Genomic DNA, 55,744 nt, shown 5'->3' with positions numbered 1-55,744 from the left:
TCTGGATAATTCACCGCGACGATGTTGGCCATCGCTGCGCCGGCAGAGATGCCGGTGATGTAGGTCCGGGCCGGGTCGACATCGTAGGCCTGCGCGATGGTGTCGGCGATGCCGGCGATAATCGAGGGTTCCTCGCTGTCGCGTCGCTGTTGATTCGGCAAGAACCAGTTCCAGCAACCGCTGCCGTTGGCATCGGTGCTCTGCTCCGGGTAGGCGACCAGGAATGTATCCGTTTCGGCGTACCGGTTGAATCGCGACCAGCGCGCTTCCTCATCGGCGCTCGAGTTGCAGCCATGTAAATCCACGATCAACGGGTGCGGTCCGGCGCCGATCGCACCGGCGGGCACAAACAGCTTGTAGCTGCGAGTGCCGGCGTTGTTGCTGTAACTGAAGCGTTCAAAGCTGGCCCCGCCGGGTGCTAGTGCGGGCACCCCAGCATCCGAGGTCTCGCCCGGTGCGTCTGGTGAGCAGGCGCTGATCAACGTAAGCAGAGCCGTTCCCCACAGCATGGCTGGGCGCATGCTCAGAACTCCTGGGCGAACTGCAGGTAGAGCAGGCGCGGTTGACGCTGACTGCCCACGATCACGCCTTCGAACACGTCGCCATGACGAATGTGTGTAACGGTGTTCGTGAGGTTCTCGCCGATGAGGCGGACCGACCAGCCGCGGACGTCGTCGCGGAAGCCTAAGTCCGCCTTGTAGCGGGTATACGAGCCCTGGCGCTTTGCCTCATCCAGATCAACATCGAGCAGCTGGCTGGCTTCGTACTCCATGGTGACGCCTGCGGTTAGCGTCATGCTGCCGAGGACGTTGAATGGGGTATTGGCGCGTAGCGACAGCGCACCGGACCAACGCGGCGCGAATGGGAACGCCTTGCCAGACTGGTTGCAACGCGGATTGTCCGGATCGCCATCGTCAGGGTCGCTTTGACCGACCGGGCATTCACCGTCCAGGAACTTGACGAACTCGGTGTCGAGAACACCGAGGCTGGCATTGACGGTCAACCAGTCGTTGGCCAGCCAGAGAAAGTCGGCTTCGATACCTTGTGACAGCGCCTCCTCGGCGTTGACGACCCGGGAGGTGCCAAGGCCGATGGTGCCGGGAGGATTCTCGCGAATCAGCACCTGGAAGTTCTCGGCAGTCTGGCGGAAGAACGAGATATTCAGGTTGGCGGTGCGATCAAACAGCCACAGTTTGAAATCCAGGCCGATGTTTTCGGCGGTCTCGTCCTCGAACACGAGATCATCATCCTCGAAGCCGGCATCCGATGTGCCCTCGCGAAAGGCGAAGGCGTTGAAGCCGCCACCCTTGAAGCCTTTTTCCCAGTGCAAAAAGGACGAGAACGCATCAGTGGGTTGCCAGTTCAGCGAAACCTTGGGTTGGAAATTGCTCTCGCTGCGCTGACGTGTGGCTGTGAACTCTTCTGCGCCGACCAGCGACAACACGACGGACGTTGGTGTGGTGAACGACACGTCCCAGTAGCCTTGCTTGTCTTCGCGGGTATAGCGGCCGCCCAATTCCACTGCCCAGGCCGGCGTGAACTGCCATTTGCCGTGGGCGTAGACCGATACCGCCTTGGCGGTTTGCTCGAAGAACTGATTCATCTCTTCGAAACCGGCGATATCGCTGGTGGTGTCGATCGGCAGTGCCCCCACCAGCCCGGCCAGACTGTTGGGGTCGATCACGCCAGCCTGGCCGTCTAGCGCCGCGGCCTGGAGCAAATCCGCGAAGGGCAGGGTGTTCAGGCCGAAAATGAACTCGCTGTCCAGAATCTGACGCTGGCTCCAGGTGATACCGGCCAGAAAGTCGCTTTCGCCCAGGGCACCAAGCCCGAACAGGCCTGACAGCGGCGGTGCCGTTAGCCGGAACTCGCCATACCGCATGGGTGAGTGATCACCGCCGCTACCGTTGAGCGCTTCCGCTGGGGTGAAGTCGGTGTCCAACGACAGTGTTTGATCCATCACTGCGTGCGCGCCAATGGTGGTGAGTGACCAATCGCCCAGGTCCATGTCCCATTGGCCCCGGTAGCGACGGATGGAGATCTCGCGGAAGTCTGGTAGATCCAGCGACGCGACCCAGTTGCCGGCGATGACGTCCGCTTCCGGGTCATACCGACGCATGGCAGCGGTAAAGTTGGGGCCGACCTGAATGGTCTCCAGCGCTGCTCCTCCATCGAACAGCTCGTAAGACTCCGCCGCCAGAGTGAGCCGCGTTCCGAACAGGTCTTCAAACGCGACCGTCGCCCGCAGGCCGGTGCGATCGCGAGATTTCAGCCAAGGGTCGGCCGCATCGACAACTTTCGCGGTGGTGTTGCGCACGAACCCATCCCGGCGATCCAGCAGGCCCGCAACGCGCACATTGATGCCGTCGGCCAGCGGTCCACCGAAGGCGGCTTCGACGCGGTGACGCTCAAGCTCCCCGAACTCCACTGTGAGCGCGCCTTCGGGCTCCGGCGTTGGTGGGTTCGAGATCAGGTGGATCAGCCCGGCCGTCGTGTTCTTTCCGAAGCTGGTGCCCTGCGGGCCGCGCAGAACTTCCATGCGCTGCAGGTCGAACAGGGCCGCGAGAAAGTACGGAATCCGCGTATGCGGAACGCCGTCAATCGCCATGCCCACCGGCGGCTCAAAGCTCTTGTTGTTGTTATTGAAGGTGAAGCCGCGGATGCGGGGCGCTGCGAAAAAACCCGCCGCATCAATCGACGCGTTGGGCACCATGCCTAGCGCTTCGCTGATATCAGAAACGCCTTGCTCCTTGAGAAAATCCCCGGTCAGGGCCGTCATGGAGATGGGCACGTCCTGGATGGCCTGTTCACGCTTTTGTGCGGTGACGACGATTTCTTCCAATTGCCGGTTCGGACGCTTGCGCGGCTCCGCAGTTTCGACGGGCGGCACCGGGATGGTTTCAAGCTCGTCCGGCGGTGTGTCGGCATCTGTACCGGGGGCGTCAGGCGCTCGTGCGTCTGATTCGGAGCTCTGAGATTGACGTTCGGGCTCGTTGTCGCCGAACAGCGCGTCGAGCTCGTCGCTACCTTGTGAGATGCCGGTGCCGGAGACAAACGCGAGCATCAACATCGCTACGATGCGGTGCCAAGGCGATGGCTGAGTCATGTCCGTTGCTCCGGTCGGGTACCGGACACGCCGAGTACCCGCAAGGCGTACTCCACGTAGATGTCGCTGATCCCATCGCCATCCAGTTCGAAATCTGGCGTGTACCAGTGAGCGACACGCAGTCCCATACCGCCGATAACGGCCACCGCCAGCCATTCATGCGGCACTTGGAACACACCGGATTGGACGCCTTTGCGCACGACCTCCGCGAGCATGGCTTCGGTGTTTGCACGCAATGCCAGAACCGGTGAGCCCGCCTCGGTCGATAGGGCGTGGAGTTCGGTGTTGGAGACCGCCGCGAGCATCGGATAGTCGGTGTGCATGCGGACATGCGCTCGTACCGCTGCAGAGAGTTGCGCAATGCACTCGTCCGGCGCGGCGTTGAGCGCCGAGCGGATGCGGCGGTTGTGCTCCTCGTGACCGAAGCGCAGCAATTCAAGAAGCAACTGCTCCTTGGACGCGTAGTGCGAGTAGATCGAAGCTGCCTTCATCCCAACTTCGTTGGCGATGTCGCGCATCGACGCGCCCTCGAAGCCGTGCTCGGCAAACAGGCGCAGGGCCACGACCAGGATGTTCTGCCGGGTGTCACTGGTGGCCAGCCCCGGGGGCAGATAGGGGCGATCCGCCGCCATCCGCCGCGTCACCTTCTTCGTCATTGTGCTCTCCTCACGCGGCAGATCTGAGTCGTCCGCCGTCGCGAGCGCAGTGTCGCTAACTAACGATCGTAAGGCAAGCGGCCGATGCCACAGCCGTTGCGATACGCCACATTTGCGGCAGGCGTTCTTGAGTTGCCGACGCCGGCGCGGATCAGCCCAACGGCGCTAACAGCGCGCGCAGGCTGTCGGCGTCGAATAGCCGGCGACCCCGCCGCGATGGGAGTAGGTGGGGCGGCAGGTATGAAGAGTCAGGCCGCGATAGAACTCGGTGACACCCACTGTTTAGGTGGCCCGACTGGCGTTGTAGCGGGTGGTCTGGACGCGTGGGCAGTGGTTCCAGCGGCCACTGCGGCGCCCGGTGCGGGGCTCTCAGGTGTGACCCTGTCGCCGTCGATTCGGGCAAGGCAAATGCTTGGTGTTCCGGAAAAGGTTCGTGCGACGACGGGGGGCCAGGACGCGTTGCGGGCACCCTACGATGCCCGCAACGCGTCACGATCATGTCGCCATTCAGGTCCGCAGGTCGAACCGATCGGCGTTCATCACCTTGGTCCAGGCCGCGACGAAGTCATGGACGAACTTCCGCTGGTTGTCGTCCTGCGCGTAGACCTCGGCGTAGGCGCGCAGGATCGAGTTGGACCCGAACACCAGATCGACTTTCGATGCTGTCCACTTCCGGTCGCCTGTCTGGCGGTCGACCAGTTCGTACAGACCGTGATCGACCGGTTTCCATTGGTAGGCCATGTCGGTCAGGTGGACGAAGAAGTCGTTCGTCAACATCCCGGCACGATCGGTGAACACGCCGTGGTCGGTGCCGCCGTGGTTGGTGTCCAGCACACGCAGGCCGCCCACGAGTACGGTCATTTCAGGGGCGGTCAGGCCCATGAGCTGGGTGCGGTCGAGCAGCAGTTCTTCGGCGCAGGAGAGGAACTCCGGCTTCTTTAACCAGTTGCGATAGCCGTCGGCGATGGGTTCCAGCACCTCGAAGGCCTCGACATCGGTCTGCTCGGCGGTGGCGTCGCCACGTCCTGGGGCGAACGGGACGTCGATGTCGACTCCGGCCGCCTTGGCTGCCTGCGCCACACCGACATTGCCGGCCAGCACGATCACGTCGGCCACACTGGCACCGGTCTCGGTGGCGATGGCGTCCAATACCGGCAACACGCGGTCCAGGCGTTCGGGCTCGTTGCCAGCCCAGTGTCGTGCCGGTGCCAGGCGAATGCGCGCACCATTGGCGCCGCCGCGCATGTCCGAGCCGCGGTAAGTCCTGGCGCTGTCCCAGGCGGTGCAGACCAGTTCGCTGATGCTTAGTCCGCTGGCCACGATCTTCGCCTTGACGGCACTGACATCGTAGTCGGTGCTGCCGGCTGGAACCGGGTCCTGCCAGATCAGGTCTTCCTGTGGCACATCGGGTCCGATGTAGCGGGTTTTCGGCCCCATGTCGCGGTGGGTCAGCTTGAACCAGGCCCGGGCGAAGGCATCGGAGAATTCCTCGGGGTTCTGGTAGTAGCGCTCGGCGATCTTGCGGTACGCGGGGTCCATTTTCATGGCCATGTCGGCGTCCGTCATGATCGGATTGCGGCGGATCGACGGGTCCTCGGCATCGATCGGCTTGTCTTCTTCCTTGATGTTGATCGGCTCCCACTGCCAGGCACCGGCCGGGCTTTTCTTCAGCGCCCAGTCGTAGTTCAGCAGCAGGTGGAAATAGCCGTTGTCCCACTGCGTCGGGTTCGTGGTCCAGGCACCCTCGATGCCGCTGGTGACGGCATCGCTACCGATGCCGCGCCCGGTCTTGTTGAGCCAGCCCAGGCCCTGATCCTCGGTGCCGGCGGCTTCCGGGTCGGGGCCGAGCAGGGCCGCATCGCCATTGCCATGGCATTTGCCCACCGTGTGTCCACCGGCGGTCAGGGCCACGGTTTCCTCGTCGTTCATGGCCATGCGGGCGAAGGTGTCGCGCACGTCTTTGGCCGTTTTCAGCGGATCAGGATTGCCATCCACGCCTTCGGGGTTGACGTAGATCAGCCCCATCATCACTGCGGCCAGTGGGTTCTCCAGATCGCGTTCGCCGGAGTACCGGCTGTGCGGGTTCTCGGTCGGTGCCAGCCATTCTTTCTCGGCGCCCCAGTAGACGTCCTTCTCCGGGTGCCAGATATCGGCCCGGCCGAACGCGAAGCCGAAGGTCTTCAGGCCCATGGATTCATAGGCGATGGTGCCGGCCAGAATGATCAGATCGGCCCAGCTGATCTGGTTGCCGTATTTTTTCTTGATCGGCCACAACAGCCGTCGCGCCTTGTCCAGGTTGACGTTGTCGGGCCAGGAATTCAGCGGCGCGAAGCGCTGGTTGCCGGTCGCGCCGCCGCCGCGGCCATCCGCCGTGCGGTAAGACCCGGCGGCGTGCCAAGCCATGCGGATCATCAAGCCCCCGTAGTGCCCCCAATCGGCGGGCCACCAGTCCTGGCTGTCGGCCATCAATGCGTGCAGGTCGGCCTTGAGCGCATCGAAATCCAGCGACTTGACCGTTTCCCGATAGTCGAAAGCCAACCCCATCGGGTCGGTCTTGCTGTCGTGCTGGTGCAGGATGTCGAGGTTTAGAGCCTCGGGCCACCATCCCAGGTTCGACATGTTGGTGGAGGTTGCCCCGCCGTGCATCACCGGACATTTGCCCGAAGCACCCATTTCTTTTCCGTCCATAACCCATCTCCTTCACGCTGTGCTTATGACGTCGAGATCTTGTCTCGACGCAGCTGGGAACATGCCCGAGGACGGGCCGAATCCCAACCGCTGTACGCCCCGGCAGCAACCGGGATTGACGTCGAGAATAGTCTCGCACTAATGTCGGGTAAAGCGATTAATAGCGTATATATTGTTCGTAATAATCGAACACTGGGCCAACATGAAACGACTGCCGACACTCAAGCAACTGGAGTACTTGGCCGCCTTGGCGGACCTCGGCCATTTCGGGCGTGCAGCCGAGCGCTGCCACGTCACGCCCTCCACGCTGAGTGCCGGCATACAGGACCTGGAGCGGGTGCTGGGCGTGCGTCTGGCAGAGCGTTCGAGGCGGCATGTGCTCATCACGCCCATCGGTCAGGCCATCGCAGTCAGGGCGCGTGAGTTGCTGCGTGATGCGGAGGACATCATGAGCCTGGCCGCGTCGGACCGGGCGCCACTGAGCGGTGATTTACGCCTTGGGGCTATTCCGACCGTCGGTCCGTTTCTGCTGCCGCGCGTTCTGGTCAAGCTGCGCAAGCAGTTTCCGGATCTTCGGCTGTTTCTGGAGGAGGGCCTCACCCACGTGCTGCTCAACCAGCTGCAAGCCGGCGAACTCGATGCCATCGTGGCCGCACTGCCCTACGATCTCGACGGCTGCGAATGCCAGATTCTGTTCGAAGACGCATTCCAGTTCGCCTGCCACGCCGATCACCCGCTCGCCAAACAGGACTCGGTGTCGGTACCAGCGCTGAGCGATGAACCCTTGATGCTGCTGGAGGAGGGCCATTGCCTGCGGGCGCAGGCCATCGAGGTGTGCAAGCTGCAGGGGGCATGGGGCCGTAACCGGTTTGAAGCCAGCAGCTTTCACACGCTGGTGCAGATGGTCGGCGCCGGGGTCGGTGTCACGCTGCTCCCCCAGTTGGCGATCGACGCCGGCATCATCGCCGGCATGGAGGTTCGCCTTGTGCCGCTGGCGGAGCCATCGCGGCGTCAGGTCGCACTGGTGTGGCGGCAGGGTTCGCCGCGCCGCGAGGAATTCTCAATGCTTGGCGCAGCCATCCGCGGTCTGACGGCCGGCGCCAACACTGAGGCGAGCGCGTAACGTAACAACCCGCCTGAACGACAACGGGCTGGCAAATCGCCAGCCCGTTGTGTGCTGTTGCGCCCGGCCGCTTGCTACTGCTTGGCGCCTTCCGGGAAAGCATTCAGCAACAGGTTGGGAGAACCCGCCGTGGCTGGACTCAGCGCGATGGTGCCGGACGTCGCATTACTGATCAGCGCGGCGGTGACATCGGCTGGTGAGAGCGAAGGTGTCTCGCCCAGAATGAGCGCCGCGGCACCGGCCACATGCGGCGTTGCCATGGATGTTCCGCTCAGGGTCGATGTGCCGGTAGTGTTGCTGTAGCTCGCCGAGACCACGTCCGTGCCCGGTGCGAAGATGTCCACGCAGGTGCCGTGATTGGAGAAGCTGGATTCATTGTCGGCGGCATCGGTCGAGCCGACTGTCACGGCATTCACCGCGGCCGCGGGCGAATGGCCACAGGCGTCTGCATTGTCGTTGCCGGCAGCCACGAGAGGCAGGATGCCGGCCGCGAACAGCGCATTGGTGGCGGCGTCGATATCCGGGTTTGATCCAGCCCCCAGGCTCATGTTGACGACGGCGGGCCGCTCGGCGTTTTCCGCAACCCATTCCATGCCGGCGATGATGCCGGAGAACGCGCCCGTACCCGCACAGCCGAGCACGCGAATCGGATGCACCGTGGCCTGCTTCGCCACGCCGTAGGTGGTGCCGACTGCCGTGCCAGATACATGCGTGCCGTGACCGTTGCAGTCCTGCCAGGCGTCCGGATCGGGCTGGTAGCCCAGCACCTCCCAGATACCGCCGAGGTTGAGTACGATCAGGGAATCGATGCCGATGGGGCCGTCATTGATGAAATTGCGTCCGGTGCCGACCCGGCCACTGAATTCAACGTGGTCCGGGTTGATGCCTGAATCGAGCACGTAAACGTGAACACCGGCGCCAGCGCTGTCCGGGTAACTGAACACGCCATCCATCGGCAGCGACAGTTCATCGATGCGATCTAGCCCGTAGGTGGGAGATGTTTGCGTCCCCGAGATGCTCACCAAGGTGTCGGGCCGAACCGACGCGATGATGGGTAGTTGCTCCAGAGCGGCAACCTGTTGTTCGGTCAACCGGGCAGCGAACCCCTTGAACACCGTGTCGTATTTCAGAAATGCCGCTTCCGCACCGATCAACGCCAAGGTGGAATCGACCGCGTTGCTGACCAGCTGAAGACCGAGCAGCGATTCGTTCAGGCGAACGACGTAGGGCTGCGGGCCGATGTCCTGGACGGTGTCGACGACTGCTGTGGTCTCGCCGGTGATCTCCGGGGAGCTCGGCGACTCGCTGCACGCGGCGAGCGAAACAGCCGCCAGCCCTGCCAGCAGCAGGCGACTGCCGGAGCCGAGATGACCGAGCAGGTTTCCCGTGTACGAACGGGTGTCGAAATCGAAGCGCATCGTGATTCCTCTGAATTGGGGGGTGACATTCCCTTGTCGACCGGAACGCTATCAGAATTGAGCTGGCTGAAATGTCCTTATTAGGACTTTGTCAGCATGAAGCCGTATTTAGGGCTCCGGTGCATAAACAAATGGTTGTAGGCCGTTCGCGCAGCTGTCGAATATCCCCTACAGCCGAGGTCATGGAACGTCCGACTGAACTCGTGGTGAAAAGTGTTCACGGTCTGACAGTGCCCCGCTGAAAACCCAGATAACGACGGGGGAGGAGACGCCAATGACGACGAAGACTTGCGCTCAGTGGGCAGCCACGCTGCTCATCGGCTTGTTTGCGATGCAGGCATCGGCCGCGCCTGGAGATCCGCTGACACCGCCGATTCAGGCGAACCTCACGCCGGGGCAAAATTACAACGTGCACGTCGATCGCGCACCGAGCGGGGAGTTCGTAGTTGGCTGGGCATACGCGCGGCCGGGTGATCTTGAATACGATGTCCGGGCGCGCGTCTACGCAGCCGATGGCACCCCGCTGAGCGGCGAGATCAACGTGATGGAGACGCCGGGGAATCAAAGCCGGTTCGACATCGCTATTGCAGACGGCGTGATGGCCGTTGCGTGGCTGGATGGCACGAATACGGGCAACGCAGTTCGTGCGCGTCGGTTCGCTTACGACGGCACGCCGTTGGAGGCGATTCAACCCGTGGGTACCGTGGAGCCACTCGGAACGGCCGCGACGCCCATGGCCGCGCTCGCAGACGGCGGTCGCCTGGCGGTGGGCTGGGTGTTCGAACGTGCAACCGCCGCCCCGCAGTCCTGCCGGTATCCCCGCCTGTTGTGCTTGAAAGCCGAAGCTTACGATCAAGAACTCCGGATGCGCTGGATGGATGACATCGCCCAGACCACGCTGGTGGGCTTGAGCCGGGCGGGCGGCGACGTGACGGTCGCAGGGATCGATGTTCTGCCATCGCCAACGGTCTTCCTGCCGGAGAATTATCCGGTCAAGCTGAGCCTGTCTGGTTTTGAAGTGACGCCTGCCGGTGATGTCGTTTACCTGTGGGCCGTTCAACTCGCCCCGGTGGGTGCGGGCATGCAGGTGTTGCAGGTGGGACGCCTCGCCACGGATCGGCGGATGCAACAGCTGCCCCAGGTTGTGGAATTGCTGCAAACATCCGGCGGGTACTACTGCCTGAGCGAGGCGCTGGATATCGACGCCACGGGCCAGGCGGTGGTGTTCTACACCGACGGCTGCGATGCGTTCGCCCGTCGGGTGCCACCCAGGGGCTTGGCCGGCCCGAAGCTGGCAGTCAACGCTACGGCAGCGCAGGTTGATCGCATCAACCCCACATTGCGGGTACAGACCGGCGACGACGGCGCGTTCTCGGCGCTTTACTCGGACACCCTGGTGCCGTTCGCAGCCGGAGCTGATCTCGCGGGTGTGGCCGCTTCTCTAGGCGGCATCACGCAATATGGTTTTGATGCCGCCTCCGATAGCACCGGGGCACTGGTGGTTGGCGGAGCTGACAGAGACGGGGTGGTGACGGTTCAGCTGTTCGAAGGGCCGTAGCCACCGCCACGCGAACCCTGACGCGGTTCGCGTGGCCTGTCGCATCGTGTCGCCGACTGGCGGGTTACTTCGCCCAGTCTTTGTAGAACGGCGGCAGGTCGTCCGGCACCTGGGCGGTGAAATCCGCCTCGCGCTTGTCCAGAAACGCCTGCACGCCTTCCCGGCCGTCCTTGCGGCTGGTGTAAAACACGGCCAGCGAGTCGATTTCGTGGGCATTGAAGGGATGCGGCTGCGCCGAGTTGCGGTAGAGCATCTGCCGGGTGAGGGCGACGGCCACCGCCGAGCGATTGCTGATCAACGACAACGCGAATGTGCGCGCCTCGGCCATCAGCTGCTCGGGTTCGTGCACCGATTTCAGCAAGCCGCCGTCCAGCGCGGTTTGCGCGTCGAGAATGTCGGCGGTGTAGCACCATTCCAAGGCTTTCTGGATGCCCACAAGACGCGGCAGAAACCAGGAGGAGCAGGCCTCCGGCACGATGCCGATGCGGCCGAAGACGAAGCCGATCCTGGCCTTGCTGGAGGCGATGCGAAAATCCATGGCCAGCGTCATCGTGGCGCCGATACCAACGGCGGCACCGTTCATCGCGGCGATGACGGGTTTGGTGCAGTTGAAGATCGACAGGGTCACGAGCCCGCCGGTATCGCGCACGCCCCGATAAATCTCGGGATCGTCGCGGCGCTCGCGGATGTCTTCCAGGGTGGGTTCCTGGTGCTCGGCCAGGCCGAAAACGTTGCCGCCGGTGGACAAATCCATGCCGGCGCAGAATGCCTTGCCGGCACCGGTCACGATAATGGCGCCGACCTCGGTGTCGTCATTCACGCGCGTGAAAAAGTCGACCAGTTCCTGGGACATTTCGACGGTGAAGGCATTCATCTGATCCGGCCGGTTCAGCGTGAGCGTGGCGATCCGGTCGGCCTTGGCGACGCTAAGCGTCTGGTAGTCGTACATGGGGTCTCCTCAACCTGCTGTTGTCTTGGTCGCCCCGGATGGTACTCGGCGATCTCGGTCGCCGTCTGCCTGGTTCCGCTAGAAGTTCACCCGCAGGGTGACCGATGCGGTGCGCTCGGCAGTGGACTGAGCGACATAGGTGTTCTCGAACACGGAGGAGTCGAAGACCAGGTCGCGGACGCGTTCATCGGTGAGATTGCGGCCGCGTAGCACCAGCGCCCAGTGATCGGAGGCGGAGGCCAGCACGAGGCGGGCGCCATATAGGGTGTAGGCGTCCTGAAAGCTGTGCTCATCGAGGTCAGTGGCTGAGTACTGGTCCCCGCGGTGGCTGACGTCCACCGCCACGCGAGGCACGATGCCGAACATGCCGGGGAAGGTGACCTCCGGCGACAAGGACAGGGTGGAGCGGGGCGCGTTGGCGAGCGTGCGGCCCGAGAGATCCTGAGTGTTGTCGTCGCTGCCTTCGACCGGCGGGGCGTCGGTGTACCGCAGGTAGGTCGCTTCGCTGAACGCGAATCCGCCCGATACGCGGAGCCAGTGCCAGGGCGTCTGCCAGGAAAAGCCACCTTCGATACCGCGCAGCCTGGCCTCGGCGGCATTGCGGACCTGGTAGGCGGTGCCGTCGAAGTCGACCACTTGCAGCTGTTCCACGTCCGTATTGTAGGCGGCCAGATCGAGGCTTAGACAGATCTCGCGAAAGCGGCTTTTGGTCGAGACTTCGACGCTGGTCGCGACTTCCGGCTCGAATTCCAGGTTCTCGGGCGTGTTGGCCGTCGCGTTGAAACCACCGCCCTTGAAGCCGCGCGCCCAGGTGAGAAACGCGGTCGTGCTTTCGGAGGCATCCCAGCGCAGTCCGAACGTCGGGGAGAAGTCGTCTTCCTTGCGCTCGATGGGTGCGTCGGTGGCGAAAGTTTCCGCGCCCAGTATCAGACCGATGAGTCCGACGCCTTCCTGCTCAACCTGGTACGACGCCCGCTTGGTTTCGCTGCCGTAGCGAGCGCCGACGATGCCGGACCAGTGATCGGTCCAGCGCCAGGTCATCTGGCCGAACGCGGCGTAGGACTGGGTGTCTTGAGCGTAGCCGCGCAAGAAGGCGTCGTTGATCGGTACGCCGGGGCCAGGAGGCAGCAGGTCGAGCAGGGGGCCGAGCGCTCCTGCGGGAATGCCCAGGGCCTCCAGGCCCGGTGTGGTCAACGCAAATGGCACCAGGTCCTGGCCGGCGAGGGTGTCCAGGTTGCTGGTGAGTTCGGCATCCAGTGCATAGAGGCCGATAACAAAATCCACCGTCCGCCCGAGCCCGAAGAAGCTGTCTGCGCGGCCCGATGTCCGGGCCTCGATGGAGTTCTGCGCGTAGTCGGCCCGAAAATCCGTGATGATCAGATCCGACGGGCTGACGTCGATATCGATGATGGTCGTGAAATCGAAAGCAGCACGGCCGACGACCACCGTGTGCAGCAGATCCGACAGGCCAAACCAGCCGGCCGCGTCGTATTCAAAGACAGCCCGGCTGACGTCCGAGTGCCGATCCACATAGCCCGGTGTGTTGAAGCTGGTCTCCGCGTCGGTGGGGTCGTCTTCAATCGCCGGGTCGAACTCGCGTAGGTAGTCCAATACCTGGTCGGTGGCATCCATCAACTGCCAGGGTGGATAAACCGAGTCGGTGTCGGAGAACTGCGTAGACAGGCGCAGCGTCCAGTTCGACAACGGTGCGATCACGGCCTTGAGGCGCAACGCCTGCTGGTCGACGGTCCCTTCGCGCTCGTCCAGAAAGCGGTTGTAGACAAAGCCATCGTGTTGCCAGTCCACGCCTGCCACGCGCAGACCCAGCGCACCGTCGAACAGGTTCAGGTCAGCGCCGGCTTCGATCCGGCGTTCCTGGTGCGAGCCAGCCGTCGCAGCGAGCACCGTGCCGACATCGTCGTCCGGCTCCGCCGAATAAATATTGATGACGCCGGCGATGGTGTTCTTGCCGAACAGGCTGCCCTGCGGGCCGCGGAAAACCTCGATCCTGTCGATATCGAACAAGCCATCGGCGATGAACTCGGGGCGATTGATCGCCAGCTCATCCAGTGAAAGCCCCACCGAGGGCTCGAACCCCACATTGTCGGTCTCAGTGGAGAAACCGCGGATGCCGATCACCGGCGCCTGCGGGTCGGTGTCCAGCTCGACATTCGGGGCAAAATCTTCCAACGCTGAAGGATCGAAACCGCCGGACTCGGCCAGCGTGTCGCGGTCCACCACCGAGGCCGAAACAGCGACCTCATCCAGCGTTTGTTGCGTTTTCGGAGCGAGGACGACGACCTCTTCCAGAACCAGGCCGTTATTCGCGCGGCGAGGTGGTTCCCGCTCAAGAGGCGGCACCGGAATCGTGTCGACCGTATCGGTCTCCTGAGCGGCGCCAAGGCCGCTGGCGAGCAAAGCGCTTGCGCCTAGCAGCCAGATGCCGGCCGCGTGTGTCCAGTTCCCAGCCAAGTCGGTTCTCCCTGATACCGTCGCCGGCGAAGCCAGGATAGGAACTTCGGCTCGGCGATGCCCGGCGAAAGCCTATGCGAAGACCGCGCCATTTGCCCGTAACGGGCACCGGTTCCCACTCCGTTTCGACAGCACTCGGCGGAGTGTAGACCAGCTAGGAACTGTGCTTGCGCGGAGCACAGCGGTGAACTCTTGTTTCACGCGAGAAGTGGGTGAGCACGTTGACTTGTACTGCTCAGTCGTCAGCAGAGTGATTTATTGTGCACGAAACAAGGCTTGGCCCCGAATTCCCCGGAGTAGGTTAAATTAGTGTAATTGGTAAGGTGTCACCGTAAACCCGTAAACCCGTAAACCCGTAAACCCAATCTAGCGTCGCCTTTTTTCCAAAGCTGAGTGCAAAATTCCTCGTGCACGCTCATAATTCTTCTGTGAAAAATAGTATTTCCCACCGCCCCCCTCAACAGGACGAAAGTGGTAACTCACCCCAGAGCCTTCCAACCCTCTTTCAAAGTCCACAGAAACATAAATGTCTGAAACCTCTATATAAAGAGGGCCATTAGCAGAAAACTCCTTGTACAATTCTTCAACTTGGCTGGATTTTTCAGATTCATAATATATTTTTTCACCAATCAATTTATTTTGTATGCCAAAATCCTCAAGGCGCTCAGAAAAATACTCTCGTAAAAATTCATCATTGATTCTCACCCACTGTTCGGAAGACTCGCCTCCGCAGGCTGAGAAAATGACAACAAAATAAACGACAACCGAAAAAACTGCCAGCCGCATATATGTCACTCCGAACCCATTAAGCGGGTCATTTCATATAGATTTACTGTTTGATTAATTCCGGTGACACCTTACTAATTGAACTGATTTATCGCTATGCCGGCAGAATGACTCATCTCCCTGGGATCATCGGTCCTGACTACCCCCACCCACTTCACGCGGCGGGGTCTTCGCCGCCAACGCATTTTCTTCGGCATACCTGGCGGGGCAGGGTTTCGGCCCGCTGAGTATCTTTGACGTTCTCGAGTGATCGATTCCGGATTCGGCATCCTGACTGAAGCAAGGCAGAGGATGCAGCCCTAGAACTCGATCCCGAGGGACAGGGTGACGGTTCGAGGCCGCAGCAGGCCGTAGTTCAGGTCGCCGTTGGTGGCTGCCACACCGTGCAGGATGTTGACCGGGACCGTCTCGTTCAGCAGGTTGGTCCCGCTCAAGCGAATGTTGGGTGTGACCAGCCCCAGGCGCGTCAGGCTGAGGGAGGCTCCCAACAGCCCGTAGGCTGGGAGCTTTTCGTAGTTCACAATCTCGTTGTTGGACTCACCCTGATAGCTGTAACTGAGGGCCGAACTGAGTTGCCAGTATCCGAGGAAGGTGTCGTGCATGAGATTGACGCTGCCCGTGAGATGCGGTGTGGCGGGTAGGCGCGAGCCCTCGGGAGCCGTGCCGCGCGACGTGTCGAAGGTTTCTGTCAGACGTGCATCGACATAGGCGCCGTTAAGGTTCAGTGTGAAATTCCAGGGCAGCAGGGTCGTCAGCGCCGACTCCACGCCCTTGACCTGCGCTCCGCCCGCATTGTTGATATAGGACGTGGATGTGGTCTGACTGGACTGACGAATTTGTGGGTTGATCCAGTCGATGAGGAACGCGGTCAGATCGAATCGAAGCGCGCCTTCAAACCAGTCGGTTCGCGCGCCGAGTTCGTAGTTCTGGATCTCGTCAGAGAAATAGGTGAACTCGATGTCCGGGTCGTTGAGCGGGTTGTTGTTGAACCCCCCGAACCGGAACCCTTTGGCATAGTTGGCGATCACCCGGATATGGTCCGCAGCGTGCCAGGTCACGGCCGCTTTGGGGTTGAAGCCGCCTTCCTCCAGGGTCACGCCATCCGGTGTGTCGCTGGTTTCGATATAGCCGATGCTCTCCTGTCGGAAATATCGGCCCCCGAGGTTGATCTCGAAGTGGTTGCCAAGCGGGCGGGTTAGATCAAAGAACACGGCGGTTTCATCGGCGTCCGCCGATAGGTCCGAAGGGATATTCAGAACTTCGATGGTCAGAGGGTCCAAGACCGCCGTCAGTGTGGCAGACGTGGTGTTATCGAAGACCTGTTCCGCCTCCAGCCAGTACAGTCCCACCAGATAATCCCATCCATCCAGAGGCCAGAATCCGACGTGGCTGGGCTCAGCCGATACCAGACGCAGTTCTGCAGTGGTCTGTTCGGTATGGCCTTCAAACAGCTGCCAGACCTTGGTGCCTTCGATATCTTCAACGCCCCAGAATGCGGTCAGATCGAAGATGCTTTCGCTGTCCTTTTCCAGGAAGCTGCCGATTCCGGTCACCGAGAAGCTGTCGAATTCATACTCGACCTCGCTCCGGTACAGGTTGGCCCAGGTCTCGCCCGGTGTTTCCTTGCGGCGTGACTCTGTTTCCCGGTGGTTGGGGTTGTCGGTGGAGCCGCTGGCGTCGGAGCGTGCCTCGAAGCGATATGCCATGAATTCCGCACTGAGTCGGCTCGTCGGCTTCCACAGCCCGATCACGCGCGCCTGCGTGTTGCCGCCGCTGTTGATGTCGTTCTCGCCTGTCGTGAGGTCATCGATGGACCCGGGATCGGTGCGTTTGGTCCCGACCACTCGAATCGCTGCCGTGTCGCCGACGGGGGCGTTCAGAAAGCCAGTGTAGTGGCGAGCAAGTCCCTCGCTGTCCGCGACTTCACTGAGACCCAGCGACAGGCTTCCGAAGGTATCGATCAGTTCGGGTTTGTTGGGTACGTATCGAATGGCTCCGGCGAGCGCAGCGCCGCCGAACAGGGTGCCTTGCGGGCCTTTGAGGACCTCGACCGTGGCCAGGTCGAACGGATCGATCCCTGGGATGGCTCCGGCCACGGAAGGGTTGACCAGCGACACGTCATTGAACAGATAGCCCGTGGTCGTGCCGCCATAACCGACGGTGCCACTGGCGGTCACGCCGCGAATGACGACCTGCTGGCGGATCTCCGACCCACCTGTGCTGCCAAAGGTCACGCCCGGTGACTGGGCCAGGATCTGCTCCAGGTCAGTCGCTCCCGCTTCGATCAGGTCTTCGCCTGACATCGCATCGATGCTGGACGGCACGTCTCGCACCGATGCCTCGCGCTTGGTTGCTGTCACGACCACTTCTTCCAATCGTAAGGTTCCGGAGGAGTGGGGGGCATCCTCTTCATCCAGCGGCGCCACTGGAATGGTGTCGACCGTTTCGGGCTCGTCATCCTGCGCCTGACTCGTGGAGAGCGCGAGCAGGCCCATGGCAGTGGCGAGGACTCGAATGCTGAGTGCGGCGAGGGTTAAACCGTGTCGTCTTGGCATGTTCAAGGCAGGTAGGGACTGGGATGCCTGTCGATGAGCAACAACCATGCCCCCGAGAGGTCGCCGTCTGGGGGTAATAGGGGACGGGAATTACGGGGAATTACGGAATTACGGTGAGACCTTACTAATTGCACTACATCCGGATCGAACAACGTGACCGATCTCGGCGGGTTGGCGCGGCCGGGCAGTGCCAACATGCAGATCGGCACGGCCTACTACAACCTCAAGCGCTATGGCCAAGCCATGCAGGCTTTCAAAGAGGCGACCGCGTTCTCCGACTACCGGGGCCAGGCGAAGCAGTGGGTGGTCTTCGTGAGTCAGCAGATTGAGCGCGAGCGGGTGGTACGAGGGGATACGTGACGCTCTTGGTGGTGTGTTGTGCCGTTCCGAGGCTTCTGTAGACAATGCGACGCTGCTCCACTTCCTCTTCTCCCGCAGTTTCAGGGGCACTCCAAAGCACCGGCCAGTGCGCGTTGGCCACCGCCAGGACACGAGGAGGACACAAACCGCTCAAACGTCGGGCACAAAAAAACCAGAGACCGCTAAGTCTCTGGTTTTTTTGATTAAATATGGCGGGCCCGGAGCGATTCGAACGCCCGACCCCCTGGTTCGTAGCCAGGTACTCTATCCAACTGAGCTACGGGCCCGCGATTTCGTGACGCACATTTGGCGTTCAGCGAGGCGCGCATTGTAAAGATTCTGGCGGATCGCGCAAGCATCTGAGGGTTCGGACCAGCGGTATCCGCCGCCATGACGACCGTCCTGCCCATTCGGCGCGCGTTGCCAAAATGTTCACTTTTCGATTGTTAGCCTGCAGACCACTCGAAAGCAACGGCAACCGTGGAGTAACCCCATGTTGGACGGAACAATCGCGAGCGACCCCAGTGGTGAAGGCGAGCGGCGCAAGCAGATGGGCGTTCCCGAATTCATCGAGGTCACGCAGATCGCGATTCTCCAGGCCGCCGATGATCTCGGCACGCTGACGGGCTCCGGGTCCACGCCGCAGAATCTGGTGGATCAGGTGCGCGCCTCGCTGGTCGTCCGAGAAAGCGATTTCGCCCGCGCGATTGGCATGTTGATCGCCAATGAGTTGCTGGATATTGCGCTGGAGAACGATGTGTGGAGCTACGCGCTAACCCAGTCCGGTCGTGATCACCTGATGGCCTGGATCGACTCAGTCGGCGCCATTTCGCGTGATTGGAGCGTCACCCACGCCCGCACGCGCAAGCAGGCAGTTCAGGCGTTGCTTGCGAGCCGTGCCCGTCACGCGCTCGGCGAGACGCAGGCAACTCGCCACTGAAGGCCATTCTTGCTTGTTGAGCTGGCTGGCGTTTCGCCATCAGCTACATCCGGATGCCATGTCGGGTTTTTCCGGAGCACGGCTGTGGCAATGCGAACGGCCACGATTGCGGACAAGATGGCTTCCGCAGCCTTACTCGCAGCATCGTCTGCGGCCTCCGATGAGGCGGAGGGTGACTTGAGGAGGATGACGAATTTATCGCCGCCCAGTCGATGAACCGTACCGTTGTCTCCGACCGACGCTCTCAAGCAGTGGGCTATCAATCTGACTCGTGCAGGCCTGATCAGCAGGCCATGCTCACTGCGCGTCGTGAAAGATGATACCGAGCGTGTAGCGCTCCCCGGCTTCGACGCGGCTGACACCATGCTTCATCCGAACGCGATAGGTGCCGCGAACGCCCTGTTTGGGTCGCTGATTCACCGCGAAGATCACAGCATCACCCTGGTTCATCCGGATTACCTGGGGCCGCGATTGCGCGCGTGGGCGTTGTTCAACCAGCACCAGCTCACCGCCCTGAAAGTCGTCGCCGGGCGAGCTGAGCATGATGACCGCCTGCAACGGGAACACCTGCTCGCCGTAGAGATCCTGATGCAGACAGTTGTAGTCACCGGCACCGTATTTAAGGATAAGCGGGGTCGGGCGGGCTTGGCCTGCTGCATGGCAGTTCTGCAGATAGTCCTGGTGTTGAGGCGGGTATTTGCGCTCTTCACCCAGCGCGTGCGCCCAGTCATTCGCGATCGGCGCCAGTACGGCGTAGAGCCGCCCCCGCAGCGTCGACACATGGCTAGGCAGCGGGTAGCGCAGGTACTGGTACTCGCCGCGGCCGAAGTGATGTCGCTGCATGATGACCCGCGAGCGGAAATGGCGTTCATCCGCGTAAAGCGAACGCAGCGCTTCGCAGTTATCCGGATCGAGCAAGGCGGGCAGTATTGCGAAACCATCGCTGTCCAGCTTGCCGCGCAATGCTTCGGCGTCAATGCTGCTCATGGGTGGGTCGCGCGGTCAGCCCGCTCCTGATCAATGAGCGTGCGCTTGCGCTCCAGCCCCCAACGGTAGCCGCCCAAATGACCATCGCCGCGTATGACTCGGTGGCAGGGCACCAGCACGGCCACCCGATTGGCCGCGCAGGCGTTGGCGACCGCGCGAACCGCTTTCGGTTTGCCGACGGCTTGCGCCACTTCGGTATACGACCGCAGTTCGCCAGGGGGAATCGTCAGCAGGTAGCGCCACACTTGCATCTGGAAGGCCGTGCCGCGCAAATCAACCGGCAGATCGCCTGCGGGCTGTTGTCCTGCCAGATGGCGCGACAATGACGCCATCCACTGCATGAACTGATCGTCGCCGCCGTCGGCCATGCGCGTGATCGCGGCGGCCGGAAACTCTTTGCGCAATGCGGTCAGCAGGTCGTCTTCGCTGCTGCCGAATTGCACGAAACATAAGCCCCGGTCACTGGCCGCCATCATCAGCAAGCCGAGCGCGGTGTCGGATGTGGCCCAGGAGATCGCGACATCCAGCCCACCGGCGCTGTACTGTTTGGGCGTCATGCCCAACCTGCTTGCCGCGCGCTCATAGACCCGGCTGCTGCTGCCGAAACCGGCCTCGTAAGTGGCCGTTGCGACAGAGGTGCCTTCCCGAAGTTGGGTTTTGAGCGTGTCCAGCCGGCAGGTTTCAATAAAGTGCTTGGGTGATACTCCCAGCACCTTCTTGAACTGACGCTGGAGATGCGACGGGCTCAGGTGGGCGCGTTTCGCCAGGGTCTCCAGGGTCAGCGTTTCGGCACTGTGCGCCTGGATATACCGGCCGAGCTCGCGCATCTTGCGTACGGCGAGTTCGTCAGCGGTCTTTGCCAGTGGCTGGCAGCGTTTGCAGGGTCGCAAGCCGTCTAGCTCGGCTTCGGCAGCCATAGCGTAGAACCTGACGTTTTCGCGCTTCGGCATGCGTGACGAGCAGGACGGTCGGCAGTAGACACCGGTGGTCATCACGCCATAGAGGAATCGGCCGTCGAACGCGGTATCGCGGGCCTGCATGGCATCCCAGCAGATGATGTCTGTCGGTTTCATGCCGCGTTTCTCACAGGGGCGACTTCGAAATGGTGCAGGCTGTCGGCCAGCACGCGGCACAGTTCTGCAGGCTGTGAGAAGAATGGTGAGTGTCCGCTGTCCAACGAGTACACGTGGTCACATGGGGTTTCACGGAGCATCGCACGTTGTAGTGGCAGCGTGACCGCGCGGTCCTGCAGGCATTCCATGTAGACCTTGGGCACCCGGCCGTAGCGTGCCTGACTGAGCTTCAAAGGTGTGAAACCAGCCCAGTTGGGCTCCGCTTCCAGCAAGACGTTAGCCAGTTCGGTGATTTCGTCGCCACAGTCGTGGTACAGGGCTTCCCTGTAGGCGTGACGCGCTAGTCGATGGACCTGTAAGCCTTGCGGCAACAGTCGCGCCGCGAGGCGTTGTAGCCAGCGATGGCGGAAAATCCGCGTCATCGTCAACAAGCGGCTTCGATCGAGCCCCGCCTCCAGATTCTGGGCGACCAGTGAATGCTCGTCTTGCAGGGCAAAGTCCATCATCGACTTGCCGTCCGGCACCAGATAGGCGGCGAGATAGATCAGCCCCTTGACGCGCTCGGGACGCTGTTCGGCGGCTTGCGAGATGACGATGCCATTGCGGCTGTGCGCCACCAGAACGACGGGCTCTGACTGCTGATCGATGCACGCCAGAACATGCTGAACGCAGGTGTCCAAGAAAACCCGGCTTGGTGGCGTACGGTCGCGCCCGTGGCCAGGCAGGTCCAGTGCGATACCGCGATGTCCCGATGCTTCCAGGAGAGGGACGACGCGATGCCAGTTCCAGGCGGCGTGAAAGGACCCATGAAGAAAAACGTAAGTGGCCATGCGCTTAGCTCCTTGCTGTGAGAGGGAGCAGTCTGCGCACTCGGGCTGGCGGCAACTATCCGATTCTTGCGCACTTATTCGTCTTGATCGGTTAGCCGGCTGCCGCGATTTGCCAGCGTCCATCCATGGGCCCAGTAAAGCAGCACGCTCAGCTGCTTTTATTCTGGGATTAACGCTGTCGTCCTGAATCAAGCGCCTTGATGCGCTGCTCGTCGGGTGTGCATGGAATGGCTAACAGGTTAGCCAGTGCGTATTCAGCGCCCAGACTCGGTGACCAGTACCAGCTTGCCAATGTGCGAACCGGATTCCATCATCCGATGGGCGTCCGCTGCGTCTGATAACGCAAACCGGGCGTGAATCTGAGGCGTGAACCGCCCGTCCTCCATGAGTGGCCACACGTGCTTGAGCAGATCAGCCGCCAGCTTGGCCTTGTAAGCTTTCTTGCGCGGGCGCAGGGTCGAACCGGTGACGGTCAGTCGCCGCATCAGGATCTGGGCGAGCGGCACCTCGGCCTTGCTGCCGCCGAGCAGCCCGATGAGCACCAGGCGGCCGTCGTCGGCAAGGCTCTTGATCTGCCGCTCCATGTAGTCGCCGCCGACCATGTCGAGGATCACGTCAACACCGCGGCCGTCCGATAACTCGCGGATCACGTCTGCGAAGTCTTCTTCCCGGTAGTTGATGGCGCGCTGGGCGCCGAGATCCACGCAGGCCTGGCATTTTTCGGCTGTGCCAGCGGTGGCGAAGACCGGGTGACCGAGTGCTGTAGCGATCTGGATGGCGGTGGTGCCGATGCCGCTGGAGCCGCCCTGAACCAGCAGCGATTCGCCGGCGCTGAGGCGGCCGCGTTCGAACACATTGCTCCAGACCGTGAAGCAGGTTTCCGGTAGCGAAGCGGCCTGTTCCAACGTCCAGCCCTTGGGCACGGGCAGACATTGATCGGCTTCCGCCACGCAGTACTCCGCATAGCCACCGCCATGAACGAGCGCACACACGGTGTCGCCAAGCTGCCAGTCCGTCCCCGACAGGTCGCCATCCACTATCGTTCCGGCCACCTCCAGCCCCAGTAGCGGGGAGGCATCTTCGGGCGGCCGGTAAAGCCCCATGCGCTGGAGTACATCGGGGCGGTTGACGCCAGCGGCGGCCACCTGGATCAGCACCTGGCCGGCGCCGGGCGTCGGCCGAGCCATCTCCGTGGCTTGGAGAACATCGGCATCCCCGCTTTGGCGAGTTGCGATCGCGCGCATGGTAGGCGTTGTAGGCATGGGTATTCAGATACCTGGTTGATCGGGGCTTGTGCTCACGATGGGTATGACGGCACACAAACCATAATCCCCCTGCGCTTGGCGGTGTTTCAACCCGGCCGTAGTGGTTTGGTTCCGGCGAGTTGCAGCGATTCCCGGCGCTTCTCCAGGAAACGGCGTTCCACAGTCTGCGACACATAGTGCAGTGCCTGCACGTAGGCGTGGTCAGCCGCTGCCGGGTCGCCTAGCTGTCGCAGCAGTTCGGCCCGCGCGGCGTGGTAGGGATGAAACGTTGCCAGCGCCTCGTCTGTGGCCAATGCATCGAGTAAAGCAAGCCCGGCCTGTGGTCCATCGCGCATCGAGACCGCCGCGGCGCGGTTGAGCTGCACGATGGGTGAGGGCTGCAGGCGGAGCAGCAGGTCGTAGAGGGCGATGATCTGGTTCCAGTCGGTGTCCGCCGCTGTTGCGGTATTCGCATGCACCCCGATGATGGCCGCCTGCAGCGTATAGGCACCGATGCGTTGGCCGGCGAATGCGCGGTCCAGCAAGGTATTGGCCTCGGCGATTGTCGCGTTGTCCCATAGCTTCCGGTCCTGGTCTTCCAGCCGCACGAGCTCGCCCGTGTCGTCGGTGCGTGCGGCCCTGCGGGCTTCGTGAAACAGCATCAGTGCGAGCAGGCCGAGCACGTCCGGGTCCGGCAGTAATTCGGCGAGCAGTCGGCCCAGCCGGATGGCTTCGCCGCTCAGGTCCTGGCGCGTCAGCGTATCCCCGGATGAGGCCGCATAGCCTTCGTTGAACACGAGGTAGACCACCCGCAGCACGGCTTCGAGCCGGTCGGGCAATTCCGCTGGCGACGGCACCTCGTACGGGATGCGTGCACGCTTGATTTTCGCTTTGGCGCGGACGATCCGCTGCGCCAGCGTGGATGGCGCAGCCAGATAGGATCGGGCGATTTCTTCCGTGGTCAGGTCGCAGATCTCGCGCAGGGTCAGCGCGACTTGGGCATCGGTGGAGAGAGCCGGGTGGCAGCAGGTGAAGATCAGCCGGAGTCGGTCATCCTCCAGTCCGTCCAGCTCGGAGGCGGCCGGGTCGTTGCTGCGGGCGTCGTCTTGCAGGCGGACCAGCTCAGGTGTCAGCGTGTCGAAACGCGTGCGCCGCCGCAGCTTGTCGATGAACTTGAACCGCCCGGTGGAGACGAGCCAGGCGCGTGGATTGTCTGGTATGCCGTCGCTTGCCCACTGCTCGACGGCCGCGGCAAACGCTTCGTGCATGGCCTCTTCCGCCTGATCGAAATCGCCTAGCAGGCGAATCAGGGTGGCGAGTATGCGGCGGGATTCCGTGCGATAGATCGCGTCGATCCGCGCGCTCAGACCCGCCGCTGTCCGCGGGTTCATCCGATCAGGCGGAGTCGACCAAGGGGCGCACCTCGATCGTGCCGCCGACGGCCAAGGTGGGTATGCGGCGGGCGATGGCCAGTGCTGCGTCGAGGTCTTCGCAGTCGATCAGATGAAAGCCGCCGAATTGTTCACGCGTTTCCGCGAAGGGGCCATCGGTGATCACCTCCCGGCCAGCGGGCGAGCGCAACGTTGTCGCCGTGGCGGTCTGCATGAGCTGATGGGTGAGGACATGCTGGCCCGCAGCATCAATCTGATCGACCCAGCTTCGATAGCGCGTCATCACGTCGTCGCGCGTTGCCTCGTCCAGGCCGTTCCAGTGCGCCTCGTTCATGCAGCACATCAGCATGTAACGCATCGATCGTCTCCGGTTCGAAGAGCCAGCGTGAGAGCGCAGTCCACGGCGCTCTCTAAAGTTGAATCAAGGGCTTGAAGCCGCCCCAGAACATGCGCTTGCCGTCGAAGGGCATGGTCTCTGGTTTCATATCGGCCAGCCGCGGATCGTTCATCACTTTTTCGTTGACGGCGTCGCGATGTTCGCGTGACTCGTAGGATGCCCAGGCGAAGATGACGACCTCGTCCTCCTTGAGATGTACGCTTTGCGGGAACGACGTGACTTCGCCGCTTTGCACGTCGTCGGCGACGCACTCCACATAGTCCAATGCACCGTGTTCTTTCCAGATAGCGCCGCACATCTGCGCCATGGCGCGATACTCCTCCAGCTTCGCCCGCGGAACCGGCAGCACGAAACCGTCGACATACGCTCTTTTGCTGGTCATGGTGTTCTCCCCTGCGCTTATTGGTTGGTGATGGCTGTGTCGGCCATGCTGTCACAGAAGCCCTCGGGAAACGCCTCGTCCAGCGGACGAATCTCGAAGGGCCCGCACAGCCGCACGCCCGGGTGGTTCGAGATCAACTGAATCGCATGGTTCATGTCGCGTGCCTCCAACAGCAACAGGCCGCCCAGTTGCTCGCGGGTTTCGGCGTAGGGTCCGTCGGTGACCACGGCCTCACCATTGTGCCACCGGACGGTTACGGCGGAATCAGCGGGTTGCAGGGCTTCGCCACGCAAAAAGTGACCGCCGTGTTTGAGCTCTTCGTCGTAGGCGTGGCAGGCCGCCATCATCGTTTGGCGTTCGGCGGCGCTCATCTCGGTCCAGCGCGTTTCGGCCATGTGGCCGAAGCATAGATACTTCATCGTTACGCTCCAGTGTCAGTCCCACATTGTGGTCGAACGGTGGAGCCCGATTTCGACAGGGACGAGACGGCAGGAGCGCGTTGGCCGGTCTCTGTGACACCGGCGTTGTTCCGGGCATAAAAAAACCGCGACGGTCAGAAACCGTCGCGGCTCGAATCAGTTCATTCGCCGAAAGGCGAAAGCGCTGTTCTTACAGAGGCATGATCTGCGTTGCCTGCATGCCCTTGGCACCGCGGGCAGCGACAAACTCGACCTTCTGGCCTTCTGCGAGGGTCTTGAAACCAGAACCCTGGATTTCTTTGAAGTGGGCAAACAGGTCTTCGCCGCCGTCAGCCGGGGCGATGAATCCGTAACCCTTGGAATCGTTGAACCATTTCACGGTTCCGTTCTGCTTTTCACTCATTAAACTTTCCTAAACTCTAAATACAACAACAACAAATGATTTCAGCGCGCACTGCGTGCGTGCCGACTGCATAGCAATCAAGGAAGGTAACGGGTGATTCGCGAAGCATCGCTAGATGCGATGCCGAGGTAACCGGAACAGCCTGATGACATTGGCAGCAGGCGGATGATACGGCATCCGAACGGTTGGTGCGCAGTTATCGGCTAAGCGGGCGCCAATCAGTGTCGAAGCAGTTGGGTTTCGAATGCGTCGGAGGCCATCGCGCCGGCGAACAGAAACCCTTGAACCAGGGTGCAGCCGTTGGCGCCGAGGAACTGCATTTGATGCTCGTGTTCCACGCCTTCGCCCACACTCGTGAGCCCGAGCCGGTTGGCGAGCGTCAGAATCGTCGCCGCCACGGCGTCGGCGCGTTCGTCCTCGCCAACGCCGCCCATGAACGAATGGTCGATCTTCAGCGTGTGAATCGGCAGCTGCCGGATGTACGACAGCGACGAATAGCCCACACCGAAATCATCCAGCGCGGTGGTAAACCCGTGTCCGGCGAGCACGCCGATCTTGTCGGCGGCGGCCAGCGGATCGGCGATGACCGCATGTTCGGTGATCTCGATTTCGATCATGCGCGGATCGACACCGGTGTCTCGGACAATGCTGAGCATGTCGGCGACGAATCCGGGGTACTGGAAATCCGCCGCCGAGACATTGACGGCCAGTGTGATCGGGGTGTCGAAATTGCTGGCCCACGAACGCGCTTGCACGCACACGTCGTGCACGATTCGCTGGTTGAGAGCCTTGTATAAACCGGTTTTCTCGGCCAGCGGGACGAACACGGACGGCCCGATACTGCGACCGTCTGGCCGGACCCATCGAGCCAGCGCCTCTGCACCGACCAGAGTGCGGGTTTTCAGGTCGAACTTCGGCTGATACCAAGGTTTGATGGCGCCATCGCGAATTGCGTCACGCAGCTCGCTCTCCAGCGTGAGCAACTCGCGCGAGGCGGAATTCATCTCCGCGCTGTAGAACATGTACGTGGTGAGGGTGGCGTCCTTGGCCGCGTGCATCGCCGCATCCGCGCTTTTGATCAGCAATTCGGCGGTCTCGCCATCCTTCGGATGCACGGCCACGCCGCCGCTGATGCGGATCTGAATGCGCTCGCCCTCCAGCATGTAAGGCCGGGCAACGGCTTCGAACAATCGCTCCATGTGCTCGTTGATCAGATGCAGCTGGTCAACGACACGGCTTTTGGATGTCAGCAGTACGCCGAAGCTGTCGCCACCCAGCCGACCAATGAAGGCTGTGCCCCCGGCCGCGTCACGCAGGGCTGTGGCGATTTGTTGCAGCAGCAAATCCCCCAGCCGGGTGCCCAATGCGTCGTTAATGGCGGCGAATCGATCGACATCCAGCACGGCAACGGCCACGCGATCGGGGTGGGTTTCCAATGCCATGTCGATGCGCTGCATCAGCAAGCTGCGATGCGCCAGCCCGGTCAGGCTGTCGTACTCGTGCAGATAGCGGACGCGAGCGACCGCGTCTTCGCGCTGATCCATCTCGTAACGGAGTTGCACCGTACGTTCGTCAACCAGCTGCTGGAGCAGGCGTGTCTGGTCATATAAGGCCAGATGCGTGGCGACGCGCGCCCGGACGACGGCGGGTTCGAATGGCTTGGCGACATAGTCGGCGCCACCGATGGAGAAGCCGAGTTCCTCGTCGCGGGCCTCGTTCTTGGCCGTGACGAAAATGACAGGAATCCGCGCGGTTTGGGCATCCGACTTGAGCCGACGACAGACCGCATAGCCATCCATGTCCGGCATCACGACATCGAGCAGAATCAGGTCGGGTGGCTGGTCCGCCACAATGTCCAAGGCGCGGCGGCCAGACGTGGCGGCCTGCACGCGATAACTGCCGGCGAGCACGGAGCGCAACATATCGATGTTGCTCGGCGTGTCGTCGACGATCAGTACGGTGGGTGGATCTGCGGTCATGGCGCGTCGTTCTCCCCTAAGTCGACCTGATCCATGGCCTGTTTTGCACCGACGAAGTCATAGGCTTCGGCGCGATCGATGACGGCTGAGACGGCTTGTTCGAGACCGGCCGGAACGAGCTGCCGCAGGGTTGATGCCAGATCGACCGCCCGAGTGTCGTTCTCCAGCAGTAACTGCGCAAGTCGCCGCCATTGCCGCTTAAAGCTGTCTGCGGACATCTTGGTCGGGACAGTGGCCGGCAGGGGCTCGATGCTGCCCAGCGCTTGGCGGACCACCGAGAGCTGCTCGCCAAGCTCGGCCAGCGGCGCCGCCACGGTGGCATTGTTGTCGATGGCAGCCTCCACGGCAGCGGCCTGCGCGGCGAGTGGATAGGCGCCCAGGCTGCTTGCGGCGCCTTTGAGCGAATGCGCATGCAGCTTGGCCCCTGCCGGGTTGTCGGCATCCAACGCATGGCGGATCGCCGCCGTCGCATCGCAGTGGTCTGTGCGAAACCGCTTCAGCAGGCTCAGGAGCACGCCACGATTGCCGTCCAGACGGCGTAGTGCATCGCCCAAGGCAAAGCCCGGCAGATCAGGCAGATCCGTTGGGACGACGCCATGGGTCGGTGAGGACGCAAGGACACGACCCAAATGCCTGCCCACGGTTTCCAGCAGCGTCTCGGATTCGATGGGCTTGGCCATGTAGTCATCCATGCCGGCATTCAAGCAGCGCTCTCGGTCACCGTCCATCGCATTGGCGGTCATCGCCACGATGGGAGTGTCGCGGTAGGCATCGAGTCCGCGGATGCGCCGACTGGCCTCGAAGCCGTCCATCACCGGCATCTGGCAGTCCATCAAGATCAGATCGATGCCGTCGCCGGCTTCCAGGCGCTCCAGCGCCTGCGCGCCATGTTCGGCCAGTGACACGTTGGCGCCCGCCTGCCGAAGCACGGTCGAGGCAATCTCCTGATTGATCGCGTTGTCCTCAACCACCAGAACATGCACGCCGGACAGGGAAAGGGGGCGCCCTTGCGGCGCTTCGGGTGGTTCAGGGTCTTGCGACTGGACGGCCTGCGTGAGGGTGGCAAGTAAGCGGCTGGGGCTGACCGGCTTGACCAGGAATCCGTCCAGTTTCAACTCCGCGATGCCGGGCAGGCTGTGCTCTGCGCCGTAACCGGTCATCATCACCGTGCGGGGGCGGCCGTATCGTTCCGGTGCGTTCAGCACCCGCCGGACCAGCTCGGTGCCGGAGAGTTCGGGCATGCGCCAGTCGACGATCAGGAAATCATAGGGGCGAGATTGTTTGACCGCCGCCTCCAGCCGCGCCAAACCCGATCGGCAACGCTGTTCGGACACCGCGGTGACACCCAACCGTGCAAGCAGGCCGGTGATCACTTCGCAGGTCGTCAGATGATCATCAACGACCAGCGCACGCCGACCGCTGAGATCAACCAGCGCGGCATCCGGTTGCCTCGTATGGTCTTCGTCGAGGACCAGTTCAAACCAGAATCGACTGCCGGCGTCGGGGGAACTGCTTACACCCATGGTGCCGCCCATCAGCGTGACCAGGCGGCGAGCAATGGTCAGCCCCAGTCCGGTACCGCCAAACTGGCGGGTGGTGGAGGCGTCGGCTTGTTCAAAGGCCTCGAAGATCCGCGTTTGTTGCTCCGGCGTGAGCCCGATGCCGGAGTCGGTGACAGCGAATCGAAGCCTGGCCTGCTGCTGATTCCGCCACACGGTGTCGATGGTCATGTCGATGTCGCCGCCATCCGGCGTGAACTTGATGGCGTTGCTGGCCAGATTGCCGAGCACCTGCCTGATCCGCAGAGGATCGCCGATCAAGCGGTTCGGACAGTCGTCCGCCAGCCGGATCGACAGCTCCAGTTGTTTGTCCCGGCTGCGCTCGCCCATGAGGTTGCCGACATCATCAATCAGCTGGTGCAGTTCGAACGGGATGGTTTCGATCTCCAGGTGCCGGGCCTCGATCTTCGACAGATCGAGAATGTCGTCGAGCAGTCGCAGCAATAGCCGTGACGACGACTCGATCTGCGACAGATACCGCCCCTGCTGGCCTGTCAGGTCGGTGCCGCGCATCAACTGCGACATGCCGACCACCGCGTTCATCGGGGTGCGGATCTCGTGACTCATGTTCGCCAGAAACTCGCTTTTGGCGGCGTTGGCACTATCCGCTTCCTCACGTGCGGATCGCAGTGCCTGTTCCAGAGTCTTCTCACGTTGGATATCAATGGTCAGGCCGTAGACGGTGCGGCTGCCGTCCGGATTGAATGCGCCGCGGAACGCCGTGCGGCGCCAGAAATAGCTGTCATCGGGCGCCCGCATGCGGTACTGAAACGTCCCGGTCAGATCCTGCTCATCCGTTGCGTGGCGTAGCCGCTCTACCTGGGCTGTGAATGTTGGCTGGTCGTCCGGGTGAACGAAGCTGAGAACCTGATCAAACTCGCGGTAGAACTGCTCGGGCTTGAGGTCGATGACGATGTGGGGCGTGTCGCTGATATAGGTGTAGCGCAGCGCGAAGTCGGGCGGTGTCATCCTGAGTTCCCACACAACACCCGGCAGGTTGGCCGTGAGGCGACTCAGCCGTTCTGCCTGTGCCTCGGCTTCGGTGCGCGCCGTTTCCAGTTTCTCGGTGAGTTGGCGCTCGGCATCGATGTCGACGGTGTGGCCGACCGCGATGCGGTACTGGCTGCCTTTTACGTCATAGATCGAGCCAGTGGCCCGTACCCAGCCCCAGCGACTGCCGCGCCGCCGGATCCGGTATTCGGAGCTGTAGCGGCCATCGGCGAGCGCCTGTTCGATGTCCCGCCGGTAGCGATCACGGTCGTCCGGATGAACCAGCGTCAGCAATTGGCCGGCGTCCTGTCGAATCATCGGCAGATCGAGATCACCAAACGGAGTGTCCAGCTTGCCGGCGAAGTGGGTGAACCGCGCAATGCCGGTCTCCTGGTGAATCTCCGCCCGCCATGTCGCACCAGGGAGGTTTTCGGTGATTTCGACCAGGCGCTGGCTGGTTTCCGCCGCTGTGCGTTCGGCGTTCTTCAGGTCGGTCACATCCATCATCACGCCGTAGAGCCAAACGATGCGGCCGTCCGCCGCTTGCTGGGCGCTGCCGTGTTCCATGACCCAACGCAGTTCGCCGTCGCGGTGGCGGATGCGGTACTCCACCAACCAGGGCAGGCCGGCTAATGCGGCGCCTTCCACTTTGGATTGCAGGTCCACGGCGTCGTCGGGGTGGATCAGCGCACCGAATGAGGTGCGTCGATTGCCGATGAAATCGTCTGCCGGGTAGCCCGTTAGCACCTCGACCTGATCGGAGACGAAGGCCATGGTCCACTGCTCATCCATGGCGCAGCGATACACCACGCCGGGCACGCTCTGGATGATTTGTCGGGTGCGACGCTCGGCGTCCAGGCGACCGGATTCGGCGGCCAGGCGCGGTCGGGCGTCGCGAATGCTGATGATGGTCCGCAGCGCATCGGTCGGTGCAGCGACGAACTGGCTGACGCCGATATCCACTGGCAAATGTGTGCCATCGGCCTGTAGTGCTTCCGTTTCGCGCAGTTCGACGGCGTGGGGAGCGGGCGTTTCGTCCGTACCGGCAGGCAGGTCCAGCGACGGGAGCAGCGCGTCAAGCGGCAGGCTCTTGAGCGACTCCGGCTCTCGCCCAAAGACGGTGCGACACCGATTGTTGGCGCTGAGCACCCGGCCAGTCTTCGGGTCCAGCACGAGCAGGGCCTCGGGCACGGTTGCCAACATCTGCCAGCTGCGTTGGCCGGCGTGCTCCGCGCGGCTTAAATCGCGTCCCTGGCGCCAGCCGAGCCAGCCCAACACCATGCAGCAGGCAAATCCGCCGATGAGGAAGACCTCAAGCAATTCCCGGGCAATGCCGTCCCCCAGCTGGTTTGGCAGCCCGAGCACGACCGTGGTCAGCGCGAGGGCGAGGAGTAGCAGCAGACCCAGCAGCAGATTGCGCATCGGACCCCGCGGCATCGGCGCAGTCTCCTCGTCAGGTGTTGTCCGGCCTACGTTCTCATGGTTTTGCGAAGGCGTCATCCCGCTATCTGGCATCTCGCGCGCCCCGTGGTTCGCGTGCGATGCGCGGGTCAAAAAAACCGGCTGGGGCCTCGCAGTCGTGGCTGACGGACAGGGCGGACGGAAAATATCTAAAGTTCTGTGCACCGGGTCCGATAACCGGGCTGTATCGGCGAGACGTCCAGGTTGGAACGCTCCGCTGAGCATTAGGCGCCGCCGGCGCCACGACCTAAACGGACCAGGAGTATTTAGCCATGCAAGTGATCAATACCAACGTGATGTCGCTGAACGCTCAGCGCAATCTCAACAATTCCCAGGACATGCTCGCCACGTCGATGCAGCGCCTGTCCACCGGCCTGCGCATCAACAGTGCAAAGGACGATGCGGCGGGTCTGGCGATCTCCGAGCGCTTCACCGCACAGATTCGCGGCCTGGATCAGGCCGCACGCAACGCCAACGACGGCATTTCACTGGCGCAGACCGCAGAAGGTGCGCTGGGTGAAGTCACCAACAACCTGCAGCGGATCCGTGAGCTGGCGGTGCAATCGTCCAACGCGACCAACAACAATACGGATCGTGCCGCGTTGCAGACCGAAGTCGGCCAGCTGCTCGAAGAAATCAACCGCGTGGCGGATACCACGACCTTCAACGGCGTGAACGTGTTGGACGGCTCCTTCTCCGGCGCTAGCTTCCAGGTTGGTGCCAACGCGGGCGAGACCATTACCGTCTCTTCGATCGTGGATGCCAACACGGCCGCGATGGGCTCGGTCACCCAGGCCAGCGTGTCGGTGGCTGCGTCGGGCATTACCGGATTCGCAACCGGGATCGCCGCCGGCGGCGTGACCGTTAACGGTGTCGATATCGGTGCGGTCGCCAGTGCCAGCAGTGCTGCCGAGCGGGCTGGCCAGCTGGTGGATGCCATCAATGAGGTGTCACAGCAGACCGACGTCGGAGCGTCATACGACAGCGCGACAGGGCAGATCACGCTGGTTAGTGACGCTGCCATCACCATTGCGGGCACGACCGACTCCGCCACCGTGGCGGGCTGGGCCAATGGGTCGGTTGGAACGCCTGCGACATCGACCGGCATCGACACCCTGTCGGTCGCCAGTTATGCCGGCGCCCAGCTGGGCATTCAGCTGGTCGACAGCGCGCTCGACACGATCAACACGGCCCGCGCTTCGCTGGGCGCCGTGCAAAGCCGCTTCGAGTCGGTGGTCGCATCGGTCCAGGTGCAGTCCGAGAACCTCAGCGCCTCGCGCAGCCGCATCCAGGATGCCGACTTCGCCAAAGAAACCGCAGCACTGACCCGCGGGCAGATCCTGCAGCAGGCCGGTACGGCGATGCTGTCCCAGGCCAACTCCGCACCGCAGAGCGTGCTTAGCCTGCTCGGCTAAGCCCGCAACAGGGGGGATGAGTGAACGGGGTCAGGTCGCCGAACGCGCCTGACCCCGTTTTGGTTTCCGCGACCGGAGACACGATCATGAGCGAAGACATTCGCATCAACCCGATTACCGACGCTTTAAGGGAGCGGCCTGACCTGCCGATGCCCTATCCACCGACTCGGGAACACCCGCCCGCAGTGGCTGAGGCGAACCGTGACGACCGGGCGTTCGTTTCCGACGAAGCGACGCACCGGGCGGTGAACAAGATCAACGCCACGCTGATCGGTGCCCGCACCAGCCTGCGGTTTCGTGTGGACGGCGAAGCTGAGCTGCTCGTCGTGTCCGTGGTCGATGACGTGACCGGTGACGTGCTGCAGCAAATGCCTGCGCAGGACGTGGTCGAGGCGGCCCGCCGCTTGCACAGCGGGCAGATGCACACCCTGGATGTATCGGCTTGAGGGCCTATCGGGCATGCCCCGCGGCACGCGGCTTGCCTGAACCGGGCAGTCAGCAAAGGAGTCGTTGATGTCTATTTCGTCACTGGGTGTCGGGTCGGGCCTGGACATCGCCAGTCTGGTTTCACAGCTCGTCAGCGCCGAGCGCGGCGCGCAGGACACCACGCTGGCGCGCCGTAGTTCGGCCGCCAATGCGGAGCTGTCCGCCCTGGGTCGCGTGCGCTCGTCGCTCAATGCCTTGGCCGGTGCGGCGTCCACCCTGGAAGAGCCCAGTGCATTCACGCCGACGACGGCCACGTCTGCCGATGAGGGCAGCCTGCTGGTCAGCTCAACGTCTGGCGCGCAGGTCGGCAGCTACAACGCTCGCGTCGTGCAGCTGGCCTCCGCGCACAAGCTGCATTCGCAGGCCTACACCGATGCCGAGGCCGAAGTCGGCTACGGCGAGCTCACGCTGGAACTCGGTGAAGCGTCGTTCTCGGTGAGCGTGCCGCAAGGGGACGGTTCGCTGGAGGCCATTCGCGATGCGATCAACGGGTCGGACGACAATGTGGGCATTCGTGCATCCATCATCATCGCCGATGATGGCGCGCGCCTGGTACTGGAGTCCGAGCAAACCGGTGCCGATCAAAGCATCCGGGTGACGGCTGCGCCGGAGGCCGGCGGCGAGGGGCTCGATGCGCTGGTCTACGATCCGGGCGTGACGGAAAACCTGACGGAGCTGTCCGAGGCCCGCGACGGGAAATTGTCGATTGACGGGTTCGTACGGTCGTCATCGACCAACACCATCACCGACGCCGTGGACGGGCTCAGCTTCACGCTGTTGGCCGAGACCCCCGATATGGACGTGCGGATCGATGTCGCGCAGGACAGCGGTTCGGTGAGCAGCGCCGTGCAGTCCTTCGTCACCGCTTACAACAACGCTCAGGTCACCTTGTCTTCGGTGTCGCTGGCGGTGCCGGGGGGCACCTCCGGCGCGCTGGTCGGCGATCCGCTGGCGCTTGGGGCCAGGCAGTCCTTGCGGACCATGATGACCCAGCAATTCGACGGCGATATCGGCTCGCTATCGGAGGTCGGCATCAGCTTCGAGGTCGACGGCACGATGCAATTCGATGCTTCAGTGTTGGAGGCCAAGGCCGATACAGACCTGGACGCCGTGATCGACCTGTTCAGCGGCGACGACGGCCTGGCGGCGGGTCTTCGCACCTATCTCGACGGATTCACCGCCGACGACGGTCGCATCGATGCCCGCGAGGACAGCCTGGACACACGGCTCGAGGAGATCGAACTACAAGGTGATCGGCTCGACCGTCGGATGGAGCGCTTCGAGGCGCGGCTGACGGCGCAGTTCACCGCGATGGACCAATTGGTCGCCAGCCTGCAATCGACGGGCAGCTACCTGACACAGCAATTGAGTTCGCTGCCGGGATTCACCCGGACGGAGGCGGGCTAGGGCGGCATGGGCCGTTCTGATGCCGGAGACATTGATGAGCTACTTCCAGAAGAATCGCGCGAACCCTTACCAACGGAATCAGGTCACGACCGGTGTGGCCGGCGCCGATCCGCATCAGCTCATCCAGTTGTTGCTCGACGGCGCCACCGAGCGCATGGCCCTGGCTCGTGGTTGTATCGAGCGCGGTGATCCTGCCGGCAAGGGCGAGCGCATCAGCCGCACCATTGCCATTGTCGAGGCCCTGCGCGCCAGCCTGAACTTCGACGTGGGCGGCGGGCTGGCCGACCGTTTGGATAGCCTCTACGACTACGTCATTCGCCGCCTGCTGGACGCCAATCTGCACGCGGATGTCGCGGCCCTGGACGAGGCGTCCGAGTTGATGGAAGAAATACGAAGTGCCTGGGTAGCGATCGCACCCCGGCCCGCACGGACGGCGATGGGGTGAGTCCGTTCATCACCGACATCTTCGCCGCACAGCGAGCCTGCCTGGAGGCGATGCGCTCGGGCGATGGCGAGCGTTCCCATGTTGCGTGGCAACGTTATGACGAGCGGATTCGACGGATGCCGTTGGCGGATTTGCTACCCGCCGATTTGCGCCGCGTGCTGGTCGGTCATCGCGCGTTGGAAGAGGCCGCTAGTGCGGCCCGGGACAAGCTCGCCGAGCAACGTCAGACGATGACCCGGCAGCAAGACGCCGACCGCGCATATCGCTCATCGCAAGCCGGAACCGTTCAGCGCTGACACCGATCCGGCTCCGCGCCCGACGGCTACCGTCCGGCGTGCGGCATCTTCCGCGGATCAGTTGCCGTGGTTCGCCAGGCTCAAACTTGGGTCATCCTCCATTCGCCCCGCCAGCCCTGTCACGGTCGCCGCGCTGGCAGGCGGCGGCGTACCCATCTCTTTGTTGTCGGCCCTAGCGACCTGCGCTAGTGTCATATCAATGATCGTGAATGTGTTGGCGGGCCCTGGGGAGACAAGCTGAATGGTGATGAGCCAGAAACTGGAAGCCAGCGTGAACGCGCCAATCGAAGCGGCCGGCAAGCCGATTCGCATTCTATTGGCGGATGATCACACCCTGGTTCGCGCCGGAATCCGGTCACTGGTCGAGTCCATCGCCGGTGTTGATGTCGTCGGTGAAACCGGCGATGGGGCGGCCGTCGTCGGATTGGTCGAAGTGCAGGAGCCCGATGTCCTGCTGTTGGATCTGGTGATGCCGAACATGCATGGCATCGACATCATCCGCCGCTGTGATGACCGTTGTCCCAACACGCGGGTGCTGGTGTTGTCGATGCACGCCGAATCCGAATACGTACGCGAAGCCATGGCCGTTGGCGCCACCGGCTTTCTGGTGAAGGACTCCGCGCCCGAGGAACTGCCGGTCGCGATATGGGCCGTGATGAACGGCGACACGTTTGTCAGCCCACGGGTGTCACGGGCCATGTTCGACGTCCCTCGGCGCCGGTGTACCGACCAACCGGGCGAGCAGAATGGACGCCGACCGTTGTTCACGCCACGCCAGCGAGACGTGCTGCGTGCACTGGCCAATGGCCGCTCCACCAAGCAGATCGCCGCCGATCTCGACATTAGCGTCAAGACGGTGGAAACCCACCGGGCGCGCATCATGCAGTCACTCGGCATCAAGTCCGCAAACGCCCTGGTTCGCTTTGCGGTACGTGGTCACTACGACAGCAATCACTGACCGCTAGCCCCGGTTGGGCTGACCTCGCGTCGGAAACCTGGCGATGTTCGCCGCCCAGCACCGCGATGGAAGTGAGAGCAGGTCTTCCCGAAATAAGCATTTAAAAGCAAAGGCTTGACGGCATTCCGTGGCGGTTTTCCGTCGTCTGCGCCCGAACCCCTACAGCGTTCTGTCGGGGCAGGTAGGGGAAACCCCGACACGGGGTGGGGATCGTCCCGATTGTCCGGGGACCGGCTTGGTCGGAATACTGACGCCATGCCAGACGCTCACCAGATCTGGCGGCTTCGGGAGGACGACCGATGAGACAAAATCTTGGCGCGCGGATCACCACATCGGCAACGATGACGCCGCAGCTGATCCAGTCGATCCGCTTTCTGCAACTCTCCGCCCAGGAGTTGGAGCAGGAAATCGCGGACGTCCTCGATCGCAATCTGATGCTGGAATCCGACGACATGGCCGCCGATGACGGTGATTCGGAATCGTTTGATTCGATCCATGTCCTAGGCTCATCGGCAGGTGATGAGATCCCTGAAGATCGCCATCCCAGCGACGCCGATCGTGATCTGCGAGCTCGGTTGCTGGATCAATTACAGGTCGCGTTCTCCGATTCCGTGGACCTGGCGATTGCCCTGACACTGCTCGATGCTCTGGACGAGACCGGCTACCTCGAAGACCGGCCCATCGACATTGCGCGTGGCCTGACGCAGGCGGGGCTGGATGTTGACCTGGCACGCGTGGAGCAGGTGCGCGCCGTGTTCATGCGACAGGACCCGGCCGGAGTGGGCGCCTTGGATTTGCGGGAGTGCCTGCTGGCGCAGCTGTCGCAGAGCGCCGAGCCTGCGGCATCGCTGGCCACACGGCTGGTGGCCGGTCATCTGGAAGCCCTGGCCCATGCGGAACTCGATGAGCTCTGCGAGCGGCTTGCAGTCGACATGAGCACGCTGCGTGACGCCATCGACACGATTCGTCGCCTCAATCCCAAGCCGGGGCTGGATGCGCAGGCCAGCGAAATCACCGTGCCTGATGCGATTGTTTCGGTCACCGACCGTGGCGTGGTGGTGCGGCTCAACGGCGCCGCCCATCCACATCTGCGACTGAACACCACATACGAGCGCATGTTGGGCCAGTGCAACCGCGCAGACGCCGCGGCGCTGAACGATCAACTGGTGGAAGCGCGCTGGTTCCTGCGCAGCATCGAGATGCGCCGCGACACCATCCTGCGCACGGTTCAGGCGATCTTCGAACGGCAGCCGGACTATCTTGAAAAGGGCGAAGCCGGCCTGCGCCCGATGACGCTGAAGCAGATTGCCGACGACATCGGCATGCACGAGTCCACGATCTGCCGCGTGACCACCAGCAAATACATCCAGACGCCACGGGGCGTGATCGAACTCAAGCGCTTCTTCTCCAGTGAGGTCGGTTCAGGCACGCAAACCAGCGCATCGGGCACGGCGGTCAAGGCGATGATCCGCAACATCATCGCCGCCGAGCCGCGCGACGAGCCTTATTGCGACGCCGACATCACCGCGATTCTGGCTCGCCGCGGTGTCACCGTGGCACGGCGCACCGTGGCCAAGTATCGCGAGGCCATGGGGATTCACTCCGCCAAGCTCCGCGCCCAGCGGATCACCACCCTGGACGAGGCGCTGGCGTGACGCCGTCGCCTCGCCCCGAGCTGTTACGGCAGGTATGGTCGAAGAATTTGTTCGACGAACCTGTGCCCACTGGAGGGGACAGCATGGACCAGATCAGAACCATCGTCGTGGACGACCATCGTGCGTTTCGGACTCTGGCAGGGGCGCTGCTGGACGATCACCCGGCCATTGAGGTCATCGCCTTTGGCGAATCAGGCGAGGAGGCCGTCGAACTCTGCGAACGGCACAAGCCCGATCTCCTGTTGGTGGACATTTCCATGCCCCGCATGGGCGGCCTGCAAGCCGCCCGGCTGATCAAGGCTCAGGACGAGCCTCCGCACATTGTCATCGTCAGCAATTTCGACGATGCCGGCCACCGCGAACACGCGGCAGCAGCCGGCGCAGACAACTTCATTGGCAAGGCCGAATTCATGGAGGGAGTCGACCGCGTTGTGACCCAGCTACAGGCACTTCGAGGTGCAACATGAGCGAATCCCGCGTACTCGTTATCGACACCAACCGTGAGCAGGGCCGATCCGTCGGAGCCGTGCTGGAGTTTGTCGATTTCACTCCTGAATGCTGGGCCGATGTCGATGCGCTTTGCGCGCAGGCGACCAGGCCCCGCGAGTACGCTGCCATCGTGATAGGTGATCTCGGCGATAGCTGCGAGAGCTTCTATGCCTGGCTCAAGCGCGACCCGCAGTTTCCGTACATCCTGCTGCTGCCCGATCAGGTCGAAGTGCCTCACGGGCTGCACCCGGATGAGCACGCGGTGTTGCAGTTGCCGATCCGCCATCAGCAACTCGCGGAACTGATGCAGCGGGTCAGCGTCAAGCGGATGGATACCGAAGCCGAGCGCATGCTGTCCCGTCTTGGGCCGTCTGGCGAATCGGCGGCGATTCAACGTGTGCGCAGCATGATCGATCAGGTCGCTCCGTTCGATACCACGGTGCTGATCACCGGCGAATCCGGCACCGGCAAGGAGGTCGCGGCGCGGCGCATCCATGCCCTGTCGAGGCGCGCCAACAAGCCGTTCGTGGCCGTGAACTGTGGCGCCATCCCGGCCGACCTGCTGGAATCCGAGCTGTTCGGCCATGAAAAAGGCGCCTTCACCGGCGCGGTGGCACAGCGCCGTGGTCGCTTTGAGCTGGCCGAGGGCGGCACGCTGTTTCTGGACGAGATCGGCGACATGAGCCTGCCGATGCAGGTCAAGATTCTCCGTGTGCTGCAGGAGCGCAGCTTCGAGCGCGTTGGCGGCAATGACACCAAGCAATGCGATGTGCGCATCATCGCCGCGACCCACCGCGATCTGGAATCACGCATCGTCTCCGGCGACTTTCGTGAAGACCTGTTCTACCGGCTGAATGTCTTCCCGGTGGAAATGCCGCGTCTGACCGACCGCATCGCCGACCTGCCTCGGCTGGTTGATGATCTGATCGCGTCGCTGCAGGCCGACGGGCGCGGTGATGTCGCGCTAAGCGAGCAGGCGGTCGCCGCGCTGCAGCAATATGCCTGGCCCGGCAACGTGCGGGAGCTGGCCAATCTGGTCGAGCGGCTCTCGGTGTTGCATCCCGGTCAATGTGTGGAGGTGGACGAGCTGCCCGAGCGTTACCAGCCCGCTGCGATGGCCACCGCCTCGCAAGCCGGTGTGCTGGCTGATCTGACCGCCGAACCGGGACCGGCCCGTGCACCCAGCCTGCCCGAAAGCGGTATCGACCTGCGTGATCACATGGCCAGCGTTGAGATGGCGCTGATCCGTCAAGCGCTTGACGCATCCAATGGCGTGGTCGCCCATGCCGCCACGCTGCTGCACCTGCGGCGAACGACGCTGGTCGAGAAACTGCGCAAGTACGACCTGGGGCGCTAAGCGGCCGCGTCCGGATTCCGGCGCGGGTCAGCCGGCGCACCGGGGTACGGAACTTGCCCCAGTCACCGTAAGCAACATCTGTCCAAAACCCAGGTCCGCGCGTCACCACCATGTCCAGCTTCGAAGTCCAAAGCGTGCTGTCCCAGATCCGCAGCCTGCGTTCGCAGTCGCCGGCCCTGGCCGACCGCGCCGCGACCAATCAACCACTGAGCACGGTTGGCCCGGCACCGGAAACCTCGTTCACCGATGCGGCCAAGGCCGTGCTGGAGTCGGTGAACGAAACGCAGCAGACCGCGAATAACCTCAAGACCCGGTTCCAGATGGGTGACCCACAAGCCGATCTGGCCAGGGTGATGCTCGCCTCGGGCCGGGCGCAGGTGTCCTTCACGGCCTTGACCGAGGTGCGCAATCGCCTCGTCAACGCCTACCAGGACGTCATGAACATGCCGATCTGACAACGCGGCCTAAGGACCCAGACCCATGACCGATACCGCCACCCAGGACACACTCGCCCAGCGCCTCAAGCAGGTGCCGGGGTTGCGGCAGCTGATGCTGCTGGTCGGCATTGCTGGCGCGGTCGCGATTGGCGTCACGGTTTATTTCTGGGCGCAGTCGCCGACTCTGGTACCGGTGTACTCCGGGCTCGCCGAGCGCGACATGTCGGCCATGGCCGACGCACTCGCCGCCCAGGGCATCGACTACAAGATGGATATCGGACGCGGCTCGGTGCTGGTGCGTGGGGGCGACGTGCAGACAGCGCGGCTGACGCTGGCCTCCCAGGGTTTGCCGCAGGGCGCCGGGGTCGGCTTCGAATCGATGCAGGAGAATCCGGGGCTCGGGGTCAGCCAGTTCATGGAGTCGGCCCGCTACCAGCATTCGCTGGAAACCGAACTCAGCCGCACCATCATGAGCCTGCAGCCGGTGGACAAGGCGCGGGTGCATCTGGCCGTGCCCAAGCCGTCGCCGTTCGTGCGGCAGAAGCGTGAGCCAACGGCCTCCGTCGTCGTTCAGCTGTTCCCCGGCCGCAGCCTGGAGCGCACGCAGATTGCCGCGATCCAGCATCTGGTCTCGGCGGGCGTACCGTCGCTGGAGCCTGGGCGGGTGTCGGTGGTCGATCATTCGGGGCGTCTGCTGTCATCCGGCGAGCAGGATTCCGCACTGGCGATCACCAACAAGAATTTCGAGCACACGCGGCGGGTGGAGCAGGCGTTTTCCGACCGTATTCGCGAGTTGCTGGCACCGATGGTTGGCGCCGGTCGTCTGAGCGTGCAAGTCACCGCGGACATGAACTACGCCGTGCAGGAAGAGACCGTCGAGCGCTACGCGCCGGATGCCGCCATCCGGTCGGAGCAGACGTCCGAGGACAGCTCTGCCGGCACCGTGCCCACCGGCGTGCCCGGCGCGACCACGAACAAGCCCCAGGGTCTGCCGGGGACGACGCCCGTACCCACCGAATCACAGGTCGCAGCGGCAGGCGCGGTGCGGCGGCAATCAGTGCGCAACTACGAGCTGGACAAGACCACGAGCTATCTGCGCGAGTCGGTGGGGCGGTTGCAACGGGTGTCGGCCGCCGTACTGGTCGACCATGTGCCCACGCGCGACCCCGAGGGGCAGGTGGCGATGCAGGCGCTACCCGCCGATCAGCTCGCCCGCATCGAGGCGTTGGTCCGTGAGGCCATTGGTTTTGATGCCGCTCGCGGCGACAGCGTGTCGGTGATGAACGCGCCGTTTCTGAATGAGATCGGGCAACTGGAAGACGTGGCGCCCGCCCCGCTGTGGCAGCAGCCCTGGGTGACTGATCTGGCACGCCAGAGTGGTGGCGTGCTGCTGGTGATCATCATCCTGATGGCGCTGGTCCGCCCCATGCTCAAGAGCCTGCTGGCCTCGCCGGCGCAGATGTTGGGCGGTCAGCAAATGGCCCTCGCCGGCGCGGGCGGCGATGCCGCCATGCTCGGCATGGCCGGTGAGGAGCGGGTGAGCCTGTCGCCCCAGGCCGCAGCGGCGGGATCTCGAGGGCACCAGGCACTGACCGATCAGAGCAAGCCGTTCGCGATTGATCTTGCCGCACCGTATGAAGATCAGGTTTCGGCAGTTCGTCAGGTCGTCAACGAAGACCCCAAGCGGGTGGCGCAGGTGGTCCGGCAGTGGGTGAATGATGGGGAATGAACTCGCAATCGTGCCGCAGGCCGCGGCGATGGACCTGCCCCGTGTGGACCAGGCTGCCATTTTGCTGATGTCCCTGGGCGAGGCCGAGGCTGCGGAGATTCTCAAGCACCTGGGCGCCAAGGAGGTCCAGCGGCTCGGCGCGGCCATGGCCAAGCTGGAGAACGTGTCCCGCGAACAGGCATCCACGGTGGTGATGAATTTTGTCGGCGCCCTGGAGGAGCAGACCTCGTTGGGCGTCGGCTCGGATGACTACGTGCGCCGCGTGCTGATCGGCGCCTTGGGCGAGGAACGCGCCGGCGGCGTCATCGACCGGATTCTGGTCGGACAGAGCAGCAAGGGCCTGGAAGCGCTCAAGTGGATGGACACCAAGGCGGTTGCAGAGATCGTCCGCAACGAACATCCGCAGATCATCGCCATCGTCCTGTCCTATCTCGACGCCGACCAGGCTGCCGAACTGCTGGCGCTGCTGCCCGAGCGTGTGCGGCCCGATGTGCTGATGCGTATCGCGACCCTGGACGGCATCCAGCCCAGCGCCCTGCGCGAGCTGGACGAGATCATGGAAAAGCAGTTCGCGAACAACAACAGCTCGCGCTCTTCCAGCCTGGGCGGACGCAAATCGGCGGCGAGCATCCTGAATCTGATGGACTCGTCGTCCGAACAGGCGCTGCTGGAAAAGATCGGCGAGTTCGATCAGGGGCTGAGTGACGAGATTGCCGAGCTGATGTTCACCTTCGACAATCTGCTGGATGTCGATGACATGGGCATCCAGCGTCTGCTGCGCGACGTGAACAGCGAAACCCTGGTGCTGGCGCTCAAGGGCGCGGACAGCGGGCTGCGCGACAAGGTGCTGAACAACATGTCGAGTCGGGCCGCCGAGATGCTCCGTGACGACATGGAGAACCGCGGACCGGCCCGCGTCTCCGATGTGGAGGCCGCGCAGAAGGAGATTCTCGAAGTGACCCGTCGTCTGGCAGACGAAGGCGAGATCATGCTGGGAGGCGGCGGTGGTGATGAGTTCATCTGATCCGGCAACACTCGCACGCGGCGAGCAGGCCGCCCGCTGGCAGGCACCGACCATCGCGCCTGCGCCCGGCAGGGCGAATGTGCGTGCCAGCAATGATGCGCCTCCCACGGTCGCGGAGCTGGACCAGCTGGAGGCCGCGGCTTACCAGGACGGTTACCAGCGCGGCTACGATGCGGGCTTCCAGCAGGGCAGTGCGGATGCCGCCGAGCGGGTCAACCGGCTCAAGGAGATCTTCCACACGCTGGTACAGCCGCTGGCGGATCTGGATTCCGAGGTCGAACAGACCCTGCTCAAGATTGCATCGGCCGTGGCCGGGCGCATTGTTCGCGCCGAGCTACAGACCGAACCCACGCTCATCGGCAATATGATTCACGAGGCGGTGGAATCGGTGGCGGGGGCCGAGGGCAACGTCACCATCTATCTGAACCCGGACGATGCAGTGTTCGTGCGTGAACACATGGATCAGCCGGTCGAGGGGCCGCACTGGAAGTTGATGCCGGATGACGCCCTGGCGCCCGGTGATTGCCGGGTCGAAACGCCGGATGCACGAGCCGATGCACGGCTCGGCGCCCGGGTCGAACGCCTGGTCGCGCCGGCGTTTCGCTAACCATGGCCGTGCATCATCTTCCATGGCAGGCCGAACGCAATGAGCGCGTGGCCCAACGCCTGGGCCGTTACAGCGCAGTCCCCACGAGCGAGAGCGGCATCGTCGTCGAAGGCGTGCTCAAGCGCTCGATCGGGCTGACGCTGGAAGCGTCGGGCTGCCAGATGCCCATCGGCGGACATTGTCGGGTGGAGGTCGAGAGCGGCGAGTTTGTCGAAGCCGAAGTCGTCGGCTTTGACGGCACCCGCAGCTTTCTGATGCCCACCGGCGACATGACCGGCCTGAAAGCCAATGCCCGCGTCTTGCCGGACCGTCGTTCCGGTGAAGTAGCCGTGGGCGAGGGGCTGCTTGGCCGCGTGTTTGATGGCGGCGGTCAGCCGCTGGACGGCAAGCCGTCGCCGCGTACCGATCGCCGCGTGTCACTGATCGGCGGTCTGATCAATCCGCTGGAGCGCGAGCCAATCACCGAACCGCTGGATGTCGGCGTGCGCGCCATCAATGGTCTGCTCACGGTTGGCCGCGGCCAGCGCATCGGTTTGTTTGCCGGTTCGGGGGTGGGCAAGAGTTCCTTGCTGGGCATGATGACCCGGCACACCAATGCCGAGATTGTCGTGGTTGCGATGATCGGCGAGCGCGGGCGGGAAGTCCGCGAGTTCGTGCAGGAGACACTGGGTCCGGACGGCATGAGTCGCGCCGTGGTCATCGCCACACCGGCCGACCGCTCGCCGCTGATGCGTGTGCACGCCGCCTGGCGGGCGACGGCCATCGCCGAACATTTCCGTTCGCGCGGCAAACACGTGCTGTTGCTGATGGATTCGCTAACCCGCTTTGCGCAGGCGCAGCGCGAGATCGGCCTGGCGGTCGGCGAGCCGCCCACCACGCGCGGCTATCCGCCCTCGGTGTTCGCGCGCCTGCCGATGCTGGTGGAGCGCGCCGGCAACGGAACGCTCGGCTCGGGTTCCATCACCGCCGTGTATACCGTGCTGACCGAGGGCGACGACCCCAACGATCCCGTCGCCGACACCGCACGCGCCATTCTCGACGGCCACGTCGTGCTGGCGCGCAATATCGCGGAAACCGGGCGCTATCCGGCGATAGATATCGAGGCTTCCGTCAGCCGTGTTGCCCGGCAGGTGACCTCCGCCGATTACCAGGTGCTGTGTAACGAATTCCGCCAGTTGTACTCGGCCTACCAGCGCCAGATCGACCTGATTCGCATCGGCGCATATCAGCGTGGCAGCGATCCGGTCACCGATCGCGCCGTCGAACGCTGGCCAGCCATGCTGGATTACCTGCGGCAAACCGCAGACGAGGGCGCGAGCCTGCCGCTGTCCATGCAGGGACTGCTGCAATCGCTGGGCAAACAACAGGAGCTTGGTCATGCGTGATCCCAAACGAACCGGGCAGCTGGTCGACGTCTATCGGCTCCGTGAAGAGCAGGCGGAGGCCGCCGTGAGCACGGCCGGGCAGCGGGTCGAGCACGAGCAACAACGCCAGCACGCGCTGGAGCAATACCTTGCCGAGTACGCCGGCGCTGGCCCGCAGGCGGGCGCGCTCAGCGCCGGTGCGCTGGCGAACCGCTGCGCTTTTGTCGCCAAGTTGGCGGATGCCTGCCGACACCAGTCTTCGGTGGTGGAACAGCAGCAGGCCGGGCTGAGCCGCGAATTCACCAAGTTGCAGCAGCGACAAACCGAGCACCGCCGCATGGAGCATCTGCATGCCAGTGCCTGTGACCATCGTGAGCAGGACCGCCGTCGCCAGGAGCAATGTGCCCAGGACGAGGCGGCGATGACTCAGTGGTTGCTGAGCGCGGGTTGATGCGGCTGGAGGCTGCACCGCCTCCGGTGCCAGGCGGCCGGTCAGGCGCGATGGAATCTGCCGGCAGCCGCACGACCGACTCCGCTTTTTCAGACTGCCTTGCCGCGCATCCGGCCGGGTCAGAAAAGGCGGTCGCCGAACCCGCGTCGCCCCCAACCGAGGGCGATACGCCGGCCGCGGCGGAACCGACAGCCGGACTGGCGTCACCCGCACCCGAACAGGCCAGTCAGCGCGGCGGGGGCGTATCGACGACAGCAGAGGCGTCCGCCGATGGGAAAGGCACGGCACCAGCGGGCAAAGCGGAAGCAGCCGGGCGGCCTGCCGCGCCGGATATGGCGGCGGCTCGTGCGGCGGGCAGGGCGACGGGACAGGTGACGCCCGCGACGCAACCGGCTGGTTCGGCACCGGCCGCGAATGGCGGATCGGATACCGGACCGGGCATGCCGCCGAAACTCGTCGCTCTCAATGCGGACACCCTGCATCGGCAGTCATTGGCGACGGCCGGTCCACAGGTTTCTGCCGGTTCCGCGACGCCACTGGCCCGGCCGACCAGCGGGGCGCTGGCCAAGGTGGCCGCAGACCCCGCATCGCAGTTGGCCAGCAGTCTGAGCCTCACGGCGCCGGCGGGCGGCTCTTCGCTGGTCACGGCGGCACCGACTGCGGCCTTCGCCCAGGGCGCCGTCGCCGCCGGCATCGCCACGGCCGATCAACTGGCCGCGCAGCTGCAATTGCAGTTCCGGGACGGCGTCGGCAAGGCGACGGTTCGCCTGCACCCGGAGTCGCTGGGCGAGTTGCAGGTCTCGGTGGAAACCGTGGAGCAACAGGTGCGTGTGGTGCTGGCCGCGCGCCAGCCTGCGTCGCTGGATTGGCTGCAACACTCGCTGCCACGCCTGCAGTCGGCCCTGGACAGCGCCGGCTTCTCCAAGGTGGAGGTCGATATCCAGCAGCAGTTTGGTGACGGCGACAAGAATCCGTCGTCGGGGCAATCGCGGCCCGGCATGGCGCCACCTCGGCCTGGTCTGGCCAGCGCCCCGGCCAGTCATTCGGGTCTCGGCCCGGCCCCCGAAGCCGCCACCCTGACCTCGCTGGCCGTGGTGAGCGGGCTGGATACCTGGGCCTGACGTCAGCTTCTTGTCGCAGCCGGTCATCCGGCGCCGTCAATTCACCGCCGCCGGCGGTTGCCAGGCGTAAGAATACCAACTGAAACAGTGACTTACGGGCTGCTTGGCCGCTGGGGTCTCGGCGTGAATCCGTGGCACATGGCTTGCCCCATCCGGGCAGTCCTCAGTCCACACGAGACGCTCCGATGTCGCTGCACCACGCTTCTGTTCATCCTCCGTCACGCCGTACTCAGCCGTCCGGGCCGGGTCAGCAGTCGGGCAAGGCGCTGATACTCATCCTCGTCGCCGTCACCGTTGTGCTGGTGGCTGGCGGTGGCGCCGCATGGTTCTTCCTGAGCGGCGAGGACGAAACCGAACTCACCGAAGGAGATGCAACCGGCGAAACCGTCGCGGCCAAGGGTCCGGCGATCTACCACGCCTTCGATCCGGCCTTTGTGGTGAATCTCACCGATGCCGACGGCGCCATGCGATTTCTGCAGGTCGAGCTGCAGGTCATGACCCGCGACGACACCGTGCCCGAGGCCCTGTCACGGCACGAACCCATGATTCGCAACGACCTGCTGTTGCTGTTCGGCGGCCAGCGCTACGAGTCGCTGGAATCTCGCGAGGGGCGGCTGAATTTGCAGTCCCTGGCGCTCAATGCCCTGACCCAGGTGCTGGAATCGGAGAACGAGCCGAGCGCGGTTGAAGCCGTCTACTTCACCAGCTTTGTCATGCAATGAGCGACGTACTGTCACAGGACGAGATCGACGCCCTGCTGCACGGCGTCGAGGGCGGGGAGGTCGAGACCGCGACCGATGCGGCCGACGCGGATGGCGTGCGCGGCTACGACCTGGCGATGCAGGATCGGATCGTGCGCGGGCGCATGCCCACGCTGGAGATGGTCAACGAGCGCTTCGCGCGTTACTTCCGGATCAGCCTGTTCAACATGCTGCGCCGGTCGCCGGACATCACCGTCAAGGGCGTGCAGACGGTGAAGTTCTCCGAGTATCTGCACCAGTTGTACGTGCCCACCAATCTCAACCTGATCAAGGTCAAGCCCTTGCGCGGCACCGGGTTGCTGATCTTCGAGCCCAAGCTGGTTTTTGCGGTGGTCGACAACTTTTTCGGTGGGGATGGCCGGTTTCACACCAAGATCGAGGGGCGGGAGTTCACCGGCACCGAGATGCGGGTGATCCAGATTCTGATGAATCACGCCTTCGAGGATTGGTCGCAGGCCTGGTCCCCGGTGCTGCCGCTGGAATTCGAGTACATGCAGTCCGAGGTGAACCCGGCCTTCGCCAATATCGTCAGCCCGAGCGAGATCGTGGTCGTCTGCCGCTTCGACATCGACATCGACGGCCACGGCGGCGAGGCCCATCTGACCTTGCCCTACGCCATGGTCGAGCCGATTCGGGATCTGCTCGATGCCGGCATACAAAGCGACCGTGGTGACCGGGACGAACGCTGGACGGCGACGATGAAGCAGCAGCTGCTCGGCGCCGAAGTCGACATCACCAGCACCCTTTGCGAAGTCCGCATGAGCCTGTCCCGTCTGCTGCGGATGAAGACGGGCGATGTGATCCCCATCGACATGCCGGACACCGTTGATTTTTCCGCCGAGGGCGTGTCGCTATTCGATTGCGAATTCGGCGTCTCTGGCGGCAACCAGGCACTCAAGCTCGTGCGCTCGATCAGCGACGACATCCAGATTCATTGAGGCAGATAGATGACCACCGAACAAATCCCCGCAAACGACGCCGAACAGCCCAATTCCAACCCCAATCCCGGCCCTGAAACCGCACCCGTGCGCGAACTTCACGACGAGGCCGCGCCGGCCAATGAATCCGAACTCAATCTCGATTGCATTCTCGACGTCACGGTCACGCTGTCGATGGAAGTCGGCCGCACCCGCATGCCCATTCGCAGCCTGTTGCAGCTCAATCAAGGCTCGGTCGTCGAGCTGGATCGGCTGGCGGGCGAGCCGCTGGACATCTTTGTCAACGGCACGCTGGTCGCTCATGGCGAGGTCGTGGTCGTGAACGAAAAATTCGGCGTGCGCCTGACCGATGTCGTCAGCCCGGCCGAGCGCGTTCGCAAGCTGAGCTGAGATGGTGCTTGCCACGACATTGGGGTCGGCGGATGCCGGCGGCGCGCAACCAGCCGAGGTAGCGGCGCCGCAGGCGTCGTCTACGGTTGCACCGCGGGCCGAGATCGGTGCGGCAGTGCCCAAGCCCCAGGTCGGCACGCTGGGCGGCGCGCTGGTGCTGGTTCTGCTGCTGGCCGTCGGCGTGCTGTGGCTGCTACGCCGCGTGAGTGGCGGCAACCTGCGGCGCGGCGGGCTGCTGCAGGTGCGCGACAGCGTGGCGGTCGGCCAACGTGAACGCGTTGTGGTCGTCTCTGCCGGTGGGCGCGATTACGTGCTGGGCGTGGCTCCGGGCAATGTCCGTCATCTGGATACCGTCATCGGCGGGTTGTCGGTGGCGGATGCCGCAAGCCCGCAACCCATGCCGGCCGCGCCATCGTTCATGGCCATCCTGGAGCGATCGCTGGGGCGGTCCAAATGAGTACGCAGAAACGGTGGTGGCTGCTCCCGGTGATCTGGCTGCTGCCGGCTGCGGGCGCCTGGGCGGCAGGGTTGCCGGCAATCACGCTGGAGCCCACCGAAGACGGTGGTCAGGCCTACAGCCTGTCCATTCAGGTGCTGGCGCTGATGACAGCGATTACCGTGCTGCCTGCGATTCTGCTGTCCATGACCGCCTTCACCCGCATCATCGTCGTACTGGCCTTGCTGCGGCAGGCGCTGGGCACCGGGGCGACGCCGTCGAACCAGATTCTGCTGGGGTTGGGCCTGTTCATGACCCTGTTCGTCATGGCGCCCGTGGGGCAGGAGATTTACGAGCAAGCCGCGCAGCCCTATTTCGACGACGTGGTGCAGGGCGAGCTGGCGGTGCAACGGGCCGCCGAGCCGATTCGCCGCTTCATGCTCGCGAACACCCGCGAGAACCATCTGGCGATGTTTGCCGGCATGCGCAGCGAGACCATTCCGGAGAATCCGGAAGACGTGGCGTTCTCGGTACTCGCAGCCGCCTTCATCACCAGTGAGCTGACCACGGCCTTCCAGATCGGGTTTTTCATCTTCATCCCGTTCGTGGTCATCGATCTGGTGGTCGCCAGCGTGCTGATGTCCATGGGCATGATGATGCTCTCGCCCATGCTGATCTCGCTGCCGTTCAAGATCATGCTGTTCGTGCTGGTGGACGGCTGGACACTGGTGCTCGGCACGCTGGCTGGCAGCTTCGCGACATGACACCGGAACTGGTCCTGGCGGAAGGGCAGCAGGCGCTTTACCTGACCTTTCTGCTCGCCGCGCCGCTGCTGATCACCGCGCTGGTTGTGGGGCTGGCGGTGGGGATGTTTCAGGCGGCCACGCAAATCAACGAAATGACGTTGAGCTTCATCCCCAAGCTATTCGCCATGGCCGCCGCGCTGGGGCTCACCGGCCCCTGGCTGCTGAGCATGCTCACCGACTTCACCACCGAGTTGTACACCAGCATTCCGGCAATGCTGGGCCTGATCCAGTGAGCATCCCTGCCGGCGAGATCGAGGCCTGGATCGCCACGTTCTTCTGGCCCTTTCTGCGCATTGGTGCGCTGTTCGCGGTCGCGCCCATCATCGGTACCCGAGCGGTCTCCACCCGTATCCGCCTGATCGCGGCGCTGGCGACCACTCTGGTGATCCTGCCCGTGGTGCCCACGCCGCAGCCGCCCGAGGTGCTGACGATTCCCTGGCTGGCCGCCGTGGCGCAGGAGCTGCTCATCGGCGCAGGCATGGGCTTTCTGCTGCAAATCGTGTTCGAGGCCATCGCCTTCGGCGGCCAGCTCATCGCGCTGGGTATGGGCCTGGGCTTCGCCCAGATGACCGATCCGCTGCGCGGAGTCGAAACGCCGGTGCTGGGGCAGTTTTTCAGCCTGTTCGCCACGCTGCTGTTCCTGACGCTGGACGGCCATGTGCGGCTCATTCTTCTGGCCGCGGAAAGTTTCGGCTGGCCGCCCGGCGTGCTGGTCGGCTGGTTGCCGGATGCCCACCTGGCCATCGCCCAGTGGGGCACGGCCATGTTCGTCGGCGCCTTGCAGGTCGCGTTGCCCGCCATGTGCGCGCTGCTGCTGGTCAACTTCGCTTTCGGCGTGATGAGCCGATCCGCTCCGGCGCTTAACGTGCTGTCAGTCGGCCTGCCGGCGGCGCTGGTGTTCGGCCTGCTGGCGATGTACACGGCGCTGCCCGCACTGCAGCAGGTTCTGGACTACTGGCTGGAACAGGCGATGGCGTCGATTGCCGCGATTTATACCCGGTGAATACCGGCCTGCCTCGCGGGCCGGCGCCATGCCGGCGGCCGGCTCATGCCGCATCCGCACAGCAATCGGGCGCATCTACGCGCTCTGATCCAGACGCCAACGGGCCGTTGGCTGATCCGGGCGGACGACCCGGCCCCGATCAGCGTTGAGCGAATGCCGATAGAAACGCCTGCGCGAAGCGGGATTGCTCGACCGCGGCCTCGTCCAGCGGGTTGTGCCACCAGATGCCCTCGCTGTTCGCCAGCAGGATCAGGCTGAGATTCTGCTCAGGCACCTTCAGATAAAGCGACGAGGAGGCGTCCTCCCACCAGCCGGAATGCCAGACCAGCGACAGGCCGTCGTAATCCTGCAAGTACCAGCCGAGTCCGTAGTCGAGGGCAGCGCCACTGTTCGATCGCATCGGCGTCATCATCTCGGCGCGCGAGTCTGCCGAGATGAGTTTTCCATCGTCTAGCGCGATGTCGAATGCCGCGAGATCAAGCACGGTGGAGATCACCCCGCCGGCTGCGCCGTCCCCTTGTCGTGATCGCGGCCCCGAGGGGCGTGCAACGCCGGCCTCGTCAATTTGATACGACGTGGTGAGCCGTGCTGCGAGGTCGGCACGCAGCGGCAGATCCCGATACCGGCGGGCTGACTGCTGCATGCCGGCGGGTGCGAACACGTGCTGCGCGACCAGCGACGAAAACGTCGCATCGGTCACCGCCATGATCGGCCGTGAGGCCCAGGAATACAGAATGGGGTTGTACGAAAACCGTGTGCCCGGCGCGCCTGTGGCCGTGTGCGACAACAAATGCCGCAGCGTATGCGTCGGCGGCTCGCAGCGCAGATCCTGGGCGAAGATCGACGGCTGTTCGCTGAAGGCCTGGCAGAACTCGGTCCAATCGCTGTAGCTCGCAATCGGTTTATCCAGATCCAGCGTGCCCGCCTCAACCAGCTTGAGGGCCACGACAGCGGACAGCGGCTTGGTCACCGATGCAATGTCGTAGGGCGTCTGCGCTGTTGCGGCGACACCTTGCTCGATGTTGGCGTAACCCAGGCCGGCGGCAAGCAGCATTTCGCCATCGCGGACCACCGCGACCGACAAGCCGGGAATGTGCGCCTCGCTGCGCAGCGCATCCAGCTCCGTCAGGAATGCGGCCACGCCCGTGGGTGCAGCCGTCTGTGGCTCGGCTGCGACGCCGGAGCACGTCGCCAACGCCAGCGCGCAAAAGATGATTGTCTTCATAATTGGATCAGACCAGCCTGTGGATCACGTTAATCGCTATACGGCCCACCCTCACGCGTGGGTAGAGCAGGCATCGTCGCACGAGAGCCGTCTTGGGCGCCGCGAGCAGATGGCTAGAAATGCCTGGGCTTGTGTTCAAACCGATCTCGCTCATCCACTGCGAGCACGTGCTTTTTCATGGCCAGCTCGCAGGAGCCGAACTGCTTAAAATTATTTCGGCCCTCTCTCAACGTGATGCCGTGGTTCGGGCCAGAGCCAATGTCGAGCGCGTCGACATCCTGACCATCATCCTCCCAAAAGCAAACCGGGCAAATCTGGTCATAACCACGCGCGGGCAGGGTGACGTAATCACAGCACGGGCACTGCTCCTTCGCCGCCGCGGCACCGGGCTCATGCCACCGTAACTGTTTGAATTTGAATAGGTCGATTGCTTTTTTGAACATGCCCGTCCACGTGTGTCGTTTCGAGTCATCCGGACCTGCTCCCGGCAGGTACGGTTCTAGGCGGGCAGGTTACCCGTTCGGATTTACTGAGCCCCGTCGATGTCCGCCGATTATCGATTTGGCCTGGGCTCAGGACAGCAGCAGCCAGATGCCAACCCCCACCATCAGTCCGCCAGAAATGCGGTTGAGCCATCTGCCATGCCCTCCTCGGTGCAGCCAGGCAGCCAAGGTACGGCCGCCCTGCGCATAGCCGACCAGGCACAGGAATTCGATGCTCAGGAGAATCACCAGCAGGGCGCTGAGCTGTGGTGCAAGAGGGCGTGCCGCATCGATAAACGGTGGTAATAGCGCGGCATTGAATGCCCAGGCCTTGGGGTTGGATGCAGCGGTCAGAAAGCCCTGCAGCGCAAGGCGAGTGCGTGTGGTGCCGTCGGCTTGAGCGGGGGCCTGCAGATCGGGTGTCGGGCTGCGCCAGCACTGCCAGCCTGACCAGAAAAGGTACGCGGCGCCCGCAAGCTTGAAGAGCGCGAAGGCTTTCGGGGCACCGAGCAGCAGACTGCTGACTCCCAGCGCCGCGGCCGCCGCTACCAGGCCCACCCCGATGAGTTCGCCCGCCATCATCCACAACGTACGCCGCAGCCCGAGCCGGATGCCCAGCGACATTGACAGCGTCATGCAAAGGCCGGGCGAGGCCGCGATGAAGAAGAAGCTGGCGGCAAAGGCCAGCAATACGGTGGTGTCTTGCATCGGTTTCGTGACGGAGGCGACGTGCGGTTTCAGCCGCGACGGTTATTCAGGTTTGTCAGTGCGGTCGCGGCGGTGCTGATCCAGGCGGTGGTTCGCGTCCTCGCGCTGGGCATCGTCCTGCTTGCGTTGCGATGCCGGGCGACCAAAGCGCACGCGATTCTCATCTGCCACACGCACGGCGGTCTCGCGTGCCTTGCGCTTGCGAACGCGATTGAGATTCGTCACTTTGCCCATGCCGCCAGTGTAGCGCTGCAGCGATTGAATTCGGTGATCGAGCGCAATCCAGCGAGGCTGTTCTCGCCAAGCAGAGCGGGGTTACGTCGTGCGATCCAACGATCTCATCGTGAATCCGACCCCATGGCGAGGTCGATAGATTGTTCGGGCGGGTCCGGCCATGGCTCTAAGTCAGGGTTTTGCCGGGGATGCTGGATCGCAAGACCTGACACTGGCGCGCTGAGCAACGAACAAGACCGCTCACCTTGGTGGGTGTACCAATTATTGGTAAGGTGGCGGCATCTCCACAGTAGCGGGGAGCCCGTCATGGGACGAAACACCAGCATTTCTCTTGGCAGCCACTTTACCGACTTTGTTGACGAGCGTGTAAGAGCTGGCCGCTACGCCTCAGCCAGCGAAGCTGTGCGAGCCGGCATGAGGCTTCTGGAGCAAGAGGAAGCCAAGCTCGACCTACTACGAAAGACCTTGGCAGCAGGTGAAGCTGAATTGGACCAGGGCAAAGGTCTGGACGGGGAAGCTGCAATGGATCGCTTGATCGGATAATGGCCAAGTACTACCTCTCGCCTCAGGCGGAGAGAAGCCTCGTCCAGATCAGCGACTACACACACCAGAACTTCGGCGAGCGCCAGCGGAAGAAGTACTTGAGCATGCTACGACAGCACATGCGTTCCGCTGCAGCTAACCCCTCTCAGGGCCGCGAACGCCCCGAAATTAAACTGGGCTATTACAGCGTTCAAGCGGAAAAGCACCCTATCTACTACCGCGTCGGTAATGCTCACATTGAGATCATCGATGTGCTGCACCAATCAATGGAGCCCAGACTTGTTTTACGGTGACACCTTACCAATCACACTGATTTAATCTGCTCCGAGTCTGTCTTTCCCTTGCGTCGCCGCCCGCGTTTCCCCGGCCTCAACTGACAGATTCGCCTTGACCGGATTCATGGCCACGTAGCGAAATGAATCGCGACGGAGCCAAACCGCCCCTGAAACAGATGTCCGGTCACACGTAGCCGTGCATTGATGAATCGAGAGAAAAGCTCAGTTGCAACGTGTGGCACGATCCGATGCGGATATCCATGAAGGCCAGGGCCGACGAGCCCACCAACAGGCCGAATATACGACCGCAACCGCAGCTCTATCGCCTTGATCTATGCGTCTTCAACTGCTCGGTTGCGGGAGGAGTCCATATACGACTTGTTATGCGGCAGCATCGGCCTCTATTTCAACCATGGCCTCCGGAAGGACTAGCCGCTGAATCCCAAGTAGGCTCTGTGGCGGTCGGATGCCTGCTTCTGCGATCCAAGTAGCGTACACATCGTAGTTTTGGAGGAAGCTGTCGATATCAGTCGTAAAAAACCGAAGCGCGACAATATTTGAACGCGACATATTGGCTTCTTCGAGAATGGAATCAATGTTCGCAAGTGCGCACTCGATCTGACCGCGGATCTCATTAGGAGATACAACGGCTACCCCTAATTCGTTTGAGGAGTCGGGCGTTACCGATATTTGACCCGAGCAGCGAAGATGCCGATTCGCGCCCTCGACAATTTCGCCTTGATCGAAGCTGAATTGGAGCCCCCATTCAGTGGGGTTTATAGATGTTCGTTTCATAGGATTACTTCCTCTTTTGAGGATGAAGTCGGTCAGTGACTAGGTGTCGGGTCCCGGAAGATTCCGTACATTTCGCCGAAAAAGTTGAGGGTGTGATTGTGCCCACTGTTTCATCGCCTGTATCGGTGCTTGGTGTTTGAGCGCCTTCTGAGGCAGGTGATGGTTGTACAGCCACACGTAG

The 55,744-nt window shown here is 63.1% G+C and carries 53 protein-coding genes, 1 tRNA gene and 2 pseudogenes; 29 read left to right on the top strand and 27 right to left on the bottom strand.

Annotated features, from left to right (window positions below; translation table 11 throughout):
• The 4 genes from ACE1EY_RS15230 to katG form a co-directional block, all read right to left on the bottom strand.
• A partial coding sequence (locus ACE1EY_RS15230) for a PHB depolymerase family esterase (protein WP_370300552.1) occupies positions 1-521 on the bottom strand: 521 nt, incomplete at its 3' end.
• A gap of 2 nt (positions 522-523) precedes the next feature.
• A complete protein-coding gene (locus ACE1EY_RS15225) occupies positions 524-3,106 on the bottom strand; it encodes a TonB-dependent receptor (protein WP_291514527.1) in 2,583 nt (860 codons plus the stop codon).
• Positions 3,103-3,762 (bottom strand): TetR/AcrR family transcriptional regulator, encoded by a 660-nt coding sequence (locus ACE1EY_RS15220; protein WP_291514528.1) that lies wholly within the window; start codon positions 3,760-3,762, stop codon positions 3,103-3,105. The genes ACE1EY_RS15225 and ACE1EY_RS15220 overlap by 4 nt, the downstream gene beginning before the upstream one ends.
• A 507-nt stretch (positions 3,763-4,269) precedes the next feature.
• Positions 4,270-6,450, bottom strand: coding sequence for a catalase/peroxidase HPI (gene katG, locus ACE1EY_RS15215; RefSeq protein WP_370300551.1), 2,181 nt, complete (start codon positions 6,448-6,450; stop codon positions 4,270-4,272).
• A 202-nt stretch (positions 6,451-6,652) separates the two neighbouring features.
• Here katG and ACE1EY_RS15210 point away from each other — a divergent pair, with 202 nt between their 5' ends.
• The gene (locus ACE1EY_RS15210) at positions 6,653-7,573 is read left to right on the top strand and encodes a hydrogen peroxide-inducible genes activator (protein WP_370300550.1); all 921 of its coding nucleotides are present in this window, start codon (positions 6,653-6,655) and stop codon (positions 7,571-7,573) included.
• Between the two features lie 74 nt (positions 7,574-7,647).
• On the opposite strand, the gene ACE1EY_RS15205 is transcribed toward ACE1EY_RS15210, so the two are convergent.
• On the bottom strand, positions 7,648-8,991 hold the full coding sequence (locus ACE1EY_RS15205) for a S8 family peptidase (RefSeq protein WP_291514530.1): 1,344 nt from the start codon (positions 8,989-8,991) through the stop codon (positions 7,648-7,650).
• A 274-nt stretch (positions 8,992-9,265) separates the two neighbouring features.
• Here ACE1EY_RS15205 and ACE1EY_RS15200 point away from each other — a divergent pair, with 274 nt between their 5' ends.
• Positions 9,266-10,549 carry a hypothetical protein gene (locus ACE1EY_RS15200; protein WP_291514531.1) on the top strand — a complete coding sequence of 428 codons (1,284 nt, stop codon included), beginning with the start codon at positions 9,266-9,268 and terminating at the stop codon, positions 10,547-10,549.
• Between the two features lie 64 nt (positions 10,550-10,613).
• On the opposite strand, the gene ACE1EY_RS15195 is transcribed toward ACE1EY_RS15200, so the two are convergent.
• From ACE1EY_RS15195 to ACE1EY_RS15180, 4 genes are all read right to left on the bottom strand, one after another.
• Complete coding sequence (locus tag ACE1EY_RS15195) at positions 10,614-11,498, bottom strand: crotonase/enoyl-CoA hydratase family protein (RefSeq protein WP_370300549.1); 885 nt, start codon at positions 11,496-11,498, stop codon at positions 10,614-10,616.
• A gap of 78 nt (positions 11,499-11,576) precedes the next feature.
• Positions 11,577-13,970, bottom strand: a complete 2,394-nt coding sequence (locus ACE1EY_RS15190; protein WP_370300548.1) for a TonB-dependent receptor — start codon at positions 13,968-13,970, stop codon at positions 11,577-11,579.
• 366 nt (positions 13,971-14,336) lie between these two features.
• Complete coding sequence (locus ACE1EY_RS15185; protein WP_370300547.1) at positions 14,337-14,756, bottom strand: hypothetical protein; 420 nt, start codon at positions 14,754-14,756, stop codon at positions 14,337-14,339.
• 299 nt (positions 14,757-15,055) lie between these two features.
• The gene (locus ACE1EY_RS15180; protein ID WP_291513018.1) at positions 15,056-17,311 is read right to left on the bottom strand and encodes a TonB-dependent receptor domain-containing protein; all 2,256 of its coding nucleotides are present in this window, start codon (positions 17,309-17,311) and stop codon (positions 15,056-15,058) included.
• 153 nt (positions 17,312-17,464) lie between these two features.
• Between ACE1EY_RS15180 and ACE1EY_RS15175 the strand changes: the two genes are divergently transcribed.
• A complete protein-coding gene (locus ACE1EY_RS15175; RefSeq protein WP_291513017.1) occupies positions 17,465-17,671 on the top strand; it encodes a tetratricopeptide repeat protein in 207 nt (68 codons plus the stop codon).
• A 210-nt stretch (positions 17,672-17,881) separates the two neighbouring features.
• Here ACE1EY_RS15175 and ACE1EY_RS15170 read toward each other — a convergent pair.
• A tRNA-Arg gene (locus tag ACE1EY_RS15170) sits at positions 17,882-17,958 on the bottom strand.
• 206 nt (positions 17,959-18,164) lie between these two features.
• Between ACE1EY_RS15170 and ACE1EY_RS15165 the strand changes: the two genes are divergently transcribed.
• Positions 18,165-18,611 carry a hypothetical protein gene (locus tag ACE1EY_RS15165; RefSeq protein WP_291513016.1) on the top strand — a complete coding sequence of 149 codons (447 nt, stop codon included), beginning with the start codon at positions 18,165-18,167 and terminating at the stop codon, positions 18,609-18,611.
• A gap of 297 nt (positions 18,612-18,908) precedes the next feature.
• Here the strand turns inward: ACE1EY_RS15165 and ACE1EY_RS15160 are convergent, their stop codons facing one another.
• The 11 genes from ACE1EY_RS15160 to ACE1EY_RS15110 all read right to left on the bottom strand — a co-directional run bounded on the left by ACE1EY_RS15160 (position 18,909) and on the right by ACE1EY_RS15110 (position 31,702).
• Positions 18,909-19,598, bottom strand: a complete 690-nt coding sequence (locus ACE1EY_RS15160; protein ID WP_291513015.1) for a 2OG-Fe(II) oxygenase — start codon at positions 19,596-19,598, stop codon at positions 18,909-18,911.
• Positions 19,595-20,671 carry a bifunctional DNA-binding transcriptional regulator/O6-methylguanine-DNA methyltransferase Ada gene (gene ada, locus ACE1EY_RS15155; RefSeq protein WP_291513014.1) on the bottom strand — a complete coding sequence of 359 codons (1,077 nt, stop codon included), beginning with the start codon at positions 20,669-20,671 and terminating at the stop codon, positions 19,595-19,597. The genes ACE1EY_RS15160 and ada overlap by 4 nt, the downstream gene beginning before the upstream one ends.
• Entirely contained in the window at positions 20,668-21,501 is an 834-nt protein-coding gene (locus tag ACE1EY_RS15150; protein WP_291513013.1) for an alpha/beta fold hydrolase, read from the bottom strand. Before ACE1EY_RS15150 ends, ada begins: the two co-directional genes overlap by 4 nt.
• A gap of 254 nt (positions 21,502-21,755) precedes the next feature.
• Positions 21,756-22,763 carry an NAD(P)H-quinone oxidoreductase gene (locus ACE1EY_RS15145; protein ID WP_291513012.1) on the bottom strand — a complete coding sequence of 336 codons (1,008 nt, stop codon included), beginning with the start codon at positions 22,761-22,763 and terminating at the stop codon, positions 21,756-21,758.
• Between the two features lie 89 nt (positions 22,764-22,852).
• Positions 22,853-24,136 carry an RNA polymerase sigma factor gene (locus ACE1EY_RS15140; RefSeq protein ID WP_291513011.1) on the bottom strand — a complete coding sequence of 428 codons (1,284 nt, stop codon included), beginning with the start codon at positions 24,134-24,136 and terminating at the stop codon, positions 22,853-22,855.
• Positions 24,137-24,140: 4 nt separating this feature from the next.
• On the bottom strand, positions 24,141-24,494 hold the full coding sequence (locus ACE1EY_RS15135) for a YciI family protein (protein WP_291513010.1): 354 nt from the start codon (positions 24,492-24,494) through the stop codon (positions 24,141-24,143).
• A 52-nt stretch (positions 24,495-24,546) separates the two neighbouring features.
• Positions 24,547-24,915, bottom strand: a complete 369-nt coding sequence (locus ACE1EY_RS15130) for a DUF1428 domain-containing protein (protein ID WP_291513009.1) — start codon at positions 24,913-24,915, stop codon at positions 24,547-24,549.
• A gap of 17 nt (positions 24,916-24,932) precedes the next feature.
• Positions 24,933-25,334: a YciI family protein gene (locus ACE1EY_RS15125; RefSeq protein WP_291513008.1), complete on the bottom strand. Its 402-nt coding sequence runs from the start codon at positions 25,332-25,334 to the stop codon at positions 24,933-24,935.
• A 190-nt stretch (positions 25,335-25,524) separates the two neighbouring features.
• The gene (locus ACE1EY_RS15120) at positions 25,525-25,737 is read right to left on the bottom strand and encodes a cold-shock protein (protein ID WP_291513007.1); all 213 of its coding nucleotides are present in this window, start codon (positions 25,735-25,737) and stop codon (positions 25,525-25,527) included.
• A 218-nt stretch (positions 25,738-25,955) separates the two neighbouring features.
• Complete coding sequence (locus tag ACE1EY_RS15115) at positions 25,956-27,716, bottom strand: EAL domain-containing response regulator (protein ID WP_291513006.1); 1,761 nt, start codon at positions 27,714-27,716, stop codon at positions 25,956-25,958.
• Positions 27,713-31,702: a PAS domain-containing protein gene (locus ACE1EY_RS15110; RefSeq protein WP_370300546.1), complete on the bottom strand. Its 3,990-nt coding sequence runs from the start codon at positions 31,700-31,702 to the stop codon at positions 27,713-27,715. Before ACE1EY_RS15110 ends, ACE1EY_RS15115 begins: the two co-directional genes overlap by 4 nt.
• Before the next feature lie 296 nt (positions 31,703-31,998).
• Between ACE1EY_RS15110 and ACE1EY_RS15105 the strand changes: the two genes are divergently transcribed.
• From ACE1EY_RS15105 to fliR, 23 genes and pseudogenes are all read left to right on the top strand, one after another.
• A complete protein-coding gene (locus tag ACE1EY_RS15105; protein ID WP_291513003.1) occupies positions 31,999-33,141 on the top strand; it encodes a flagellin in 1,143 nt (380 codons plus the stop codon).
• 86 nt (positions 33,142-33,227) lie between these two features.
• A complete protein-coding gene (locus ACE1EY_RS15100; RefSeq protein ID WP_291513002.1) occupies positions 33,228-33,587 on the top strand; it encodes a flagellar protein FlaG in 360 nt (119 codons plus the stop codon).
• 67 nt (positions 33,588-33,654) lie between these two features.
• Positions 33,655-35,034, top strand: coding sequence for a flagellar filament capping protein FliD (gene fliD, locus ACE1EY_RS15095; protein WP_291513001.1), 1,380 nt, complete (start codon positions 33,655-33,657; stop codon positions 35,032-35,034).
• 34 nt (positions 35,035-35,068) lie between these two features.
• Positions 35,069-35,479: a flagellar export chaperone FliS gene (fliS, locus tag ACE1EY_RS15090; protein ID WP_370300545.1), complete on the top strand. Its 411-nt coding sequence runs from the start codon at positions 35,069-35,071 to the stop codon at positions 35,477-35,479.
• Positions 35,476-35,775: a hypothetical protein gene (locus ACE1EY_RS15085; RefSeq protein ID WP_370300544.1), complete on the top strand. Its 300-nt coding sequence runs from the start codon at positions 35,476-35,478 to the stop codon at positions 35,773-35,775. The genes fliS and ACE1EY_RS15085 overlap by 4 nt, the downstream gene beginning before the upstream one ends.
• 247 nt (positions 35,776-36,022) lie before the next feature.
• Positions 36,023-36,733 carry a response regulator transcription factor gene (locus ACE1EY_RS15080; protein ID WP_291512998.1) on the top strand — a complete coding sequence of 237 codons (711 nt, stop codon included), beginning with the start codon at positions 36,023-36,025 and terminating at the stop codon, positions 36,731-36,733.
• A 299-nt stretch (positions 36,734-37,032) separates the two neighbouring features.
• Positions 37,033-38,388: an RNA polymerase factor sigma-54 gene (rpoN, locus tag ACE1EY_RS15075; RefSeq protein ID WP_291512997.1), complete on the top strand. Its 1,356-nt coding sequence runs from the start codon at positions 37,033-37,035 to the stop codon at positions 38,386-38,388.
• An 83-nt stretch (positions 38,389-38,471) separates the two neighbouring features.
• Positions 38,472-38,855, top strand: coding sequence for a response regulator transcription factor (locus ACE1EY_RS15070; protein ID WP_291512996.1), 384 nt, complete (start codon positions 38,472-38,474; stop codon positions 38,853-38,855).
• Entirely contained in the window at positions 38,852-40,234 is a 1,383-nt protein-coding gene (locus tag ACE1EY_RS15065) for a sigma-54 dependent transcriptional regulator (protein WP_291512995.1), read from the top strand. The genes ACE1EY_RS15070 and ACE1EY_RS15065 overlap by 4 nt, the downstream gene beginning before the upstream one ends.
• A gap of 110 nt (positions 40,235-40,344) precedes the next feature.
• Positions 40,345-40,689, top strand: coding sequence for a flagellar hook-basal body complex protein FliE (gene fliE, locus ACE1EY_RS15060; protein ID WP_291512994.1), 345 nt, complete (start codon positions 40,345-40,347; stop codon positions 40,687-40,689).
• Positions 40,690-40,714: 25 nt separating this feature from the next.
• Positions 40,715-42,400, top strand: a complete 1,686-nt coding sequence (gene fliF / locus ACE1EY_RS15055; RefSeq protein WP_291512993.1) for a flagellar basal-body MS-ring/collar protein FliF — start codon at positions 40,715-40,717, stop codon at positions 42,398-42,400.
• A complete protein-coding gene (fliG, locus tag ACE1EY_RS15050; RefSeq protein WP_291512992.1) occupies positions 42,387-43,424 on the top strand; it encodes a flagellar motor switch protein FliG in 1,038 nt (345 codons plus the stop codon). The genes fliF and fliG overlap by 14 nt, the downstream gene beginning before the upstream one ends.
• The gene (locus ACE1EY_RS15045) at positions 43,411-44,031 is read left to right on the top strand and encodes a FliH/SctL family protein (protein ID WP_291512991.1); all 621 of its coding nucleotides are present in this window, start codon (positions 43,411-43,413) and stop codon (positions 44,029-44,031) included. Before fliG ends, ACE1EY_RS15045 begins: the two co-directional genes overlap by 14 nt.
• A 2-nt stretch (positions 44,032-44,033) precedes the next feature.
• Positions 44,034-45,416, top strand: coding sequence for a FliI/YscN family ATPase (locus ACE1EY_RS15040; protein WP_291512990.1), 1,383 nt, complete (start codon positions 44,034-44,036; stop codon positions 45,414-45,416).
• The gene (locus ACE1EY_RS15035) at positions 45,409-45,846 is read left to right on the top strand and encodes a flagellar FliJ family protein (RefSeq protein WP_370300542.1); all 438 of its coding nucleotides are present in this window, start codon (positions 45,409-45,411) and stop codon (positions 45,844-45,846) included. Before ACE1EY_RS15040 ends, ACE1EY_RS15035 begins: the two co-directional genes overlap by 8 nt.
• 50 nt (positions 45,847-45,896) lie before the next feature.
• Positions 45,897-46,967, top strand: a complete 1,071-nt coding sequence (locus ACE1EY_RS15030) for a flagellar hook-length control protein FliK (protein WP_373928102.1) — start codon at positions 45,897-45,899, stop codon at positions 46,965-46,967.
• Positions 46,968-47,152: 185 nt separating this feature from the next.
• Positions 47,153-47,689 carry a flagellar basal body-associated FliL family protein gene (gene fliL / locus ACE1EY_RS15025; protein WP_291515046.1) on the top strand — a complete coding sequence of 179 codons (537 nt, stop codon included), beginning with the start codon at positions 47,153-47,155 and terminating at the stop codon, positions 47,687-47,689.
• Positions 47,686-48,666, top strand: a complete 981-nt coding sequence (fliM, locus tag ACE1EY_RS15020) for a flagellar motor switch protein FliM (RefSeq protein WP_291515045.1) — start codon at positions 47,686-47,688, stop codon at positions 48,664-48,666. The genes fliL and fliM overlap by 4 nt, the downstream gene beginning before the upstream one ends.
• A gap of 129 nt (positions 48,667-48,795) precedes the next feature.
• Positions 48,796-49,056, top strand: a pseudogene (gene fliN, locus ACE1EY_RS15015) (flagellar motor switch protein FliN); the annotation flags it as partial.
• Position 49,057: 1 nt separating this feature from the next.
• Positions 49,058-49,513, top strand: coding sequence for a flagellar biosynthetic protein FliO (gene fliO, locus ACE1EY_RS15010; protein ID WP_370300540.1), 456 nt, complete (start codon positions 49,058-49,060; stop codon positions 49,511-49,513).
• Entirely contained in the window at positions 49,510-50,256 is a 747-nt protein-coding gene (gene fliP, locus ACE1EY_RS15005) for a flagellar type III secretion system pore protein FliP (protein WP_291515043.1), read from the top strand. Before fliO ends, fliP begins: the two co-directional genes overlap by 4 nt.
• Positions 50,253-50,531, top strand: a complete 279-nt coding sequence (fliQ, locus tag ACE1EY_RS15000; RefSeq protein ID WP_291515042.1) for a flagellar biosynthesis protein FliQ — start codon at positions 50,253-50,255, stop codon at positions 50,529-50,531. The genes fliP and fliQ overlap by 4 nt, the downstream gene beginning before the upstream one ends.
• A complete protein-coding gene (gene fliR / locus ACE1EY_RS14995) occupies positions 50,528-51,301 on the top strand; it encodes a flagellar biosynthetic protein FliR (protein ID WP_291515041.1) in 774 nt (257 codons plus the stop codon). The genes fliQ and fliR overlap by 4 nt, the downstream gene beginning before the upstream one ends.
• Positions 51,302-51,440: 139 nt before the next feature.
• On the opposite strand, the gene ACE1EY_RS14990 is transcribed toward fliR, so the two are convergent.
• The 4 genes from ACE1EY_RS14990 to ACE1EY_RS14975 form a co-directional block, all read right to left on the bottom strand.
• Positions 51,441-52,526, bottom strand: coding sequence for a serine hydrolase domain-containing protein (locus tag ACE1EY_RS14990; protein WP_291515040.1), 1,086 nt, complete (start codon positions 52,524-52,526; stop codon positions 51,441-51,443).
• Between the two features lie 113 nt (positions 52,527-52,639).
• Positions 52,640-52,969 (bottom strand): CPCC family cysteine-rich protein, encoded by a 330-nt coding sequence (locus tag ACE1EY_RS14985; RefSeq protein WP_291515039.1) that lies wholly within the window; start codon positions 52,967-52,969, stop codon positions 52,640-52,642.
• A gap of 129 nt (positions 52,970-53,098) precedes the next feature.
• A complete protein-coding gene (locus ACE1EY_RS14980; RefSeq protein WP_370300539.1) occupies positions 53,099-53,716 on the bottom strand; it encodes a LysE family translocator in 618 nt (205 codons plus the stop codon).
• 42 nt (positions 53,717-53,758) lie between these two features.
• Positions 53,759-53,950 (bottom strand): DUF4169 family protein, encoded by a 192-nt coding sequence (locus ACE1EY_RS14975; protein ID WP_370300538.1) that lies wholly within the window; start codon positions 53,948-53,950, stop codon positions 53,759-53,761.
• Between the two features lie 306 nt (positions 53,951-54,256).
• Between ACE1EY_RS14975 and ACE1EY_RS14970 the strand changes: the two genes are divergently transcribed.
• Together ACE1EY_RS14970 and ACE1EY_RS14965 are read left to right on the top strand one after the other, a co-directional pair.
• Positions 54,257-54,493 carry a type II toxin-antitoxin system ParD family antitoxin gene (locus tag ACE1EY_RS14970; RefSeq protein ID WP_370300537.1) on the top strand — a complete coding sequence of 79 codons (237 nt, stop codon included), beginning with the start codon at positions 54,257-54,259 and terminating at the stop codon, positions 54,491-54,493.
• Complete coding sequence (locus ACE1EY_RS14965) at positions 54,493-54,786, top strand: type II toxin-antitoxin system RelE/ParE family toxin (RefSeq protein WP_370300536.1); 294 nt, start codon at positions 54,493-54,495, stop codon at positions 54,784-54,786. Before ACE1EY_RS14970 ends, ACE1EY_RS14965 begins: the two co-directional genes overlap by 1 nt.
• A 363-nt stretch (positions 54,787-55,149) precedes the next feature.
• Here ACE1EY_RS14965 and ACE1EY_RS14960 read toward each other — a convergent pair whose 3' ends face one another.
• Entirely contained in the window at positions 55,150-55,563 is a 414-nt protein-coding gene (locus tag ACE1EY_RS14960; RefSeq protein ID WP_370300535.1) for a RidA family protein, read from the bottom strand.
• Positions 55,564-55,602: 39 nt separating this feature from the next.
• Positions 55,603-55,744 (bottom strand): annotated as a pseudogene (locus ACE1EY_RS14955) (IS481 family transposase); the annotation flags it as partial.

Origin of the sequence: Abyssibacter sp., assembly GCF_964229365.1 — a bacterium.
Taxonomy (GTDB): Bacteria; Pseudomonadota; Gammaproteobacteria; order Nevskiales; family OUC007; genus Abyssibacter.
Note: the sequence above shows the minus strand (reverse complement) of the source record. Positions and strands in the feature narration are given on the sequence as shown.

Coding starts and splice junctions, on each gene's coding strand:
- ACE1EY_RS15225 (WP_291514527.1), bottom strand. CDS start 3,106: ATGACTCAGCCATCGCCTTGGCACCGCATCGTAGCGATGTTGATGCTC.
- ACE1EY_RS15220 (WP_291514528.1), bottom strand. CDS start 3,762: ATGACGAAGAAGGTGACGCGGCGGATGGCGGCGGATCGCCCCTATCTG.
- katG (WP_370300551.1), bottom strand. CDS start 6,450: ATGGACGGAAAAGAAATGGGTGCTTCGGGCAAATGTCCGGTGATGCAC.
- ACE1EY_RS15210 (WP_370300550.1), top strand. CDS start 6,653: ATGAAACGACTGCCGACACTCAAGCAACTGGAGTACTTGGCCGCCTTG.
- ACE1EY_RS15205 (WP_291514530.1), bottom strand. CDS start 8,991: ATGCGCTTCGATTTCGACACCCGTTCGTACACGGGAAACCTGCTCGGT.
- ACE1EY_RS15200 (WP_291514531.1), top strand. CDS start 9,266: ATGACGACGAAGACTTGCGCTCAGTGGGCAGCCACGCTGCTCATCGGC.
- ACE1EY_RS15195 (WP_370300549.1), bottom strand. CDS start 11,498: ATGTACGACTACCAGACGCTTAGCGTCGCCAAGGCCGACCGGATCGCC.
- ACE1EY_RS15185 (WP_370300547.1), bottom strand. CDS start 14,756: ATGCGGCTGGCAGTTTTTTCGGTTGTCGTTTATTTTGTTGTCATTTTC.
- ACE1EY_RS15180 (WP_291513018.1), bottom strand. CDS start 17,311: ATGCCAAGACGACACGGTTTAACCCTCGCCGCACTCAGCATTCGAGTC.
- ACE1EY_RS15165 (WP_291513016.1), top strand. CDS start 18,165: ATGTTGGACGGAACAATCGCGAGCGACCCCAGTGGTGAAGGCGAGCGG.
- ACE1EY_RS15160 (WP_291513015.1), bottom strand. CDS start 19,598: ATGAGCAGCATTGACGCCGAAGCATTGCGCGGCAAGCTGGACAGCGAT.
- ada (WP_291513014.1), bottom strand. CDS start 20,671: ATGAAACCGACAGACATCATCTGCTGGGATGCCATGCAGGCCCGCGAT.
- ACE1EY_RS15150 (WP_291513013.1), bottom strand. CDS start 21,501: ATGGCCACTTACGTTTTTCTTCATGGGTCCTTTCACGCCGCCTGGAAC.
- ACE1EY_RS15145 (WP_291513012.1), bottom strand. CDS start 22,763: ATGCCTACAACGCCTACCATGCGCGCGATCGCAACTCGCCAAAGCGGG.
- ACE1EY_RS15140 (WP_291513011.1), bottom strand. CDS start 24,136: ATGAACCCGCGGACAGCGGCGGGTCTGAGCGCGCGGATCGACGCGATC.
- ACE1EY_RS15135 (WP_291513010.1), bottom strand. CDS start 24,494: ATGCGTTACATGCTGATGTGCTGCATGAACGAGGCGCACTGGAACGGC.
- ACE1EY_RS15130 (WP_291513009.1), bottom strand. CDS start 24,915: ATGACCAGCAAAAGAGCGTATGTCGACGGTTTCGTGCTGCCGGTTCCG.
- ACE1EY_RS15125 (WP_291513008.1), bottom strand. CDS start 25,334: ATGAAGTATCTATGCTTCGGCCACATGGCCGAAACGCGCTGGACCGAG.
- ACE1EY_RS15120 (WP_291513007.1), bottom strand. CDS start 25,737: ATGAGTGAAAAGCAGAACGGAACCGTGAAATGGTTCAACGATTCCAAG.
- ACE1EY_RS15115 (WP_291513006.1), bottom strand. CDS start 27,716: ATGACCGCAGATCCACCCACCGTACTGATCGTCGACGACACGCCGAGC.
- ACE1EY_RS15110 (WP_370300546.1), bottom strand. CDS start 31,702: ATGCCGCGGGGTCCGATGCGCAATCTGCTGCTGGGTCTGCTGCTACTC.
- ACE1EY_RS15105 (WP_291513003.1), top strand. CDS start 31,999: ATGCAAGTGATCAATACCAACGTGATGTCGCTGAACGCTCAGCGCAAT.
- ACE1EY_RS15100 (WP_291513002.1), top strand. CDS start 33,228: ATGAGCGAAGACATTCGCATCAACCCGATTACCGACGCTTTAAGGGAG.
- fliD (WP_291513001.1), top strand. CDS start 33,655: ATGTCTATTTCGTCACTGGGTGTCGGGTCGGGCCTGGACATCGCCAGT.
- fliS (WP_370300545.1), top strand. CDS start 35,069: ATGAGCTACTTCCAGAAGAATCGCGCGAACCCTTACCAACGGAATCAG.
- ACE1EY_RS15080 (WP_291512998.1), top strand. CDS start 36,023: ATGAGCCAGAAACTGGAAGCCAGCGTGAACGCGCCAATCGAAGCGGCC.
- rpoN (WP_291512997.1), top strand. CDS start 37,033: ATGAGACAAAATCTTGGCGCGCGGATCACCACATCGGCAACGATGACG.
- ACE1EY_RS15070 (WP_291512996.1), top strand. CDS start 38,472: ATGGACCAGATCAGAACCATCGTCGTGGACGACCATCGTGCGTTTCGG.
- ACE1EY_RS15065 (WP_291512995.1), top strand. CDS start 38,852: ATGAGCGAATCCCGCGTACTCGTTATCGACACCAACCGTGAGCAGGGC.
- fliE (WP_291512994.1), top strand. CDS start 40,345: ATGTCCAGCTTCGAAGTCCAAAGCGTGCTGTCCCAGATCCGCAGCCTG.
- fliF (WP_291512993.1), top strand. CDS start 40,715: ATGACCGATACCGCCACCCAGGACACACTCGCCCAGCGCCTCAAGCAG.
- fliG (WP_291512992.1), top strand. CDS start 42,387: ATGATGGGGAATGAACTCGCAATCGTGCCGCAGGCCGCGGCGATGGAC.
- ACE1EY_RS15045 (WP_291512991.1), top strand. CDS start 43,411: ATGAGTTCATCTGATCCGGCAACACTCGCACGCGGCGAGCAGGCCGCC.
- ACE1EY_RS15040 (WP_291512990.1), top strand. CDS start 44,034: ATGGCCGTGCATCATCTTCCATGGCAGGCCGAACGCAATGAGCGCGTG.
- ACE1EY_RS15035 (WP_370300542.1), top strand. CDS start 45,409: ATGCGTGATCCCAAACGAACCGGGCAGCTGGTCGACGTCTATCGGCTC.
- ACE1EY_RS15030 (WP_373928102.1), top strand. CDS start 45,897: ATGGAATCTGCCGGCAGCCGCACGACCGACTCCGCTTTTTCAGACTGC.
- fliL (WP_291515046.1), top strand. CDS start 47,153: ATGTCGCTGCACCACGCTTCTGTTCATCCTCCGTCACGCCGTACTCAG.
- fliM (WP_291515045.1), top strand. CDS start 47,686: ATGAGCGACGTACTGTCACAGGACGAGATCGACGCCCTGCTGCACGGC.
- fliO (WP_370300540.1), top strand. CDS start 49,058: ATGGTGCTTGCCACGACATTGGGGTCGGCGGATGCCGGCGGCGCGCAA.
- fliP (WP_291515043.1), top strand. CDS start 49,510: ATGAGTACGCAGAAACGGTGGTGGCTGCTCCCGGTGATCTGGCTGCTG.
- fliQ (WP_291515042.1), top strand. CDS start 50,253: ATGACACCGGAACTGGTCCTGGCGGAAGGGCAGCAGGCGCTTTACCTG.
- ACE1EY_RS14990 (WP_291515040.1), bottom strand. CDS start 52,526: ATGAAGACAATCATCTTTTGCGCGCTGGCGTTGGCGACGTGCTCCGGC.
- ACE1EY_RS14985 (WP_291515039.1), bottom strand. CDS start 52,969: ATGTTCAAAAAAGCAATCGACCTATTCAAATTCAAACAGTTACGGTGG.
- ACE1EY_RS14980 (WP_370300539.1), bottom strand. CDS start 53,716: ATGCAAGACACCACCGTATTGCTGGCCTTTGCCGCCAGCTTCTTCTTC.
- ACE1EY_RS14975 (WP_370300538.1), bottom strand. CDS start 53,950: ATGGGCAAAGTGACGAATCTCAATCGCGTTCGCAAGCGCAAGGCACGC.
- ACE1EY_RS14970 (WP_370300537.1), top strand. CDS start 54,257: ATGGGACGAAACACCAGCATTTCTCTTGGCAGCCACTTTACCGACTTT.
- ACE1EY_RS14965 (WP_370300536.1), top strand. CDS start 54,493: ATGGCCAAGTACTACCTCTCGCCTCAGGCGGAGAGAAGCCTCGTCCAG.
- ACE1EY_RS14960 (WP_370300535.1), bottom strand. CDS start 55,563: ATGAAACGAACATCTATAAACCCCACTGAATGGGGGCTCCAATTCAGC.